A 41,672-nucleotide genomic window follows, 5' to 3' on the forward strand; every position below is an offset into this window, starting at 1 on the left:
GTGAGTAAGTCATGATAATTGAGTATATCTGTTGAGATGTTTTATCTTATAACATTTTTATATTTAATACACTATACCTTCTTGATGCTCATCTTTATTCTCTTTAAGGTTGGTCCGGCTCTCGTTATTTTGTTTTGTTCTAATACCATTCAATTCAAGGGCCGCTGCAAAAGCATGCTTATCAGGCATACTAATATGGTTTTCATTTTCTAATGGCCTATCTCTTTCAGATAAATGAGCAACTGATAACAGTTGATCGTTTTTTTTCTGGTCTTTAGTATTGAAAGTATCTACTAGAAGATATAAAGAGACTGGAATTAAAAAAATTGCTATTATTATTCTTTTGGTGAGCGCCTTGTTAGGACGAGACTTCCATTTATACAGTGGTGCCAATAACATGAGTACGCAAATAATGGCTAGTAAAAAATTAAAGAAGGAGTCTGCGATGGAATTAAATACATTAGCAATCATAATCTAATCCTTATGCATTACTTAACTTTTTTATTTGTATTGTTTCTAGGTTTAGTCTAAAAGTCAGTTCTAAAGTGGGCTGATAGATAACATATAGTTAAGTCTTTATAACGTTATTCCAAAGCTTGGTCACAAATGTGTCATCGTCATGGACAATGCCAGATTTCATAAGAACAAACGTATCAAAAAGCTATTAAACCGACACGGTCACCGTATACTCTGGCTACCGCCTTACAGTCCTGATCTAAATCCTATTGAACACAAATGGGCTGAGGTAAAAAAGCTCAGGCAGGGCTGGGGTGAGAATGATCTAAATCATTTATTCAGCAATGTCTGCTGTTACAACTTTAAGTTGGATTGACTATATCTTATTTAAGATCAGATAAAATAAATGACTATTTATTGAGGATATGAGTCTTTATGAATTGTTGATCGGGATTTTCTAAATCATCATTTTAAACCCCTATAACAAATCATAATTTGATCTTTTGATAACAAATAAGGTAAAGATTTTTTTAATTACATTGGGATTTCAGCCATTCGCTTAATTTAATAATATCATCCTGATTATTCTTTAATTCCTTGCAAACGAAGTAAAATTGGTCCCCTGTTAGAAATTCGTGCATTGGAATTCTAACGATATTTTGTTTATAAGCGTCATCCTGCATCATATAATTATTGGTAAGAGTAATGCCCAGATTGTACCTTGCGGCTTCTATCGCTAGTAGTACATGACTAAAATGATTTATCTTTATATCGCTTGGCAATTCAAATCCGCCTGCCTTACACCACCGCAGCCAATCCTCTGCTGTATTCACGCTTGTATCTGCATATCTCACAGACAATATTGGATGCCGCCACAATGCGTCAGGAAGGGGTTTATCTCTTATTTTCTCCCAAAGCTTTTGACCACACACAGGATATAAAGTTTCAGTAAATAAAAACTTACTGATGAAAGCATGTGGAGGAGGATCGACGGTGATATAACAATCGGCCCTTTGCTCATTATAATCAGAGGGATGATTAACCATATCTAAAGTGAGTTCTATTTCTGGATACTGTCTATAGAAGTCTTCTAGTCGAGGAATCAACCAATTCACTGCGACTGAACTGTACAGAGCTAAGCGTATATGCCCAGGTTTTCCATGTTTAATAATCTGACTACTATCTGAAAGTAGACCCAATGCGCCACTCACATCTGTGAAATAACGCTCACCAACCTCTGTCAACGAAAAGGTCCGGCCTTGCCTGTAAAACATTGCTTCCCCAAGATACTCTTCAAGGATGCGTATTTGGTGACTCACGGCACTTTGTGTCACATTGAGGCTTTCTGCTGCTTTTGAAAAGCTGTTAAGCCGTGCAACGGACTCGAAGCACTGTATTGCACGCAGCGGTGGTAAATCCATTATTACCTCAGGTAATACTAAATATGTTTTATATCATTATACATCATACCGTTACTTGAATATACTGCCTGACAGATCGTTAAATCAGCATGAACCCATTGGGGTTTTAACAGTTTCTGAATTTAGAGTAGGGCGAGGAGGCTAAGAATGCCAAAGATGAGTGTTGCATTTGCCATGACGCTATTGGTACTAGGAAATATCATTGCGGTCTTCTCAGACGCCTTGATAAAGGCCTTGCCCTCTGAGACGGCGGTATATCAATTTATCCTGTTTCGTCAATGCACAGCGGTTTTAATGCTGTTGCCATTTTGCTTAATTAATAAAAAGAACAAGTTATTCAGTAATATAAAATGGCACTTTGTTCGTAGTCACGTGTGGTTATTGGGTGTGATATTCATGGTACTGTCTCTTCAAGCACTGCCTCTTGCGACTGCGAATGCTATTTTTTATGCCGCCCCTTTATTTGTATTACCACTGGGTTTTTTATTTTATAAAGACAGATTAAACTTTCCGACTATCGCAGCCTCTATATTAGGTTTTGCTGGTATCCTCGTTATTGTACAACCGAAACAGATCAATTTAGGGGCGGTGTTTGCCCTTATAGTGGCGGTAACCATGGCGCTAAACAATCTGTTAGTTCGTAAACTTCCACAACATCATACTGTGTATCAAACGCTACTTTTGACCAATTTATTAGGAATCCCATTCGCGCTTGGTTTGGCTATTTGGGAAGGACAGCCATTTGATTGGCGCTCATTGATTACGGCCGCCAGTTCAAATGTATTCATTTTGATTTATGCAGGTATATGCGTACAGGTGTATCGACACATTGAAGCGTACAAAGTCTCTAGTGCGGAATACTCAGGTTTAATAGGAGCGGTGGTGGTTGGAATCATATGGTTTAATGAAGTACCAAATATGACTTTGTTAATAGGTTCTGCGCTGATTATCCTACCTTTGATATGGCTTGCTACTCTTGAATCTATGAGGTTTAGACAAAAAACTGGGTAGGATAATGGCTTTTAAAACCTAATCAAGCTGATGTGCCATAAATAATAAGAAATAATAAAAGTTATGAATAAGACTAAAATGTTATTTAACGTTTACATCGGTTCATGCTTGACGAAACTGTAGATTACTTGTTAAACACTATAATAAGTCGGTTGCATGATTAAAAACTTCCAAGTTGGTTCTTATGTATCTAATAGTATCGTGTCTATAAAAAAGACAAACTGTTATTTAAAATACCTCAACTATTCAGCTGTTAGCCCTGCTTTAACACCCGATAAACCGTAGCCACCCCAACACCAACCGCCTTAGCAATCTCCTCTTTCGTCATATTGTTTTGACTGGCCAACTCTCTAATACGATTATGTTTCACTGTATTGGCTTTCTTACCTGTGGGCTTATAACCACTATTCGCTAACCCCTGCTTAATACGCTCTCTACGCTTATCGTTATCAAGCTTTGCCATCGTTGCTAACAAGTCGATCAGCATATGGTTAATCACTGCTAGGATCTCACCTGTCATGCCCTTACTTACCGTATGTGTGGTTGGTAGATCGGCCACCACCAATCGTAAGCCCTTGTCTTTGATGCGCTGCTTTAGAATTGCAAAATCATCTTGAGATAGCCTGCTTAATCTGTCCACGCTTTCAACCAGCAGAATATCGCCTTGATCAGCGTCCTTTAATAGCTTAGCTAATACTGGCCTATCGAGCTTTGTACCACTGAAATGCTCAACGTACTCAACAAGGTTATCGTCATAATCTGTACTGAAGGTCACCAAATCAGCTAATGCTCTGGTAGCGTCTTGATCCTTAGTGCTGGCTCTCACATAAATACGAACGGTCATAACGCCACCTATATTATTTAGACTTAATAACTAATGTTCATTGATAATAATAAGATATTACTATCATTTAATATTAATAACAAGTCTAATGATAGATAGAGTATCGTTTAGAGTTCTTATTTTTTAGGTATAGTGCAATGGGAAGATAGAACTAAGACAATTAAAGAGCTGATTAAAGAACTCCAAAGTTTTGAGGATCAAAACTTGATTGTTATGATAACTAATGATGAAGGTGAAACATTTAACTCGGTAAAGTTGGTTAGCAAAGGGTTTGTAGCTAATAAAGATGATCCTGATAAATATAAGAAAGTTTATTGTGCTTTACACTTCTAAGCTTTAAGACCATCTAAGACAGTTAGTTAGTTTTTTAATCCCTAAACCCATAAAAATCGGTTGGGGGGTGATTTTTTGCCGTGTGCAGAGAAAAGTAAGTCAAAGATTTTTTTACTAGCTGCTTTAGCGATAACCCTTATTTAAGATAATCTCGTTAAAGCAGCTATGACCTAACCTTTAAATGTTAAAAGTAAAGGGTAAATTTGAAAAATTAAGGAGTTAAAATGACTTTACGACATTCTTCTTCACGCTTTTCGAAAATTTCATAACCTTTAGCAGCGTCAGACAAATTCATACGGTGAGTAATAATAGCTTCAGGTGATAAATCACCATTTTCAATATACTCTAATAATTGTGGTAAATACTTGTGTACATGGGTTTGGCCCATTTTGAAAGTAAGCCCTTTATCAAAAGCGTCACCAAATAAGAAACCATGAATGGGTCCTGCATACACACCAGGAACACTAACGACCCCGCCACGACGCACAGCTGCAATACATTGACGTAAAGCTGCACCACTTGACCCTTCAATTTTCAAATTGGTCATTATTGTTTCTAGCATACTGCCTTTGGCTTCAAAGCCAATCGCATCAATAACGCCGTCAACGCCGCGATGTCCTTTGGTCTGTTCAATGATGAATTCAGCAGCATCTACCTTATCGAAATTAACCGGAATAGCCCCGTACGTATCTTTGGCATACTGCAAACGGTAGTCATTATGATCTACCACGAAGATCTGCTCAGCGCCTAACATTTTAGCACAAGCTGCTGATAACAACCCCACAGGACCCGCACCATAAATAGCTACGGTTGAACCTTTAGTAATATTGGCATTAGTCACGGCCTGCCAAGCAGTTGGTAAAATATCTGATAAAAATAAAACCTTCTCATCTGACAGTGAGCCATTTACTTTGAACGGATTAAAATTACCTTTAGGAACCCGTACAAATTCTGCTTGTCCACCAGGAATCCCACCATATAAATGGCTAAAACCAAATAAAGCAGCCGGTGGCGGAATTATTTTTTTATTAATAGCAGCGCCTGGGCCTGTATTTGTAGTCTCACAAGCGGACATTAGGTCATGCTGACAGAAAAAGCAGTTACCACATGCAATAACAAAAGGAATAACAACTCTATCGCCTTTTTTAACAGCAGTGACTTCAGAGCCTACTTCTTCAACCACACCCATAAACTCATGACCGAAGATATCGCCTTCCTCGGTTGCAGGCATTTTGCCACGATATAAGTGTAAATCTGAGCCACAAATTGCAGTTGCAGTCACACGTAAAATAACATCATCTTTTTCTTGCAGTTTAGGTTCTGGGACATTGTCCACTCGCACATCTTTAGCACCGTGGTAAGTTAAAGCACGCATAATTTATCCAATTAAGTAAAGCTTGCAAAATCGCGATAAACCAATAATCTGTGATAATACAAGATGAAAGTTATTAGAAACAGTGGTTTATGTTATCTAAGTTAAGTATTACTCAATTATATTAGCACCTTGAAAAAAAGATTTATAATCAACGTGTGTTAAAAAGGTTGCGTGTTGTAAGTAAAAAATTGTAGTGGTCAACTAATTTAGGACACTAATAAAATTCAAACCTACATTGCCATTCCTTATAACCCTGAGTCGAGAACGGATAATAATTATAAGCGTTGGGGCAACTTTTATGACCGCCAAGATCTGTTTATAGTGGTCAACTAATTTAGGACACCTTCTAAGAGGTTTTTATTAAAGTAACGTTTTTCTGTTTCTACTGGTGTTAAATAATTGTTGAAACTATGCGGTCTCACGGTTTGATAGTAGCCCCAGATATAATCACTAATGGCGCTCGATGCTTCAGCGATATCCTCATAACCGCCCTTTGGCATCCACTCGGTTTTAAAGCTCCTAAAGAAGCGTTCAGTTGGCGCGTTATCCCATGAGCGAGGATTGGCAAAGCACTGCTTTGCCCGAGTGCAAGGCGGAGGGCTGTGCCCGTAGTGGGTTTCCTTTGCGGCTCATACTCTGCTTCATATCCTTACAGTCAGCTATCGCGTCAGCGAACTCTTTACTGGTGTAATGCGTGCCTTGGTCAGAGTGGAACAGCACACCGCTTGGTTTAAGGCGAGTCTGATACGCCATCTTTAGCGCTGATGCGGTCAAGGTGCTATTAGGTGAATCGGATACGCTAAAGCCAACCACACGGCGAGCAAACAAGTCTAAAACAACCGCTAAGTAGCACCAGCCACCTTTGATACGGATGTAGGTCACATCGCCTGTCCAGACTTGATTAGGCGCATCTGGGTTAAAGTTTCGGTCTAAAAGGTTGTCATAGGTTATATGCGCCTCGTCAGCGTGTTTGTATTTGTGGGTCTTGAGCTGGCAGCTGACTAAACCCATTCGCTCCATAAGCTTAGTCGCTAAGTAACGCATTAGCTTAATGCCATACTCGTTAGCTAAAATGGCAACTATAGTCCGAGCCCCTGCTGATTGCTTTGAGTCGTTGAATATTTGGCGTATTAAAGACTGGAGTTTGACTCGCTCAACATCAATAGGCTTAGTCTTAATACCATAGTAGTAACTACTTCTAACCACATCAAACAAGTCACACAGCTTCTTCTTACTTAATCTTTTGTCCTGCTCTGCCAGCTTTTTAATCAACGATAGACGTTGAGGTTGTCCGATGCCAGCAGAGCTGAAGCCCACTCGAGCATAGCTCTCCCCTTGCGTCGGGGCGAAGCAGTGCTTCGCTTAATCCCTCCTCATTTAGAATGTCTTTCTCTATCTTAAGCTGTCTGACTTCTCGCTCAAGCTCTTGTATGCGACGCTGATCATCAGTTAATGCTAGACCTTTAGTTGGACGAACGCCTTGCTGCTCTTTTTTATACTTGCGTACCCAGTTGTCTAAGGTTGAGATGCCGATGCCTAAAGACTCGGCTACTTCTGCAACTTTGCGATTGTGATCAACCACTAAGCTAATGGCTTCTAATTTGAATTCTCGGGTATATTCTCTACGTTTGGTAGTCATACTGTATTCCTTCTTTGGGGTAGTATAACCTCTTATAAGCTGTCCAATTTTATTATGCCACTACAGTCTGTTGAACATTCAAATATTAGGACTGCGCATTGTCTAAAAAATAGCCACTGCCAGTGCCACATTTGAATGTTCAACAGACCCTAAGCAAACTGTGAATACTTAGAGTTAATACTATCGATAGAATTGCCTAAATCAGAAATGTAACCAACACTACTATCTCATTGTTCAGTCTAATGAATCCTGATACCCACTCAAACTATCCCTTAATCCAACTGTCTTAACGTCTTCTTAACAGAGCACTTGTTATCGTAAGGAATTGCATTCCTTATCATTCTGTTGAGAAGCCCCACTATGTCAACCTCTCAAGCACTTAGCACCGATATTACCGAAGCCAGTACTAAAAAAAGCTATCTACGCAATCTCTTTAATCGTGAGATCAATCTCAGTTATTTGATTATCATCGTGGCTCTTTATATAGTCGCTACTGCGAATTTTGGTTTTTTTACACAAGTGCTAAGTATCTATCCTGTTAGCACTAATATTGGTTTTATCATTTCGATCATAGCCTTGTTGTTAGGCTTGATGTGGCTGATCTTTCAGTTGTTGTGCTATCGACCCATTGCAAAGCCAGTGCTCATCGCTATGGTATTGATAGCGGCTGTATGTGGTTATTTTACAGACGCTTACGGTACGATATTTGATCGTAGTATGCTGATCAACAGTATGCAGACCGATCGAGCAGAAGCGATGGAGCTGATGTCGCTAAGTTTTTTTATTCGGGTATTTCTGCTAGGTGTTGTACCCGCTGTTCTTATTGCAAAGATTCGTATCAAACGAGTGCCTTTACGTCGAGCATTATTGCAAAGGAGCGCGACTTTAATCTTGTCTGTCGCTTTAATAGCCGTCGCTCTACTACCTTTTGGGGATCAATACGCGACCTTTTTTCGCCAACATAAAATGGTTCGTAGCTACGCCAATCCCATTACTCCTATTTACTCTGTCATCAAATTGGGTACCGATTACGTCGATGAATTACGTCGTCCTGACACCTTGATAGCACATGCGACAGATGCCAAACGTCTCACTGCTACTGCGGGAACTAACGCTGCAAAACCTAAACTCATGGTCTTTGTCGTCGGTGAAACCGTTCGCGCCGATCACATTGGTCTTAATGGCTATAAGCGCGATACGATGCCTCTTTTAGCTAACCAGCCAGACATTTATAGCTTCAAAAATGCCACCTCTTGCGGCACTTCTACCGCTTATTCTGTACCTTGTATGTTCAGTTATGCCAATCGAGAAAACTATAATGATAATAATTCGGACTACAACGAGAACGTATTAGATACGCTATACAAGCAAGGCGTCAATGTTGTGTGGCGAGACAATAATTCGAGCTCTAAAGGGGTGGCTGATAGAGTGACCTTTGAAAATTACAGGACAGCTGATATCAATCCAAATTGTGATGTTGAGTGTCGTGACATTGGTATGTTAAATGGTTTTGATACTTTAGTTAAGTCAGATACAAGGGTAAAATCGGACGTACCAGCTAAAGACACGCTTATTTTATTGCATCAAATGGGCAACCATGGTCCTGCGTACTACAAACGTTATCCTAAAGAATTTGAAGTGTATCAGCCAGTATGTATGACTAACGAGCTGTCCAAGTGCGATGATCAGTCCGTCATCAACGGTTATGACAATGCCATTCGTTATACTGATTACTTTTTAAATAACGTTATTGATACGCTAAAAACTTATGAGCAGGATTATGATGTGACGATGGTATATATCAGCGATCATGGAGAAAGCTTGGGTGAAAATAACATCTACTTGCATGGTTTACCCTATGCCATAGCGCCCGATGCTCAAAAGCAGGTACCCGTCATTATCTGGTCGCCTACTAGCAACAATATTGATAAAAGCAGCCTTGCTAGTATGATTGATCAGCCGGTATCACACGATTTTATTACCCCGACTTTACTTAATTTTTTCGGTATTACGACTGACGAAGTAGCAGCAGCACCGACATTTTTTAAGTCTGTCTATTAAGATTTTAGCGCTAAGCACTGCTGACATTTATGCATGAGATAACTATGTACAAAATACTTATTATTGAAGACAACCCAGATATCGTGGCCAATATTTATGCTTTTTTTGAGCCTAAAGGCTTTGCATTAGACAATGCGCATAACGGCATTAGTGGCTTAACACTGGCTTCGAACAATCGCTACGACGTTATCTTATTGGATGTCATGCTACCGGGTATGGATGGTACAAAACTGTGCAAAAAACTCAGAGAAGACTTCCACAACAAAACCCCTGTATTGATGCTAACTGCTCGCGATACGATTTTGGATAAAGTTGCAGGCTTCGATAGTGGCGCTGATGATTATCTGGTCAAGCCTTTCTCACTCATTGAGCTAGAATCTCGCATCAAAGCGCTTATACGTCGCCATCAAGACGACCATTTTCATCACAGTATCAATATCGGCAAATTGTCCTTGAATACAGAGGAACACACGATTACCCGAGAAGGCAAAGCGTTAAAACTGACACCAACAGGGTTTAAAATATTAGAAGCTTTGATGAATGCGTCGCCCCGAGTCGTCAGTAAAAGCGAATTGGAGGAAAAGGTATGGGGTGAGGATATTCCTAGTAGCGATGCACTGCGTACCCATATGCACAGTGTGCGTGCCCAAGTCGATAAGCCGTTTGCTGACATTATGATAGTGACGGTGCCTGGTGTTGGTTATCAGATTATTGACCCAGATAAAGTGTAAAATCTGTTTACTACCTTTACTACCTTTGCCACTACGAAGTGATGCTATGTTCAGAATTGACTCTATCGTTAACAAGTTTCGAATATCATACTTTTTATTTGCCGTACTACTGTGCGCGACTTTCGTCAGCATTTTTGTGTATGCAGAGACGAGGATGGAGAAAGAGCTGGTAAAGGCACGCCTGCTACAGCAGCTAGAGCTGAGTCAAGAAAAAGAAGGCGAGCTGGCTGTCTATGTGGCAGATCCAGGTATCAAAATTTACCGCTATGATACTGCGCCTGAAGATTTGAAAACTATGGCCGATGATAAAGTGCAAGAAACCTCTGTCACGGTTAACACTAAAACAGGTACGACCAGAACCAACCTGCACTTCTTTGCTTATCAGCAAAATAAACAGAAATTTATTTTGACTTACTTAGAAGACAGAGAAATGGTATTGGCAAACTACCCTGTTTTAGCCATCTTTGAACATTTAGAAGACATCTTTGCCAATGCCTTGAGAGTGGCTGTTATTTTAAGCTTGCTGATTGCCATCATATTCTCTCAGCTATCCTCAAAGCAGATTACTAAGCCGCTACTAGATCTAAAACAAGCGGTAGAAAACGATCACCAAAATTTAACCGAATTGACTCATTTGCCGTCGGAGGTTGACGTCTTAGCACGAGCGATTGATCAGAAAAATCATAAGTTAGAGCAGTACCTCAAACGTGAGCAGCTATTTACCGGCGATGTAAGCCACGAATTGCGCACGCCTTTAACGATTATTATGGGTGCGTCAGAAGTACTGGCCTCCCAATTAGCAAGCGATCACTATTTGAGTGAATTTACTGAGCGCATTAGTACGACTGCTAAAGAAACCTCCGAGATTATCAGCGCGTTGTTGCTACTCTCGCGCGCCCCTGAAAAACTGGACGCACCGCAAACCTCTATTAATACGATTGTATTAAGTGAGATGAAGCGCTTAAAGTATCTGCTGCGTTATAAAACGGTGACTTATACCGTAGTCGCTGAACAAGAGTATTCTGCTAATGTGCGCCCTGAACTGTTAAAAATGGCGCTGGGTAATCTGATTAAGAATGCCTTTCAATACACAGATGATGGTGAAGTCAAAGTCACTATTGATGCAGAAAAAATAACGGTCACCGATACAGGCCTAGGCATTCCCGAGTCTATGATGCCGTTGCTGTATGAGAGATTTGAGCGTTTAGATCAGCAGAATGATAGCACTCCATTATCTACAGATTTGCTGGCTGACGATTATGCGAGCTATAAAGTTGAGGGTACAGGACTGGGTCTTAGCATCGTGCAGCGCATCATGACGCATATGGGCTGGCAACTGACCCATCAAGCCAATACCACAGGCGGCAGTACCTTTAGTATTTATTATAAATAACGATGACAGTGGCATAATTTTCATTAAAAAATGAGTGTACCCATAATGGCACTTACCTTAAATGTCCTCTTCAACCTTGATAGAAAGCAACGGCTGATACCATCATAAAACTAGAAAATTTTGAATTTCAGATTATTATTACCCCGCTAAAATAATGCTTAGTAATCTAGAGCGTGTCTTCAATTCACTCGATAGTCATCTAAATGGGCTAAAAATGGCTAAATCTTGCCAAACATCGTCAAATAGCTTGTTAATATCCCGATATTATCTACGCTATTTTTCTTGTTTGACGGCAATTTATCTCATTTTTATCGCCATCTTTGAAATGAAGACACGCCCTAATTAAAAGTATTTTATCTTAACGCTTTCTTAACAGCGCTAAGCACATACTGATACCCAAGTGCTAACCAGTGCCCTCCTACACTGGGATCATCACAACAATAATTATATCGGTGATTGCACTTTTATTATATTTTCGCTTTTATTGTATTTTCACTTCAACCTCAATAAGCAGCAGTAGCTGATACCACAGCAAAATCAGGTATCAACTACTGCTTTTTAGTATGTGCAATCTACAGGCAAAATATCCTAAAGACGCGACGGTATTGCTGATGTATGGGTCATACTTTAAGCGAGGGTAACGCTGCTACTCTTTTGTAGTATAGTTGATTCAATTTAAAAGTAGTACAAGGCAACCGAGTGTAGATGTATATTTAATACTTCAAGCGAGGTTAACGCAGTAATACTTTTATAGTGGAATGACTATAGATGGGCGATGCCTTAACGCTTTCTTAACGTGCCTTGTCATATACTTAAGATTCTGCCAGCCACTCTAATCTAAATGACCAGTAAGCAACTAATATGAATAACCTCAAACCTATTACTCTCGATCATGATGCCGCACATCCTGATTATAAAAATCAGCCAGTATCTGGTGATTTTCTTGTAGTAGATAGCTTTGCGAGTAATGCTAAAGGTAAAACAGGTTTGGCGCGTATTTTAAAAGCCACAGGATATTCTATAGATGGTTTTAAAGCGGCTTATCAGTTTGAAGCAGCGTTTAGGCAAGTTTTTTGGCTCAATCTCGTATTATTCATAGCCATTATATTTATGCCTTTTAATATCGGTATAAAAATGATGCTGGTGGTTGCTTCCTTTTTATCCCTCATTGTTGAGTTGATTAATACAGGTATTGAAGCCAGTGTCGATCATACCTCAACCGAGCAACATCCCTTAGCAAAAATAGCCAAAGATGTCGGCTCTGCTGCCCAGTTTTTAGCGTTATTACTGCTGTTTGTGTTGTGGACAATGGCCTTAATAAACCTGTTATTTTGAATAAAACATCAGTTTTATAGCTTAAGCGTTTGCAACTTAATAAACGACAACTTAATAAATTGAGTAAGGCGCCTCAATGACTCTAAAAAATAACCTGACCGATTGGATGTGGCTGAAGCTCCTTTGCTTGACCATTATTGCCGCTCTAACCTTTGAGCACAGCCAGTTTGATATTCGTATTAGTGAGCTTTTCTATACCAACGGTCAATGGCTCCTCCAAAAAGGTGCTCAGCCTTACGCTTTTATCTTTTATGATGGACCTAAAGCGCTATTAATCTTCTCAGCTATCTACTTAATCACGATTTTAATTATCAAATACAGACAACCTTCGAGCACTACTTCTACCATCCATTATGGCAAGCTCGACAGATTTATTATTCCTTTATCGGTTCGTGAAATAAGTTATCTGCTGACTATTCTTATCGTCGTACCTTCTAGCATTGCACTCTTAAAAGGAGTCACCCATGTCAGTTGTCCCAATCATTTGACACTGTTTGGTGGCGAGCTTCCTTATCTAAATATTTGGCAAAATATAGTCGCGAATACGCCTGCCAAGTGCTTCCCAGCCGCTCACGCTAGCGCAGGATTTTCTTTGTATGGTTTAGCATTCTTACCCACTTTGCATAAGTACCGCTATAGAATATTTGAAATAGTGACTGTCTTAGGCTGGACAATGGGGATGTATAAAATGCTGTTTGGCGATCATTTTTTTAGCCACACATTGGTATCAATGCTGCTTTCACTAACAATTACCTGTGCGCTTGCCAGCGTATTTTTTAAACGAACGGCCCGTCTCAAAGCTCACAACCTTACTTTAAGCAGCACAGTTGATTCAGTCAAATAGCTATTATAGTCATTCCACTATAAAAGTATTACAGCGTTAACCTCGCTTGAAGTATCACATATACATCTACACTTGGTTGCCTTGTACTACTTTTACATTGAATCGACTATAGCACAAACTCGCTCAAGCCTTCTGCCCTATAATTTATAGGGTTTTTTTGTCAAAAAATTTCAATGAATTTAGAAGGCCCTATCTTGACACTTTCTTAACACCTCTATTGATAATTTAGTCATGTCAACAATATGACATTAAATTTGCTTATCGACAGAGTGAATCCACACATGAATACAACCTTAAATACTCAATACCCATCCACCGCTGCAGATAATGATTCCCTATTAAATGCTTTGTCCAAAGTTCCAGAGGTTACCCTGCTTTTTTGGATAATCAAAGTGGCTGCTACGACACTTGGTGAGACGGCAGGCGACGCCTTATCCATGTCGCTCAACCTAGGCTACATCGTCAGTACTGGTATATTCGCTGTGCTATTTGGCATAGCGGTTGCCACTCAAATTAAAGCCAATTCGTTTAATAAATGGTTGTATTGGACGACGATTATTGCGACAACGACATTAGGCACAACGATAGCAGATTACGTGACGAGATCACTAGGAATTGGCTACGCTGGCAGCTCAGCGTTACTGGTAGCGCTACTTGGGGTATGTTTAGTCATATGGCAAAAAACGATGGGCAGCATTGCCATCGATAGTATTAGCAAGCCCAAAGCAGAGGTGTTTTACTGGACGACCATTATGTTTTCGCAGACGCTTGGTACAGCACTTGGTGACTGGGTCGCAGATACCAAAGGCATGGGCTATACAACGAGTGCCATCATCTTTGGCTCTTTATTAGCACTTATTGCTGTGATGCATTTCGGTACGAAAATATCAAAAACGCTGCTATTTTGGAGTGCTTTCGTTTTAACTCGGCCTTTAGGAGCTGTACTAGGTGACTTTTTAGACAAGCCTATCGATCATGGTGGTCTGGCATTGAATCGCTTTGGCGCTTCGGCAGCGCTGTTAGGATTTATCATTGTCTGTTTATTAATCTTTAAACAACGGGCTAGTACAAAGGCTCATTGATATAAAGAAACCTACCTGAAAATGTGAGATGCCTGTAGATACTGCATGCTTATAGTCAATGAATTTTAGCATCGCTACAAGGCGACCGACCGCAGATAGTACACTGAGTACCTCTAGAGCGGGTAACACCGTAGCGGTTTAAAAGTGCTCTGACTATATTATGAATCAGGCCGTATCGTGCTTTCAAATGAGTGCTTATACTTTGAGGCTTACTAGCACCTAACGATGTTGCTGTCTTTTTGTTCTTTTGTGCCTGCAACTCACCTTGCTCTATTTCTAACGGCGTTAAGCCCTGCTTTTTCGCTTTTAAATACCGTAAATAGGCAGGGATATGCGTTTTACCTAAATATTTATCCAAATAAGGTAAAAAGCCAGCATAGTTGCCTTTGAATTTGGCATGATGAAAGTCGTGATAGATAGGCCCTTGATACATAGGCAACAAATGCACAGGATTCCAAGGAATATCATAACCAATGTGTCCATCCGCCCCTTCGACCTGACGTAGAATGACCCACATCCAAACCACATAGATATGCGCGCCTAGCAAGATAGGCCCAACCAAGGTGAGCATCGCGGTCAATGAATACTCAATCCAGTGCATGTAATTGCCATTGATACCGCAGGTATTACGAATACGATGATGGACGCTATGAATATGCCGCAACAACCATTTATTCTCATGCATATAGTGATGCATCCAGTAGTATAAAAAATCATCAAGTAGCACAAAAAATATCAATTGCGCGATGATAATATACCAAACAGGCAGTGTGCCTTTGTGGACGCCAGTCAACTGCAATAGTGGCCAACTAACCACTAATAACGCCGCCAAAATGAGGTTGTTGACCACGATACGACCAATCGAAGGCAACAGGAATTTCTTCATCTCGAACGGTTTTTGTTGAATCTTGTATTTGCGCAAAGACAGCGGATCTAACCAAGCCACCACCGTCCATGGAATGGCTACCACCAAAAAAGCTGCCATACTAATGGCAAGAGTCGCCATAGGAAATTGCCAAAACCAAAGGTTGTTGTAAAACCCTTGCCAATACGAAAACACATCCATATGTCACCTATTGTCTTAAAGTAGCCGAGCTGTTGCTCACTATCAATTGCTGTACTGTTTTAATAGCTATAGTCAAAATATCCTAAAAACGCGACGCTATTGCTGATATCAGTTTTTTGTCGCCTCTGTCTGCGCAGGCACAGCAAGCAAGAAAAATGGATATCAGCAGTGCCTGATGGTTCAATATTACTTTTCACTGACTATACACTGTTTTAATAGTAGCAGTGGTCAAGCAAGACACCCTAAACCGAGAATGGCTAATAAGTATGTTACCTTAAAACACGATAACATTTGTTGATTATATAAGCGGTCATTTAGGCTGTTGCTAAGCTTATCAGCGCCGACTAAAACGATTTTTTGACTGGTAAAACCCTCAACACGTCAAGCCTCTAACGTGTTTTTAAGACAGCGTTTCACTTCCATCACTTCCATTGCTGCGATTTTAAACATCAATCTCGTTTTTTAGAATAACCATCAGGCAAGCAACAGTTCTACCGCAATCTCAAAAGTATACTCATCTCTGATGGTGATACTCACCCTACCTTTATGAGCATTGGCGATAGCCTGCACTATAGACAACCCTAAACCTGTCCCTGAATGCTGGCTGCTGCTTTTGTCGTGACGATAGAATCTCTCAAATAATTTATCGGCATCACTTTGACTTAACGGTTTTTCTAAGTGATTCGTCAAGGTGATTTTTAACCAAGATTGCTTTGAGATTTGATTATGGTTCTTTGCCATATTGAGAGTGTCAGCTGTATAAAAAGCATCAGCCGTATTAAGAGCAAGAGTATCGGAGGCAGCACTCAAGGGAACGCTGGTGGCTGATATAGCGATAACACTGTCACTGGCCGCATAATAAATGGCATTTGACATGAGATTGGCAAACAGCCGTTGCAATAAGCCTTCATCCCCTAATACCGTTTTAAAATCTCCTGATTTCGAAAAAGTTATGTCACGATCTTCGGCAATCATTTCATAGTAGTCTGTGAGCTTGGTGATTAAGTTTTCGGTATCTACTCGACTCACTTGCGAGTCACTCAGCCCTTTTTGGGTTTTTGCCAGTAGCAACATATTATTGATCATGGCTGATAACTGCTCAAGCGTATCGTGCTGATGATGCAATTGCTCAATGTATTCCTCATCCTTTCGCGGCTTATTCAACATCACTTGCGTTTGTGTACTCAGCGTCGCTATTGGCGTGCGTAGCTCATGAGCGATATTGTCCGAAAACCGTGACAAGGATTCAAAATTACTTTCGAGCTTGACCATCATAGCGTTATAAGATTCCGCGAGCGGCCTTAGTTCCAATGGCATATCACTAACGATGACACGCTCATCCAACCTTTCAGGATTAATGCCTTTCATCTTTTGAATGATGGTTGCCAAAGGTGCAAAACCCCAATAGACGCTCAATGCCGCTATGGAAACCAGCAGTAAGGTAATCGCAAATAAAATCATACTGAGCTGGCGATTAAACTGTAATAAATACTGATGATGCACGTCGATCGGTAAGGCGATAAGCGCGAGCATATTACTGTCTTCAATAATCATCGCCCGATAGCGTCTGTCATTGATATTAATGACAAACTGCTGATCGTCATTATCCTGTTGCAATGACCATAAGTTAAAATCTACGCTGAGCTCATTGGCAAAGTTGCTAGGGGTACTCGATAGTAGGCGTCCCTCTTTGTCAGCAATGATGGTCTTTAAATCGTAATCTTGCTGAGAAGAATGTAGATGGTTAGCGCTTTCTGTTGCCGTTGAAAGAAGTGGCTTTTCAGAAAGTGGGTTTATAGAAGATGGCGAGCTTAGTAGGTTTTGAAACGTTAGCCGGTCATCAGAGTCTGTTGCTCGCTTACGTAAATTAAAAGCTGCGTGGGTAATAATCTCAGCATCCATTTGTTCAAAATGCCCTTTGACAGAGCGCTGTACCCAAATATAGATGATGACTTGTGAGACGACCACGAATATCGTTAGCAAAAATACCGTGCGCCATAAGAGTGGTAGGCGGCGGTTGTCAAATTTATATCTCATGTTACTTGGCTTCTTACTTAGCGGCAGAATGTTGCGCTTCGATACTGGGGTGTGTAGTGGTATCGCTATCGACCGCATCCAATCGGTAGCCCATACCCCGTACAGTGTGTATCAATTTCATATTATGATTGTCGTCTATTTTTATGCGCAGGCGTCTTATCGCCACATCGATCACATTGGTATCATTGTCGAAGTTCATGTCCCACACTTGAGAGGCGATGACCGAGCGCGGTAATACTTCACCACGGCGCTCCAGCATGAACTGTAACAAGGAAAATTCTTTCGCGGTCAGTTTAATAGGCGCGTCTCCCCTATGCACAGTGCGCTTGGCAATGTCCATTTTGAGATCGGCTATTTGCATGAGCGTACTTTTATAGTCCGATTGATTGGCGCGCCTTAACAAGCTTTTGATACGAACGATTAATTCTGCAAAGGCAAAAGGCTTGGTCAGATAATCATCGCCACCAATCTCGATCCCTTTTATTTTGTCACTTAAATCATCTTTCGCCGTCAAAAACAGCACGGGCGTATGCTTGCCAGCAGCTCGGTAATTACGTACCAGCTCAAAGCCACTAACGTCAGGCAGCATGACATCCATGACAATCACACTAAATTCTTCAGTCATCAAGGCATGATAGCCATCTAAGCCTGTCATATGATGGTCAACAATGAAGCCTGCTTCCGTTAGCCCTTTCTTTATATACTCCCCAAGCTTTAATTCATCTTCTACCAATAGTACTTTCATCGTAATCCCTCAATACCGTTATGATTGATGCTTAAATTGACATAAATGACAAAATTGATTGCTATCTGACAAAGATGTCACCTGCCCGTCATCAGATTGTCAGTCTCCGTTTGCTAATCTATACCCATAGTACATAGTTGCTCATCCCTGATAAGAATAGCGGCTATGCATTATTTTTACAGGTCATTCGTTCAAACATCTAATAATAGGCAAAGGGTTTTATATGAAAAGTTATCGTTCACTCAAAAAAGCAGTACTGCTATCAACGTCGATGCTTATCGGTATGTCAGCGGCTAATGCGCATACGACCGAACTCAGCACTTCAATTATCGATAACTGCGATGCGGTTACCAAGTTTGCAAGAAACTTAGATCATAATGACGCAAAAATATCTGACGCTCAAATGCAACGCTATGTCGATGCCCGAGTAGCCTGCGAAGTTGAGCATCAAGATCAACATTTGCAATCTGAAAAGTATTTCATAGACAAGTACGGTGCGAATCGCAATCGTAGCTCGCAATCCATACTAAAGGAATATGTTGCACATTAAAAACGAAAAGTGGCAAGATGACAATATTGTCATCTTGCTGTCATCTCACTGTCAGAATCCATACCGTATGCTTTAGACTGATTTAATACTCTAAAGTCTTATCGACCTTAAACCAAATCAACAAAGGACTTACCATGTCACTATTTAAATCAATGCCTAAATCAATCGTCGCAACCGCTATCGCTTTAGTTGTTTCAACCTCAGCGCTAGCACATGATCCCAAGATGCATGCCGAAAAGGATCAGATGAACTGTGAAAAGATGGAAAAAAACATGAAAATGATGGAAAAAATGGATCATAGCAAAATGAATATGGATGATCCTGCCATGAAGTCAATGATGGCGAACGTAGGTAAAATGAAGCAAATGTACCAAAAGCATTGTGTCACTAGTGACAATGATTCTAAGTAAATCTGACAGCGCTAGATAAAGAGTCAGGGTCAACTATTAAAACTCGTAGACCCTGACTCTATCAAATACTAAACTAATTTTAACAGCAATAGACTTTAGGACAGACATATGAAATTTTTATGGGGTGCGCTTTTTACCGTGTTTGTGGCAATCGTTGGGGTCTTTGCAGTTGTTAGCAGTGGTATTGTGAATATCGGTGCAGATCAAGGGCATACCCCACTGGTTTATAATTTTTTAGAGACGGCTCGCACGCGCTCTATAGCAAATGCTAGTAAAGATATTGTAGTGCCAGATCTAAAACAAGTGGATATGATCAGCTCTGGTGGTGCAGACTACAAAGATATGTGTGCAGGTTGTCACTTGGCTCCTGATGTAGAAAAAACAGATCTAAGCGAGTATCTGTATCCGCGTCCGCCTAATTTTACTAAGGCTGAAGTTGTCGCGCGTTATGATAATAAAGCGGGGGCACAACAGAACTTTTGGGCGATCAAACACGGTATCATGGCCTCTGGTATGCCAGCATGGGGCGCAACCCATGATGACGATAGAATGTGGGCGATGGTGGCTTTTATTAGAACGCTACCTGAACTAAATGCCGACCAATATACAATGCTCACCACAAGATTTAATAGCGATATGATGGACATGGATATGAATGATATGGACATGGAGATGATGGACGCAGATATGATGGATATGTCGGGTGAAGGTGCTGAGATGCAGCATTAATTGTTGAATAAAAAACGCAGTGCTAGGTAGTACTGCTTTTTAGGCTTTAAAGCTTGCTCGTATTACTTCATTTAGTGGTCGGGCGTGATTTTCTAAAATACTCAATAATCAAACGCTCAGGAGTGGTTTTATGGGACGCTATACTAATATATTCACTAGTGGACATAACCGGGTATCAGGTCGTGTCCTTTTATTGTTAACGGCATCCTCACTATCGTTAACACTAGCTGCTTGCAGCCAAGCTAATACTAGCGCCTCTGATTCAGAGACAGCACAACCAAAAGAGGCTGTTGTTGCTACGCAAACAGCACAAGAAGCTGAAGTTGCTACGCAAGAAGTAGAAAAAGCTGAAGTTGCACCGATTATGACCCCCGTAACCACTCAGTCCACGTTACTCAAAAATGTCTCAGCAACGGTTTATAAAGATCCAAACTGTGGCTGTTGTAAAGACTGGGTAAGCTATGCAAAAGATAATGGTCTAAGTGCAACCACGCAGCACCCTAAAGACTTGTCCTTATTTAAAGATCGTTACGGCGTACCAAAGGAAATGCGCGCTTGTCATACCACAGTGACAACCGATGGCTATGTGTTTGAAGGTCACGTTCCTGCCAAATATATGGCACAGTTCTTAGAAAACCCACCGGTACAAGCGATTGGACTTGCCGTACCCGGTATGCCAGTGGGTAGCCCTGGCATGAAATATCAGGATAAATTCATGCCGTATAAAGTCATGCAATTGAACAAAGATGGCAGCACAGAAATATATGCTACTATTGAGTCTCCAGCTCAGCAACTGTAAATTTAGTTTTACTTAAATAGTGTTTTAGTTAACTTACTGGTAAGTTATTGATGTATTATTAAAATACAGGCTTAAATACCATCTCGTAAAATAAATTAGGTCAACATTATGAATAATAAGAACATGTTTAACCGCAGGCGTTTTTTGACAGGGTCATCGACCCTGCTTGGTGCGTCAATGCTATCCACGCTGCCATCCATTGCTAATAGTGCGCTAAGCAAAGGTCAGCAAAACGTTGTCGTCAATAGTGATAAAGCCGATCATGTCGTCCCTATCTTGACGGGTAATGAGTTTGACCTTTACGTCAGCGAAAAGATGATTACGGTTAATGGTAAGTCAAGTATGGCGACGCTCATTAATGACTCATTGCCAGCGCCGACGCTTAAGATGCAAGAAGGCGATACGGTCATCATCCGTGTCCATAATCAACTGAATGAGTCGACCTCTATTCATTGGCACGGCTTGCTCGTTCCGTTCGAAATGGACGGCGTACCCGGCATTAGCTTCGATGGTATTCCGGCCAATAGTACATTTACTTATAAATTCAAGTTAGTGCAGTCAGGTACTTATTGGTATCACTCGCATACGGGCTTTCAAGAACAAACCGGTATGCGCGGCGCTATTGTCATTGAGCCGAAAGGACGCGAGCGTCATCCTATTGCAGAAGACCATGTCATTTTACTTAGTGATTGGACGCACCGTGATCCGCATAATTTATTGAAACTACTAAAGCAGCGTTCTGACTTTGATAACTATCATCTGCCAGACTTCAAAAAGCTGTTGTCCGATATTGCCGCCACAGATATGAAAACTGCTTTTGATAAGCGTAAAATGTGGAACAAGATGCGCATGATGCCGACAGACTTTACGGATCTGTCTGGTGAAAACACCTTTACCTACCTTATGAATGGCAAAACGACAGCCGCTAATTGGTCGCAACTGGTCAAAGCTGGACAGCCGGTCAAACTACGCTTCATTAATGGCTCGGCACAGACGATATTTGATGTGCGTATACCGGGTCTCAAAATGACCATCGTCTCAACGGATGGTAATGATGTCGCGCCTGTCGATGTTGATGATTTTCGTATTGGTGTTGCCGAGACTTATGATGTCATCGTTACGCCTACCAAAGATGCGCATACGATATTTGCTCAAAACATAGATCGTTCAGGTTTTGTTGCCACTACGCTTGCTACCAAAAAAGGGGCTCGTGCTGCGATACCAGCGATGGATAAAATCGAGTGGCTCACCATGGCAGATATGATGGGAGCTATGGGTGCGAATGGCTATGACGCCAAGCACGCCAAAACAGAATATGACTTTAAGTCCGATATGCGCGTAGATAGTCCGCGTACGAATATCGATGATCCAGGCATTAACCTGCGTAAGATTAATAGAAAAGTTTTGACTTATAGTCAATTGAACTCTGTCGGCGATGAAATAATGGCTGAACAGCGCAAACCTACCAGAGAGATTGAAATACATTTAACGGGTGCTATGGAACGCTATATTTGGGCCATGGATGGTGTTATGTTCAAGGACGCACCGCCAGTCAATATCAAGCCAAACGAGCGAGTGCGTATTACCTTAGTCAATGACACTATGATGAACCATCCTATGCACTTACATGGTATGTGGAGTGATGTGCGTGCGCCTAATGGTGATTTTCAGGTACGCAAGCATACCTTTGTGATGCAACCGGCACAGAAAATTAGCTTTGATGTGACAGGAGAGGCTGGTCGATGGGCATGGCATTGCCATCTGCTCTATCACATGGAAGCCGGTATGTTTAGAGAAGTTGCTGTTGTTTAATAAACCTTTGAATATGAGCCTTATTATGAAAAAATATAAAGTAGGTCTATCGTTTATTGGCATGTCATCTTTGCTACTACTAATGTCACCTTTAGCAAACGCTGCTGAGATGTCGAATATGGATCACAGTAGCATGGACATGTCCGGAATGGATATGTCAGGTATGGACATGTCGGGTGATATGTCAGGTATGGACATGTCGGGTGATATGTCAGGTATGGACATGTCGGGTGATATGTCAGAGATGGACATGTCGGGTGATATGTCAGAGATGGATCATAGCAAAATGGACATGTCGAATATGGATCACAGTGGTATGGATATGTCAGGCGATATGTCGGGCATGGACATGGCAGGTATGGATCATGGAAGTATGAGTATGGATACGGCTAGTATGCAAGGTGGCGATGCTCCAGCCGATGCTCGTAGTTCAGATTACTCTAATGGTGTTACCTATGGACAATATGATAAGCCGGTAATGATGGGTAGTGCACCATTATGGGGCGTGTCAGTAGGAACCTTAGGCTATCAGTTTGAGGACGATCAAATCGATTTTGAAGCTGAAGGATGGTATGGCACTGATAGCAATCGTGTCACTCTACGCAGTGAGGGTAGTGCCCAAACTGAAGGTGATAAAGAAATCGATAGTCTGACCTCGCTCGCTTACTGGAAGCCTCTCGGTATCTATTGGAACGGAGAAGCAGGTGTCGCTTATAATACTGAAAACGATAAGTCCGCAATCATGGCTGGCATTGTCGGTACAGCGCCGTACTTTGTTGAGACTGACGCTAGAGCCTACGTATATACTGATGGACAAGTCCAGCTTGATCTTGGTACAGCGTACGAGTGGCGCTTAGCTCAGCGTTGGATTGTCAGACCAGAAGTGCAGTTGACTGCTTTCAGTAAAGATGATACTGACAACGGTATTACTAAAGGTTTTAATGAGCTTGAAACTGAAGTTCGGTTAGCTTATGAAACCCTAAGTCGTCAATTATCACCCTACGTTGGTTTTAGTTATGCATCAGCCTTAGGGGATGCACGAGACTTACGCCGCCAAGAAAACGTAGCCGTTGACTCTAGTAGTGTAACCGCTGGCGTAATGTTCTGGTTCTAAATTATAAAATGTCCATTATACCAATATTGTTAAATTTAAAGAGGTCACATTATGAATACTGCTAACAATGCTGCTAACAATGGGAATATGAATCATCAAAGCCATCAACAGGGTATAAATCCTTATGTGAAGTTCACTTTGATGATATTAACATCCACAGTGGTGATGTTTATCATGATGTATTTTAATACCTATAAATTGGATCACGTCTATTTTAGTGAAACCCGAGCTTATATGGCATTGTATATGGGCGCTGTGATGGCCATTATTATGCTCGCCTTTATGAGCAATATGTATAAAAAAACCAAGATAAACTTGATGGTCTATGGGGTTAGTGTGGTGTTATTTGCCTTTGGTCTATGGGGTGTGCGCTCGCAGCAAACTGTCGACCAAGTAGATTGGATGCAGGCGATGATACCGCATCACTCGATTGCTATTTTGACCAGTGAGCGTGCCGATATAGAAGACCCACGGGTAAGAGAGTTGGCGGATGGCATTATCGAAGCACAAAAGCGTGAAATCGCTGAGATGCAAGCACTCATTACAGAGCTGGAGTAAAGACTTACAAGATTAATAGGTATTTTAAACTAAGAAAATAGAGATCTATCGAATAGTTACGGCTAATAATATAGGTCTCTTCACTCAAAGATCTTATCCACCGCAGATTTAAAATCCTACTCGTTAAAAAGGTAGTGAAAGGATAAATAGCCATGGAGCAAAACAGAGATACTCAGTATCAAAAAGATAGCCTAACACTAGCAGGAACAGTTATGCTAGGTACCGGTGTCATGATTGGCGCCGGTATTTTTGCATTGACTGGGCAGATGGCTCAGATGACAGGTTCACTTTTCCCCTTAGCATTTTTAGCCGCTGCAATCGTTGTGTCTTTTAGTGCCTACTCTTACATAAAAATCTCTAATGCCTACCCGTCGGCTGGCGGTGTCGCCATGTACTTACATCAGGCATACGGCGATCGTTTACCGACTGGCTTCAATGCTTTACTAATGTATTTTTCTATGGTTATAGCGCAAAGTTTTTTGGCTCGGACGTTCGGATCATATACGATGCAGTTGTTTGGTGGTGACGACAGCGGTCGCATGGTGTCCGTTCTTGGTGCTGCGCTTATTCTTGCTGCATTTTTGATTAACCTGCTCAGTAATCGTTGGATCCAAGGGGTCGCATCGTTTATTGGTATTCTGAAAATTGTCGGCATTCTCATTTTCGGATTGGTTGGTGTATGGCTGGCTGATAGCTTTGCAGTTGATTCTTCTACATTAGGTGACACTAATACTGTTGGTGACTTTCTTGGCGCAACGGCGCTAGGTATCCTAGCATTTAAGGGCTTTACCACGATTGCCAACAGTGGCTCGGAAGTAAAAAATCCTCATCGCAACGTCGGCCGTGCCATTGTAATATCAATCGCAATATGCGTAGTTATTTACACTCTAGTCGGTTTCGCGGTGTCTAGTAATCTATCTCTTGCTGAAATTATTGAAACCAAAGATTACTCTTTGGCTGCCGCCGCACGCCCAGCACTTGGCGACTATGGTCTATGGTTCACAGTAGCAATCGCAATGGTAGCTACCGCTGGTGGTCTCCTTGCTAGTATCTTTGCAGTCTCTCGTATGCTCGCTATGCTAACCGAAATGAAGCTGGTACCCCACCGTCATTTGGGGATGCCAGGCAGCGTTCAAAAACACACACTGGTCTATACCGTGGTGTTGGGTTTGGCTTTCACAACGTTATTTGATCTTTCACGAATTGCAGCGCTTGGCATTGTTTTCTATCTGATCATGGATATCGCTATCCACTGGGGTGTTCTAAGATACCTCCGTCAAGACATAAAAGCGGTGATGTGGGTACCTGTAGTGGCCATACTTCTTGATATCTTAGTCCTCGGTGGTTTTATCTGGATCAAACTACACTCAGATCCATTCGTGCTTGGCGTAGCAGTCGTTACTATCGTAGTGATTGCTGTGGCTGAGCAGGTTTATCTCAAGTCGTCAGCGAGGAGAAAGGCTATCGAAAAAGATGCACTTACACACCAACATTGACAATAACATTAAAGGATTTATAAAAAACTGTTTGGTTTAAAATTGCGTAGATTTAAGCGTCTACTTACTATCTTCAACAAGTGATTTCATGCAATACGATATTCATAAAGAGAACGGGGAAAGTAAGCCATGAATGAGTCATTTAATCACGCTGGAACTTGGGGTCTCGCACTAATTGTTATTGTGCTCATTTCTTGGTTCTTTTACCGTTATTTCGCACCAAAGAACTGGCGTGAATGGGCGGGTGCTGGTGTAGTTCAGGCTTTCATCATTGCACTTTACGCAGAAATGTATGGCTTTCCGCTCACTATATATTTATTAGTACGGTTTTTTGGTTTAGACAGCCAATATATCAGCGCCAGCTTATGGTCGACCCTTGTTGGTTTAGGTGAGACAGGCATGATGATCTCAATGCTACTCGGCTATGCTATTGCATTCTTAGGCGTTGGTCTTTTTGCTCAAGGGTGGCGCCAAGTCCATAAAGCACGGGGTGAGAACCGCTTGATGACGGAGGGGCTCTATGCCTATGTACGTCATCCTCAGTACACGGGGTTATTTATTGCGCTGTTCGGAGAAGGCATCGTGCATTGGCCAACGCTATTCTCAATCATTCTGTTTCCAGTTATTGTACTAGTTTACACATGGCTCGCTCGACGTGAGGAACAACAGATGCTCGAAGCATTTGGTGAAGACTACCTTGCCTATAAACGGCAAGTGCCAATGTTCATCCCCCGTTGGGGACGTTGGCGCCAGCTAGCTGCCGCCTCACAAGTTAAAAAGTGATGTCAACTCAGCATGAAAATTTAACTCACACCAAGTGTTTGTCGTTGAAATAGATAATCAAACGGTCGGTGAGCTAGCATGGAATGTGTTTTGCAAAACTAAGGAGAGTCAAGATGAACGAAGTGAATTCAAAAGCGAATACTCTAGGAATTGGCCCTGTGGGCAACAGTGTGTCTTTGTTTCTGCTTATCAGCTATCTCTTTTGCATAGGCTTTGGCCTACTTGCACCTGAGCAGATAAGTATGCATGAGGCTTGGGCACCGTTGCTACCGGGTTTTGAGTGGTTGACTTGGACAGGTTTTCTAATTGGGCTTGTAGAATCGTATCTTTACGGTTGGTATTTCGCAATCTTATTCGTGCCACTATATCGTTGGTTCGCAAAATAGTTCAAAGGCACTCGTATATGAATAGTCAGCAAATCTTTTCAATTTGAGCGAAAATGAATTGAAAAGTTAGAGTAATCACAGTTTAGAGTAAGGAGAAATAATAATGAATGGCATGATGAATGGGTCGATGAACGGCTCAATGATGCAGGGTATGGGCTGGGTTATGATGCTTATCTGTTTGTTATTCATCGTACTGTTTTTCGCAGTACTAGTATTAACTATCAAGGCTCTGCTCAAGTATTTGCGTGATAAAAACTAAGTTCCAATTAAAAAGTATAGAAATTACTTTTTAGAGGTTTTTAGATTAATAATTAGATGAATAGCAAGCGAGGGTTGATGATAGTGCTTTAAGAGCTGTACTTATTATCAATACTTATTGTCTTCAAGGAGTGGTTTTATGAAACATATTGCCGATGAAAAATCTATCAAAGGTGGTCAGTACGATAAAGTACCAGAAAATTATAGTGGTACGGTTTACACCTGTCCTATGCATCCAGAAGTAAGAGATGTCGAAAAAAGTGACTGCCCAATATGCGGGATGTTTCTTAAGCCTGAAGACGAGGTTGCTGAATCCGACAACAATAAAGATAGTCATGCGCATTGTCATGGAGCGGATGCTAATAATAGTAATGAGGCAAAACCTATCGAAGACGGCAAGTACGATAAAGTACCAGAAAATTATAGCGGTACAGTTTATATCTGTCCGATGCATCCTGAGGTTAGGGATACTGAAAAGAGCGATTGTCCGATATGCGGCATGTTCCTTAAACCTGAAGACGAGGTTGTTGATGAAGACAGTCATGCAAGTTGTCATGGTCATGGAGCGGATACTACTAACAGCACTGATGTAAAATCTATCAAAGGCGGTAAATACGACAAAGTTCCTGCTGATTATGATGGCACGGTCTACACTTGCCCTATGCACCCTGAAGTTAGAGATATTGAGAATAGCGGCTGTCCAATATGCGGCATGGCACTTGAGCCAGAAACGATCACCATTGGTGAAGAGGATACCTCAGAGCTTGACGATATGACTCGTCGCTTTTGGATCTGTACGGTACTCACTATACCGCTATTGATATATGTTATGAGCGGTATGTTTGGAGTTGACTTTAGTCAGTATGGTATACCTTCACAGGTTTTACAGTGGGCTGAGTTGGTGCTTGCGACCCCTGTAGTGCTTTGGGGCGCCGCACCATTTTTCGTTCGTGGCTGGCAGTCTATAAAAAGCCGCAATCTCAATATGTTTACCTTGATTGCGATAGGCGTAGGCGCAGCTTTTGGTTTCAGTCTGGTAGCAACCTTTCTGCCCGGTATTTTTCCAGACAGCTTTAGAGATGCTAACGGACAAGTCGGTGTCTACTATGAAGCAGCAGCTGTCATTGTAACCTTGGTATTACTGGGTCAAGTATTAGAGCTCAAAGCTAGAAGTCAAACTTCAGGTGCGATTCGAGCGTTACTTGAGCTAGCACCACCAACCGCAAGACGTGTGGAAGAAAATGGTGAAGAGATCGAAGTCTCGCTTGATGAGGTCGTCACTGGCGATAAGCTACGGGTTAAACCAGGTGAGAAGTTACCCGTAGATGGTACAGTGATCGACGGTAATAGTAATGTCGATGAATCAATGGTAACGGGTGAACCAATCCCTGTATCAAAAGTAGCAGGAGATACCGTGACTGGTGGTACGGTAAACGGCACCGGAACGCTATTGGTCGAAGCGGTCAATGTTGGAGCAGATTCGGTATTATCTAAAATTGTACAAATGGTTGCTGAAGCCCAGCGTAGCCGCGCACCTATACAGAAATTGGTAGATAAGGTGGCTGGGTGGTTCGTACCGATTGTGCTTATCTCCTCCGTCATTACCTTTATTGTCTGGGCGATATTCGGCCCTGAGCCCGCTATGGCCTATGCTTTGGTTAACGCGATTGCGGTACTGATTATTGCCTGTCCTTGCGCCCTTGGTTTGGCAACGCCGATGTCCATTATGGTTGGTACTGGCAAAGGCGCGCAAAACGGCGTCCTTATCAAAAATGCTGAAGCGCTTGAGAGTATGGAAAAAGTCGATACCATTGTCGTCGATAAGACCGGAACACTGACCGCTGGTAAGCCTGAGCTTACCGCAATTGATGCGCAGGTAGGTCAAGATGAAGACGAGTTTTTAGCCTTAGTAGCCGCAGTAGAAAGTGCAAGCGAGCATCCTTTAGCAGAAGCTATCGTGAGAGCGGCTCAAGAAAGATCACTCATTATTCCTAAAGCTACTGACTTTAATTCGACTACTGGCGAAGGCGTACAAGCCGTGGTCGATGGTAAGAAAGTCGCTATTGGTAACTCTAAGCTTATGGAAAGCCTAAATAGTTTTGATAGTGAGCTGTCCACCAAAGCTGATGTTCGTAGAAAAGACGGTGAAACGGTAATGTTTGTGGCTATAGATGGTAAAGCTGCTGGTATTATTTCAGTTGCTGACCCTATTAAACCAAGCACCAAAGAGGCGATTTCATTGCTTCATGACGCAGGTTTAAAAGTTGTGATGCTAACCGGTGACAACGAAAAAACTGCACAGGCAGTCGCTAATAAATTAGGTATTGATGAAGTTCATGCGGATGTCTCACCAGAGGACAAAAACCGTATTGTCAAAGAAATGCAAGACAGCGGTAAACTGGTAGCTATGGCGGGTGATGGTATTAACGACGCACCAGCGCTAGCGCAAGCTAATGTTGGTATCGCTATGGGAACGGGTACCGATGTGGCAATGGAGAGTGCGGGTATTACCCTGCTAAAAGGTGATTTAATGGGCATTGCAAAAGCTTATAAGCTTAGCCACGCCACCATGCGCAATATCAGACAGAACCTGTTTTTTGCCTTTATCTACAATGCACTTGGTGTTCCTATTGCCGCAGGTGTGCTGTATCCCATATTTGGGCTTCTGCTCAGTCCGATGATAGCAGCGGCAGCTATGAGCTTGTCATCATTCTCGGTGATCGCTAACGCACTTAGACTACGTCGGTTGGACTTGTAATGTGAATGTTAGGAGAAAATTGTCAAAACGTAATACCCAATACGGGTTTTATTAGAATTTAAAAATAAGGATATCGTTATGGGTAGTTTCTCTATTACACATTGGCTGATTTTGTTAGTAGTCGTAGTCGTTGTATTTGGTACTGCCAAGCTTAAAAACGCAGGTAAAGATTTAGGCGGTGCGGTAAAGGGTTTTAAAGAAGCGGTCAAAGATGAAGAAACCGAACACGCGCGTAAGAATCGGATGCTTGATCATGAAAAGAGTACGCCAACTTCAGATATCGACTTAAATACGCGTGTAGGTAATCAGGCTGATGATGTGGAAATCAGCCCTACCACTGAGGATAAGCATAAAGTGTAAAAAGTGTCATTAGCTGACGATACTCACTCGCCTATTAACTATTACATTTGACTGTTATGTTTGATATCGGATTTTCCGAGTTACTCTTATTCGGCATCATTGCCTTGATCGTATTGGGTCCAGAAAAACTGCCACAGGCTGCACGTACCGCTGGGCAATGGTATGCCAAATTGCGTCGTATGATATCCACCCTACAATCTGAAATAGAGTCTGAGCTTGATCTGACTGAAACACGAAAACAAATGCAAGATGAGCTAGCAAACATCCGTCAGACTGAGACAGATATGAAGCGTGAGCTGGCAAAGATGCGTGGTAATATACAAAAATTTGAAGACTCACAGAATCAACACTCAGATGAGCCACATCAGCCAGTCGCTCTTGATGAGCAAGATCATCAGCCCAATAGCGCCTCCTCCTTAACCAAACAGGAGGCAGATAAATGAATCTATTTAAACGACAAAAAAGCCGACAACAAAAGATAGCGGATACAGAACTTGAGGCGACAATAAACACGGCTGATAGTCATAAGTCTGATGATGTGCTGAGTGCACTTGGTGACATGCCTATTACGGCACACTTGATAGAGTTACGCGCCCATTTAATCAAGATATGCGTAGCAGTTTTAATTATATTTTTAGCGCTGGTAGGGTTTTCACGTGAGCTCTATACTCTTTTATCAGATCCTTTGGTTGCTCAGTTGCCTGCTAATTCGACTATGATTGCGACCGATATCACCTCGAACTTTATGGCACCTATTCGTTTGACAATTTTTGTCGCTGCATTTTTAGCGATGCCTTATATTTTGTATCAAATTTGGTCATTCGTTGCGTCTGGTCTTTATAAAAAAGAGAAAAAAATAGCCATTCCAGTATTACTGTCTTCAATATTTCTATTTTATACGGGTGTTGCCTTTGCCTACTTTATTGTACTCAAAAGCGTATTGAAGTTTTTTATCCTATTTGCGCCACAAAATGTCATACCTATGACCGATATTGATAGTTATTTGAGCTTCGCTCTCAAGTTATTTATGGTATTTGGCCTCACCTTTGAGATTCCAGTAGTTACTTTGTTATTGATATTAGTTGGGATCGTTTCTACTCAGAGTCTTGAGGATAAGCGTCGTTATATCATAGTCGGTTGTTTTGGGGTTGCAGCAGTAGTGACACCACCCGACGGGGTATCTATGCTATTGCTGGCAATTCCAATGTGGCTATTATTTGAGCTGGGTTTGTTTTTAGCAAAAGTATTGATTAAAGAGGAACCAAGTATTGATTTAACCTCAAAAAATGAAACATAAAAAAGTTACTAACCTCAAACGCCTCTGTTTTTACTATTCACTAAATATGTCAATGTGAGCACTCTACTTAGCGATGGAATTTAAATGGAAGAAATAATCGATAACAACAAAAATGACAGTCTTGCAAATCGACTTAACAAAGAATGTTACTGCATTACCCTCGATCGTAAAGCCCTCAATACAAGCCTTCACGATCAATTGGTAGAGACTAGAAACAATCCAATAGGAGCGAACGAGCTTAATAAGCTTTTTTCAGCAACACCAGTGTTCGTTCCCAAAACAGAGATAGAGGCGATGGAACGAATCGTCAGGGCTATCGAGTCAGCTGCCGAACTGCCATTGTATCAAGAGCAAGTGCTGTCGTGGGCACCAGAAATAGCTGCTTTCGACCCAGGTCCAATAGGGGCTCTCATGGGTTATGACTTTCACTTGGGTAGAGATGGACCTCAGCTCATCGAGGTCAATACCAATGCCGGCGGCGCATTTCTGAATGTGTTGCTCGCTCGCGCACAAAAACGCTGTTGCAACCCCTCAGAGCAAAGCGCTGCAACCAATCAAATGCTAGATAGGTTCGAGGAAGCCGTATTTGATATGTTCAAACAGGAATGGCAGCGACAATCCACTGTTGCTATGCCCAATCGGATAGCTATTGTAGATAATAATCCCAAGAGTCAGTTCATGTTCTTAGAGTTCCAATTGGCCTGTCAGCTGCTCCAAGCTAAAGGGATTGATACTGTAATACTAGACCCCTCTGAATTCGATTATGTCGACGGTGCGCTGATGGCCCATGGACAGAAAATCGATATGGTTTACAATCGATTGGTCGATTTCGCACTTGAGGAGCCTGACCATGCGCTGCTTAAGCAGGCATATCTAGAGGATGCTGTGGTGGTAACACCCAATCCTCATGTACATGCTATGTTGGCCAACAAACACAACTTAACCTTACTATCCGATGCGCAGACATTGCATGCTTGGGGGCTAGATGACGCTGCAGTTGAATATCTAGAAAATTCTGTACCAAAGACACGAATAGTTGCAAGAGATGATGCAGCAGAGTTGTGGCGTACTCGACGAGACCTGTTTTTTAAGCCAGTGGCTGGTTATGGAAGCAAAGGCGTCTATCGCGGCAGTAAACTGACTCGACGCGTTTTTGAGAACATACTGGATGAGGGTTATATTGCACAGACTTTTGTGCCTGCAACAGAGCGAGCGCTAAAAATTGATGATACCGTAATGACGAGAAAGGTGGACATACGTCTTTATACGTATGGTGGACAACTGCTGCTACCTGCTGCGCGTGTTTATCAAGGCCAAGCTACTAACTTCCGTACGCCAGGCGGTGGATTCGCGCCCGTCTTTCAGGTGTGATTATTTGGGTTTGGCTTTTTAAGTAACTTTGAGCAACATTTACTATATGAATTGTTCTGTATGCTAATGTAACAATCAAAGCATCATGCTGAACTGGGAAAATGATGATCCAAACCGTTATTTATTACTTCTTGCATTGAAATAATTACTATAGCCGATTATCCCATCCTAGAATGAGTTAACACATTTAGGACGGGACAGATACTAAATAAAAGGGATACGTTATCTTATGACGCGAAACGAACATAAATTTTTCTGACTTATTGTGCTTACGTTGTACTTACGCCGAGAGAAAGAAAAAACTACTGTTGATAGTTAGAGCGTGATAATCTGTGCTGTTCCTTCGACTATAACATAGCTTCCTTGAAGAGGGTGAAAAGTGGTTCTGGCAATTATAATGGCAGCGATTTTGATTGCTGTCTGTACAGCAATACATTACGGCGTATTAAAATTTTCGTCACAGTTTGTGACGCCGTCGCATCATCCGGGACACTGCCTTGGGGTCACAGTTGCTTCAATCGTACTGGCTCATATCCTTGAGGCACTGCTTTATGCGGCTGGGTTCTGGGTTGCTGTGCATAACTTTCAGGTTGGCGACCTGGTCTCGTCCTCACCCAACGGCAGTGCCCCCCTTAACTTTATGGACTACTTTTACTTCTCGCTAGTTAACTACACAACGCTTGGGCGAGGTGACCTCATGCCTGACGGTCATCTTCGATTTATGACCGCGATGGAGGCCTTTCATGGTTTCCTATTGATTACAGTGTCCGGAACCTTTGTGCTTCAGATCATGAGTGGTCAAAAACCCCTTTCAAATTAGCTAAACACCCTCTCAACGATATATCGCACAGTGCTTCATACCTCATGTCAGGGTATGGATATTGCCTATTCCGAAAGAGCTTTGAGAGAGTATGGTTATCGCTTTACTCGATCTACTCGCATTCGGTACGCTTCGAAACCAGCCACCCAAGAAACATCCACTTGATAGTGTAGATCAATACTATCGGGACCACCACCCACTGAGCAAGCGGCAACACACCTGTGCCAAGCAGCGGCATTTTAGGCATAAGATCACTATAGCTCCACCTCTGACCGGCTCCAGTTGCCCAATACTCAAAGATTATGGTCACAATCAGGCCAACGGCAAAGTACATTAATAAAGTCGATAGACGCCATGGCTTTGTGATCCAGAACCAGTCTCTTGTAAACAGTGCCGCAAGCGCGTAAGCACTAAAAGCAATATTAGCATCACCGACAGTTGCCCGTGTACAAAGCTCGATTACCTGCCAATGGCTCGCATCAGGCATGTCAGCAAAGAAGGGGACTTGTGCCATTTCCCAAAAAAAATGTAGAAAGAAGCTTACCCCCCAAATCATTAAAGTAAGCACAGCTGACGCTACTACTCGATGCGATTGGCTTACTAAAATCATAATACCTCCAAAAATATCCATAGCAATAAATACAGCTCTATGCTCAATTGATTTTCGTTACCAGACCGAGATACTATTTATTAGTGTCTCCCAATGCTAAATTAGCATGTTACTTGATGCGCATATTTATCACAGTTAGGTGACTAATTCCCATATATTAGACGATGGGTTCGCGCATTTTTTCAGGTGTGATTGTCCTTTGTCACCAGCGCACTGTTTAAAACATTATCTTGAATTGGAAAAAACGATGATTCAGACCATTATCCATTATTTTCTGCATTTTGGCATGCCGCTGATTATCGCTTATCTATTTTTTCGTGACGACTATAAGCGCGTCTACCTCATACTCTTGGCAACCATGCTAGTAGATTTAGATCATCTGCTAGCCACGCCTATTTTCTCGCCCAATCGCTGTAGTATTAACTTCCATCCGTTGCATACTTATTATGCGATGGCAGTATATGTGGCTATGCTATTTTTACCTAAGCCTTATAAAATCATTGGTTTAGGATTATTATTACATATGCTAACCGATTTAAATGATTGCGTGATGACCTATCTTAATTGTCCACAGTGCTTGATTGAGGCGCCTGCCCGTAAGTTGGTAGCAGGGTTTGTCAGAGCTTCTAAGTTTTGAAGCTACTAAGTCTTGAAGCTACTTTAGGCGGTGTTGTTTAACTCCTTTCTTATGAACCAGTCTCCTTAGAAGTTTGCACAGAAGGCATACATACCTCGCTATTCAAACTTTAATTTTCTAACATTCGTCCCAAAAAATTTAACTATTCTGATGTAAATGACTACATTGTAGCGGTCTGCTATAAGTAACTTATAAGTAAAATTATAGAATGAAAATGACCGCTTCTATTTAAGAATACCCAAGATAGTCTGCCTGATAGCAACATAGATATCACATCAAATAACTCTCGCAAAAGGTAGACATGTCATTAAAACCTAGATAAATTATCGTATTTCGGTAATTAAGAAAATATTAGCGTGAAGGCATCAAATCAAAATTTATATTTAAGCTTAAGTTTAATTGCCAGTACCTTTTCTTTACAGCGTCTGCCGAGGAGAGTAAATCATGTCAGGTCATGATCGTCATAGTATTGAAAGCAAATCAGCATGGACTGTTTTTCTTATTTTTCTTAGATTGGGTCTAACCTCATTTGGTGGCCCCGTCGCTCATTTAGGATATTTTCGTGATGAATTCGTGATACGACGAAAGTGGCTAACGGAGAATAGCTATGCTGACTTGGTGGCACTTTGTCAATTTTTACCAGGACCAGCAAGTAGCCAAGTTGGCATTGCCATAGGGCTATCTCGAGCAGGATATACCGGCGCTCTTGCTGCTTGGACTGGGTTTACCTTGCCCTCTGCCATAGCGCTTATCCTATTTGCTATGGGTATTACCAGTTATGGGGATATTATTCCCTCTGGCGTACTGCATGGTTTGAAAGTAGCGGCGGTGGCGGTAGTTGCACAAGCGGTATGGGGTATGGGACGAAATCTTTGTACTGATGTTGCACGAGTCTCTATCATGGCGCTGGCTGCCTGTTTTGTACTGCTAGTTCCCTCAGCATTAGGTCAAGTAAGCGTCATTGCTAGTGCCGCCATTATTGGGCTGGTATTGTTCAAACCTGATAAGGTGATTGCTCATGATCCTCTTCCTATTACTGTCAAACGTCGGACTGGATTTTTTTGGTTATTCTCATTTTTCTCATTACTTATTGGCTTACCGCTGCTGACCGCATTGTATCCAAGCCAAACACTTTCCATGGTAGATACCTTCTTTCGAGCAGGATCATTAGTATTTGGTGGTGGGCATGTAGTACTGCCACTGTTACAAGCTGAGGTTATACCAGCAGGTTGGATTAGTAACGATACTTTCTTGGCAGGTTACGGAGCCACGCAAGCCGTTCCGGGACCTTTATTCACTTTCTCTGCATTTCTTGGGAGTTCGATGAACCAAGCGCCCAGTGGTTGGTTAGGTGGTATGATTTGCTTAATAGCCATCTTTGCGCCATCATTTTTGTTGGTTATGGGTGCCCTACCATTTTGGGAAAGTCTACGCCAAAATCTGCGGACACGAGCTGCTCTGTCGGGCATCAATGCAGCAGTCGTCGGTTTGCTACTGGCAGCGCTGTACCAGCCTGTATGGACAAGCGCTGTTCTTGAAGCAAAAGATTTTGGTTTAGCATTGGTTGCCCTAGTTGCCTTGATGTTCTGGAAATTACCTGCTTGGCTGGTGGTGATGAGTTGCGGAGCCGCTGGTTGGTTACTAACACTATGATGTGGGCATTAAGGCAGTAATTAAAGGGGGCTATTAAGGTGATGATGAGCTTATCATCAGTATCCGTAATTGGTAACGCGTTAAGATTGCGTCGGTTGGATCTATAAAATATAGAGACTGTTTAGCATTCACAAATAGGCGGGACTGATGCGGACTCAGTTATCGCTAGCAGGCTCAATAGTATTGAGCCAAACATCCCTTGTCTTAAGCAAATAACCTTATCTTAAAATCGTCTATCTAGATTTTGGTGGTACAGAATAAGTGCCAACCACATGAGCCACCAAGTCGCTAGAGCCTTCTGAATAAAGAGAAACCTCGCCTACGATTAACGTGCGCCCTACTTTCATCAACGTGCAGTCGGCGATGATACGGGCTTCTGCTGAGGGTTTACGCAAAAAGTTGATGGTCAGGTTCGTTGTCACTGTCAGCGGTACAATACCAATTTTCCCCAGTATCGCCACATAGATGGCTACATCAGCAATACTCATTAACACTGGCCCCGAGACTGTGCCACCAGGTCGCAGCTCATTGATACCTATCTCGTGCGACAAGGTCGAACCCTTATCATCTACTGCCTCAACCCTGCATTTGGTTTGTGGAAACTCTGCCGTCATAAAGGCGACGATTTCTTCTTTGCTTGCAGACATACCTATTCCTCGGTTTTGATTATTTTCACTACCGACGCCAGCTCTTTGCTTGAGTAAGCACTGTCATAAACAGTGATAGCATAACTGATATTATCAGCCGCATCTATAGTCATTCCACTATAAAAGTATTACAGCGTTAACCTCGCTTGAAGTATCACATATACATCTACACTCGGTTGCCTTGTACTACTTCTAAATTGAATCGACTATATGCCAACTCCTTTCATTTATGAGCCACTTTCACTGACAATCAATCGATAAACAGGATTATTAGCGTAATATATATGTTAATGATTATCATTAACATATATAATGTCGTTCAACGATTATTTGAATTTTTGGCTTGGATGACATGTTATGGCTCAACCACTTGCTCAGTACGATATTGATAAAACACCGTTAGACATGGCTGACAAAGACCAGTTTATAAATCATGTCAATGAAGAGCATCAAGATGAACTCGCTATGTTTATCAATGCCTTTACTAGCACGACAGTGAGTGAGCATGATATCGCCTCGATAAAAGAGCTATATACGGATGTGGGATATTAATGGATGTCACAACCACCAATCATAACAACGGTGCTTTAGCAAATACCACTACTCTCAGCAGTCAATATTTTATCAATTTTACGGCGCCGATTAGTGAGTCGATGACGCTACAAGAGCAATATATAACGCTATTGCAAACCTCTGCCAATAAGCTTGGTAAGCGTACGATCAAGCTTCAAGAGCAGCACTTTACTATCCTCAACAGCTACTACGCCAGCCCCAACATGTATCGACTGCTGGTAACCGCACCCGATAGTACGCCACTCTCTCATCCGGGCTACGCGTATTTGTTTGAGCTGAATTCGGACGGTCTATCTGCTACGAAGCACCAGTCAAAAGACCATTCAAGAGATAGTGACAAACCTTTGCAGCGCTACTATACCTTACGAAAAGCATGGCGAGATTCGAGCAGCTCGTCCGTCCAAGCGTGGATAGATGTCTACATTCACGGCGACACGGCAGGAGGCAGTTGGGCGCGCGCACTTAACTGTGGCAGTCAAATCAAAACAGTACGTGAATATCCAGAGAAAATAGAACATCTCAGCACTGGTCAGTGCTTACTCATCTGTGATGAAACCTCCTTGCCTACGGTGGCCAATCTATTGGAAAACTGGCAGAATCCATTGCCACCTCTAATCATTGCCATCACTAATGATCCAGAGGACATCCGTTATTTACACACGTTAACGCTCAGTCATCAACTGCGCCATGATTCGCATTTTTTGCAAGATAATTTGTGCCATCTCATTAATACCCCAACGACTGATATTACTGAGCAAATAGTGGCATTATTAAATACACAATTTGCGCGACTGCCTGTCAATATTGACAAGGTATGGGGCGCGCTGGAGGCAGCAGATATCAAATCATTGCGACAGCAACTAAAGGCAAATCTTGGATTATCACGTCAGGATATGGTCATTAAAGTCTACTGGCGTGCGCAATAATCATTATGTTTTTTGTAAATGGTATTTTCTATAAACAGCAAGCATTTAATAAATAATAGGCATTTAGCCACTTACTAACCACTTGTGCTGACTTCTAAATTGAGCTAATAACAATCGTTGCTGCTGGTGTAGCGCGACTAATCAACATAGTGTAATTAATCAACTTTAGACGACTTACTACTTTGCCTAACGAAAACGTACACTTAATACGATAAAAATATATTGAGATTTAATCCAGTAATATATTGTAATGAAAATGATTATCATTATAATAAGCATTTAACCTATATGCTGGAAATATTCATGCAACTGTCTCGCTTATATTCTGCTTTATTTCGCCCTAATCTCTTGAGTATCTCTCGCCATCCATTTTCACTAAAATCACTGTGCTCATCTTGTCTGTCCACATCGGTAATATTACTGGGTGCGAGTCAAGCTGCGTGGGCACAAACAGAGGCAAGTACTGATGCCCAAGCAGATACCCAGGCAGATACCCCAAGTGTGGTACTCGATACGATTGTCGTGACCAGTAGCGCCGATGCGTCAGCCGATGGCTTACCAGGTGCCTATGAAGGGGGTCAAGTAGCGACAGGAAGCCGCGTCGGAATCTTGGGCAATCAAGACATCATGGATACGCCGTTCTCCACTACCTCATATACCAATGAATATATCAGCAATCAACAAGCGCAAAGTGTGGGCGACTTGCTCAAAAAAGACCCGACTGTTCGTGTCGCCAGAGGCTTTGGCAACTTTCAAGAAGCCTACTTTATGCGCGGCTTTATCACAACCTCTGATGACACCATGTATAACGGTCTATACGGCATATTACCAAGACAGTATATCGCTACTGAATTATTCGAGCGTGTTGAAGTTCAGCGCGGGGCATCAGCCATGCTCAATGGCGCAGCACCAAGTGGTGGTAATGCCGGTGGTACAATTAACCTGCTACCCAAACGAGCTGGCAATGACCCGCTACGTAAGGTGACACTCGGTTATGGTCAGGGCGATCAAGGCAAAGTTGCCGTAGACGTCAGTGATCGCTTTGGTACTAATGATGCGTTTGGCATGCGCTTTAATGCCGCTTATCAAGATGGCGACAGCGCGATTGATGATGAATCTTCAACACTGGGTCTGGCAGCGTTAGGATTAGATTATAGAGGCGATCAGTATCGACTATCAGCAGATTTGGGCTGGCAAGACAATAAGCTTAAAGAGACCCGTCCTAGTGTCACACTTGCTGGTGTTTCTAGAGTACCAAAAGCACCAGACGGCTCAAAGAATTGGGCGCAGCCTTGGACGTATTCAGATGAAGAAGATGTCTTTGGTACCATTCGAGGAGAATATGATTTTACTGATAATATTACCGCTTATGGTGCTTACGGTGTGCGAAGTGGTGAGGAAGAAAACTCACTGGCCAATCTAACCGTCAACAATGTTGATGGTGCAGGTACGTTTTATCGCTTTGATAATTCTAGAAAAGATTTGGTACAAAGTGCTGAGCTCGGTCTGCGTGGTAAATGGCAAACAGGTGAAGTGGCTCATAATTGGGTACTAGCAGCGGATCTCTATGACCAAGAAGAAAAAGGGGCGTTCGCCTATGATTTTGGTAATCAACCCGCGACCAATTTATATCGCCCTATTGACTACGCTGAGGTCCCTTTTACAAGCACAGCAATCTTCGGTGGTAACTTAGACGATCCAAAACTAACCAACGAGAAGCAATTCCAAAGCTTTGCGCTAGCCGATACCATATCATTGTTCGATGACAAACTAAAAACCACTTTAGGCGTGCGTCATCAGAATTTAAAAACCACCAGCTATGATCCTAACACTCAGGCTAAAACGGCAGATTACGATAAAAGTGAGTGGACACCAAGTATCGGTATCGTCTATCAACCGAGCATGGACTGGTCTGTTTATGGCAACTATATCGAAAGCCTAGCGCCAGGCGCAAGGGCACCTCTGACTAATAATGGTGGTGCTGTCACCAATGGTGGTCAAAATTTAAACCCTTATGTAAGTGAGCAAACTGAGGTTGGCGTTAAGTATGACAATGGTCTGATTGGCAGTAGTTTGGCGGTATTCCGCACTGATGAGCCGCGTGCTTATGTCAATGACTCAAACACCTTTACCGCTGCTGGAGAAAATCGCCATCAAGGGGTAGAATTGACTGTATTTGGTAGCCCGAGCGAAAACATGCGCTTCAATGCTGGTGTTACTTACTTAAATGCTGAGCAAAAAAACACGGGCGATGTGACGTTCGACGGCAACCGAGTCATCGGACTGCCCACGCTACAAAGCAACGTCAACCTAGAATATGATTTAGCAGCAGTTGAAGGATTGACGGTGACCGGTGATATCATTCACACAGGCGCACGTTATGCCGATGCCGCCAATAGCTTAAAAGTCGACGGTTATACCACGCTAGATCTAGGTGCTCGCTACAAAACCATGCTTGCTGGACAAGACGTGACGCTAAAAGGCGTGGTTACTAACGTGACAGGAGAGGACTATTGGCAATCAGTGGGTGGTTATGCGGGTGCTGGGTATTTAAATGCCAGTGAGCCTACTGCCCTAAAAGTATCAGCGACTTTCGACTTTTAAGACCTGCCCATTAAACCATGTTTATAAGACTTAGATAAAAGGGATTAGGCACAACCTACTCCCTTTTATACTACCTAGATTCAAATAAGAAGTGCAACGTTTTAAAAGAATGAGTTGAAGAGTAAGATGTGCCGTGTTGCATTTCAAA

At 42.1% G+C, this 41,672-nt stretch carries 41 protein-coding genes and 1 pseudogene; 30 read left to right on the forward strand and 12 right to left on the reverse strand.

The window, feature by feature from the left end; all coding sequences use genetic code 11:
* Nucleotides 1-63 precede the first annotated feature (63 nt).
* On the reverse strand, nucleotides 64-471 hold the full coding sequence (locus tag AAEY80_RS11675; RefSeq protein ID WP_350588356.1) for a hypothetical protein: 408 nt from the start codon (nucleotides 469-471) through the stop codon (nucleotides 64-66).
* A gap of 142 nt (nucleotides 472-613) precedes the next feature.
* Between AAEY80_RS11675 and AAEY80_RS11680 the strand changes: the two genes are divergently transcribed.
* Nucleotides 614-832 carry a transposase gene (locus AAEY80_RS11680; protein WP_264673006.1) on the forward strand — a complete coding sequence of 73 codons (219 nt, stop codon included), beginning with the start codon at nucleotides 614-616 and terminating at the stop codon, nucleotides 830-832.
* Nucleotides 833-986: 154 nt separating this feature from the next.
* On the opposite strand, the gene AAEY80_RS11685 is transcribed toward AAEY80_RS11680, so the two are convergent.
* Nucleotides 987-1,877: a LysR substrate-binding domain-containing protein gene (locus AAEY80_RS11685; RefSeq protein WP_025650898.1), complete on the reverse strand. Its 891-nt coding sequence runs from the start codon at nucleotides 1,875-1,877 to the stop codon at nucleotides 987-989.
* A gap of 147 nt (nucleotides 1,878-2,024) precedes the next feature.
* Here AAEY80_RS11685 and AAEY80_RS11690 point away from each other — a divergent pair, with 147 nt between their 5' ends.
* Complete coding sequence (locus tag AAEY80_RS11690; protein ID WP_350588357.1) at nucleotides 2,025-2,888, forward strand: DMT family transporter; 864 nt, start codon at nucleotides 2,025-2,027, stop codon at nucleotides 2,886-2,888.
* A gap of 253 nt (nucleotides 2,889-3,141) precedes the next feature.
* Here the strand turns inward: AAEY80_RS11690 and AAEY80_RS11695 are convergent, their stop codons facing one another.
* The 5 genes and pseudogenes from AAEY80_RS11695 to AAEY80_RS14995 all read right to left on the reverse strand — a co-directional run bounded on the left by AAEY80_RS11695 (nucleotide 3,142) and on the right by AAEY80_RS14995 (nucleotide 7,079).
* Nucleotides 3,142-3,732 (reverse strand): recombinase family protein, encoded by a 591-nt coding sequence (locus AAEY80_RS11695; protein WP_350588358.1) that lies wholly within the window; start codon nucleotides 3,730-3,732, stop codon nucleotides 3,142-3,144.
* A 544-nt stretch (nucleotides 3,733-4,276) separates the two neighbouring features.
* Complete coding sequence (locus AAEY80_RS11700) at nucleotides 4,277-5,440, reverse strand: zinc-dependent alcohol dehydrogenase (RefSeq protein ID WP_025645663.1); 1,164 nt, start codon at nucleotides 5,438-5,440, stop codon at nucleotides 4,277-4,279.
* A 329-nt stretch (nucleotides 5,441-5,769) separates the two neighbouring features.
* A pseudogene (locus tag AAEY80_RS14985) lies at nucleotides 5,770-5,961 on the reverse strand (IS3 family transposase); the annotation flags it as partial.
* Between the two features lie 22 nt (nucleotides 5,962-5,983).
* Nucleotides 5,984-6,757: an IS3 family transposase gene (locus AAEY80_RS14990; RefSeq protein ID WP_436880233.1), complete on the reverse strand. Its 774-nt coding sequence runs from the start codon at nucleotides 6,755-6,757 to the stop codon at nucleotides 5,984-5,986.
* Nucleotides 6,705-7,079 carry a transposase gene (locus AAEY80_RS14995; RefSeq protein WP_025650489.1) on the reverse strand — a complete coding sequence of 125 codons (375 nt, stop codon included), beginning with the start codon at nucleotides 7,077-7,079 and terminating at the stop codon, nucleotides 6,705-6,707. Before AAEY80_RS14995 ends, AAEY80_RS14990 begins: the two co-directional genes overlap by 53 nt.
* Before the next feature lie 360 nt (nucleotides 7,080-7,439).
* On the opposite strand from AAEY80_RS14995, the gene AAEY80_RS11710 reads away from it, so the two are divergent.
* The 6 genes from AAEY80_RS11710 to AAEY80_RS11735 all read left to right on the forward strand — a co-directional run bounded on the left by AAEY80_RS11710 (nucleotide 7,440) and on the right by AAEY80_RS11735 (nucleotide 14,525).
* Nucleotides 7,440-9,140 carry a phosphoethanolamine transferase gene (locus tag AAEY80_RS11710; protein ID WP_350588359.1) on the forward strand — a complete coding sequence of 567 codons (1,701 nt, stop codon included), beginning with the start codon at nucleotides 7,440-7,442 and terminating at the stop codon, nucleotides 9,138-9,140.
* Between the two features lie 44 nt (nucleotides 9,141-9,184).
* Nucleotides 9,185-9,871 (forward strand): response regulator transcription factor, encoded by a 687-nt coding sequence (locus AAEY80_RS11715; RefSeq protein WP_025653172.1) that lies wholly within the window; start codon nucleotides 9,185-9,187, stop codon nucleotides 9,869-9,871.
* 154 nt (nucleotides 9,872-10,025) lie between these two features.
* Entirely contained in the window at nucleotides 10,026-11,264 is a 1,239-nt protein-coding gene (locus AAEY80_RS11720) for a sensor histidine kinase (protein ID WP_350588360.1), read from the forward strand.
* Between the two features lie 861 nt (nucleotides 11,265-12,125).
* Entirely contained in the window at nucleotides 12,126-12,599 is a 474-nt protein-coding gene (locus tag AAEY80_RS11725) for a diacylglycerol kinase (protein WP_173239454.1), read from the forward strand.
* Between the two features lie 76 nt (nucleotides 12,600-12,675).
* On the forward strand, nucleotides 12,676-13,443 hold the full coding sequence (locus AAEY80_RS11730) for a PAP2 family lipid A phosphatase (protein ID WP_350588361.1): 768 nt from the start codon (nucleotides 12,676-12,678) through the stop codon (nucleotides 13,441-13,443).
* Nucleotides 13,444-13,724: 281 nt separating this feature from the next.
* A complete protein-coding gene (locus tag AAEY80_RS11735; RefSeq protein ID WP_350588362.1) occupies nucleotides 13,725-14,525 on the forward strand; it encodes a COG4705 family protein in 801 nt (266 codons plus the stop codon).
* Between the two features lie 55 nt (nucleotides 14,526-14,580).
* Here the strand turns inward: AAEY80_RS11735 and AAEY80_RS11740 are convergent, their stop codons facing one another.
* The 3 genes from AAEY80_RS11740 to AAEY80_RS11750 all read right to left on the reverse strand — a co-directional run bounded on the left by AAEY80_RS11740 (nucleotide 14,581) and on the right by AAEY80_RS11750 (nucleotide 18,373).
* Entirely contained in the window at nucleotides 14,581-15,591 is a 1,011-nt protein-coding gene (locus AAEY80_RS11740) for a sterol desaturase family protein (RefSeq protein WP_350588363.1), read from the reverse strand.
* A 474-nt stretch (nucleotides 15,592-16,065) separates the two neighbouring features.
* Complete coding sequence (locus AAEY80_RS11745) at nucleotides 16,066-17,628, reverse strand: ATP-binding protein (protein WP_173239451.1); 1,563 nt, start codon at nucleotides 17,626-17,628, stop codon at nucleotides 16,066-16,068.
* A 13-nt stretch (nucleotides 17,629-17,641) separates the two neighbouring features.
* A complete protein-coding gene (locus AAEY80_RS11750; RefSeq protein WP_173239450.1) occupies nucleotides 17,642-18,373 on the reverse strand; it encodes a heavy metal response regulator transcription factor in 732 nt (243 codons plus the stop codon).
* Between the two features lie 223 nt (nucleotides 18,374-18,596).
* Between AAEY80_RS11750 and AAEY80_RS11755 the strand changes: the two genes are divergently transcribed.
* The 17 genes from AAEY80_RS11755 to AAEY80_RS11835 all read left to right on the forward strand — a co-directional run bounded on the left by AAEY80_RS11755 (nucleotide 18,597) and on the right by AAEY80_RS11835 (nucleotide 33,874).
* Nucleotides 18,597-18,923 carry a hypothetical protein gene (locus AAEY80_RS11755; protein WP_173239449.1) on the forward strand — a complete coding sequence of 109 codons (327 nt, stop codon included), beginning with the start codon at nucleotides 18,597-18,599 and terminating at the stop codon, nucleotides 18,921-18,923.
* Between the two features lie 134 nt (nucleotides 18,924-19,057).
* Nucleotides 19,058-19,333: a hypothetical protein gene (locus tag AAEY80_RS11760; protein ID WP_350588364.1), complete on the forward strand. Its 276-nt coding sequence runs from the start codon at nucleotides 19,058-19,060 to the stop codon at nucleotides 19,331-19,333.
* Nucleotides 19,334-19,441: 108 nt separating this feature from the next.
* Nucleotides 19,442-20,062, forward strand: coding sequence for a c-type cytochrome (locus AAEY80_RS11765; protein ID WP_025653162.1), 621 nt, complete (start codon nucleotides 19,442-19,444; stop codon nucleotides 20,060-20,062).
* A gap of 130 nt (nucleotides 20,063-20,192) precedes the next feature.
* A complete protein-coding gene (locus AAEY80_RS11770) occupies nucleotides 20,193-20,861 on the forward strand; it encodes a DUF411 domain-containing protein (protein ID WP_025653161.1) in 669 nt (222 codons plus the stop codon).
* A gap of 108 nt (nucleotides 20,862-20,969) precedes the next feature.
* Nucleotides 20,970-22,673, forward strand: coding sequence for a copper resistance system multicopper oxidase (locus AAEY80_RS11775; RefSeq protein ID WP_201577598.1), 1,704 nt, complete (start codon nucleotides 20,970-20,972; stop codon nucleotides 22,671-22,673).
* A 25-nt stretch (nucleotides 22,674-22,698) separates the two neighbouring features.
* Nucleotides 22,699-23,787: a copper resistance protein B gene (locus AAEY80_RS11780; RefSeq protein ID WP_350588365.1), complete on the forward strand. Its 1,089-nt coding sequence runs from the start codon at nucleotides 22,699-22,701 to the stop codon at nucleotides 23,785-23,787.
* Nucleotides 23,788-23,838: 51 nt separating this feature from the next.
* Nucleotides 23,839-24,345: a DUF305 domain-containing protein gene (locus AAEY80_RS11785; protein ID WP_350588366.1), complete on the forward strand. Its 507-nt coding sequence runs from the start codon at nucleotides 23,839-23,841 to the stop codon at nucleotides 24,343-24,345.
* A gap of 152 nt (nucleotides 24,346-24,497) precedes the next feature.
* Entirely contained in the window at nucleotides 24,498-25,841 is a 1,344-nt protein-coding gene (locus AAEY80_RS11790; protein WP_350588367.1) for an APC family permease, read from the forward strand.
* Nucleotides 25,842-25,970: 129 nt separating this feature from the next.
* Nucleotides 25,971-26,624, forward strand: a complete 654-nt coding sequence (locus AAEY80_RS11795) for a methyltransferase family protein (RefSeq protein ID WP_350588368.1) — start codon at nucleotides 25,971-25,973, stop codon at nucleotides 26,622-26,624.
* Nucleotides 26,625-26,737: 113 nt separating this feature from the next.
* The gene (locus AAEY80_RS11800) at nucleotides 26,738-27,010 is read left to right on the forward strand and encodes a DUF5676 family membrane protein (protein WP_350588369.1); all 273 of its coding nucleotides are present in this window, start codon (nucleotides 26,738-26,740) and stop codon (nucleotides 27,008-27,010) included.
* 103 nt (nucleotides 27,011-27,113) lie between these two features.
* Nucleotides 27,114-27,269, forward strand: coding sequence for a hypothetical protein (locus tag AAEY80_RS11805; protein ID WP_350588370.1), 156 nt, complete (start codon nucleotides 27,114-27,116; stop codon nucleotides 27,267-27,269).
* A gap of 138 nt (nucleotides 27,270-27,407) precedes the next feature.
* Nucleotides 27,408-30,026 (forward strand): copper-transporting P-type ATPase, encoded by a 2,619-nt coding sequence (locus tag AAEY80_RS11810; protein WP_350588371.1) that lies wholly within the window; start codon nucleotides 27,408-27,410, stop codon nucleotides 30,024-30,026.
* 78 nt (nucleotides 30,027-30,104) lie between these two features.
* Nucleotides 30,105-30,386 (forward strand): Sec-independent protein translocase subunit TatA, encoded by a 282-nt coding sequence (tatA, locus tag AAEY80_RS11815; RefSeq protein ID WP_025653153.1) that lies wholly within the window; start codon nucleotides 30,105-30,107, stop codon nucleotides 30,384-30,386.
* A gap of 56 nt (nucleotides 30,387-30,442) precedes the next feature.
* Nucleotides 30,443-30,829: a Sec-independent protein translocase protein TatB gene (gene tatB / locus AAEY80_RS11820; protein ID WP_025653152.1), complete on the forward strand. Its 387-nt coding sequence runs from the start codon at nucleotides 30,443-30,445 to the stop codon at nucleotides 30,827-30,829.
* Nucleotides 30,826-31,683, forward strand: coding sequence for a twin-arginine translocase subunit TatC (gene tatC / locus AAEY80_RS11825; protein WP_350588372.1), 858 nt, complete (start codon nucleotides 30,826-30,828; stop codon nucleotides 31,681-31,683). Before tatB ends, tatC begins: the two co-directional genes overlap by 4 nt.
* Nucleotides 31,684-31,977: 294 nt before the next feature.
* The gene (locus tag AAEY80_RS11830) at nucleotides 31,978-33,054 is read left to right on the forward strand and encodes an ATP-grasp domain-containing protein (RefSeq protein ID WP_350588373.1); all 1,077 of its coding nucleotides are present in this window, start codon (nucleotides 31,978-31,980) and stop codon (nucleotides 33,052-33,054) included.
* Nucleotides 33,055-33,451: 397 nt separating this feature from the next.
* On the forward strand, nucleotides 33,452-33,874 hold the full coding sequence (locus tag AAEY80_RS11835; protein ID WP_350588374.1) for an ion channel: 423 nt from the start codon (nucleotides 33,452-33,454) through the stop codon (nucleotides 33,872-33,874).
* 112 nt (nucleotides 33,875-33,986) lie between these two features.
* Here AAEY80_RS11835 and AAEY80_RS11840 read toward each other — a convergent pair whose 3' ends face one another.
* Nucleotides 33,987-34,484 (reverse strand): hypothetical protein, encoded by a 498-nt coding sequence (locus AAEY80_RS11840; protein ID WP_350588375.1) that lies wholly within the window; start codon nucleotides 34,482-34,484, stop codon nucleotides 33,987-33,989.
* Nucleotides 34,485-34,731: 247 nt separating this feature from the next.
* Here AAEY80_RS11840 and AAEY80_RS11845 point away from each other — a divergent pair, with 247 nt between their 5' ends.
* Together AAEY80_RS11845 and chrA are read left to right on the forward strand one after the other, a co-directional pair.
* On the forward strand, nucleotides 34,732-35,121 hold the full coding sequence (locus tag AAEY80_RS11845) for a DUF6122 family protein (RefSeq protein ID WP_350588376.1): 390 nt from the start codon (nucleotides 34,732-34,734) through the stop codon (nucleotides 35,119-35,121).
* Nucleotides 35,122-35,565: 444 nt separating this feature from the next.
* Nucleotides 35,566-36,774, forward strand: a complete 1,209-nt coding sequence (gene chrA / locus AAEY80_RS11850; protein WP_350588377.1) for a chromate efflux transporter — start codon at nucleotides 35,566-35,568, stop codon at nucleotides 36,772-36,774.
* Nucleotides 36,775-37,007: 233 nt separating this feature from the next.
* On the opposite strand, the gene AAEY80_RS11855 is transcribed toward chrA, so the two are convergent.
* Nucleotides 37,008-37,421 (reverse strand): PaaI family thioesterase, encoded by a 414-nt coding sequence (locus AAEY80_RS11855; protein ID WP_350588378.1) that lies wholly within the window; start codon nucleotides 37,419-37,421, stop codon nucleotides 37,008-37,010.
* Nucleotides 37,422-37,778: 357 nt separating this feature from the next.
* On the opposite strand from AAEY80_RS11855, the gene AAEY80_RS11860 reads away from it, so the two are divergent.
* The 3 genes from AAEY80_RS11860 (at nucleotide 37,779) to AAEY80_RS11870 (ending at nucleotide 41,524) form a co-directional block, all read left to right on the forward strand.
* On the forward strand, nucleotides 37,779-37,973 hold the full coding sequence (locus AAEY80_RS11860) for a hypothetical protein (RefSeq protein ID WP_201582219.1): 195 nt from the start codon (nucleotides 37,779-37,781) through the stop codon (nucleotides 37,971-37,973).
* Nucleotides 37,973-38,920 (forward strand): siderophore-interacting protein, encoded by a 948-nt coding sequence (locus AAEY80_RS11865; RefSeq protein WP_201582220.1) that lies wholly within the window; start codon nucleotides 37,973-37,975, stop codon nucleotides 38,918-38,920. The genes AAEY80_RS11860 and AAEY80_RS11865 overlap by 1 nt, the downstream gene beginning before the upstream one ends.
* Before the next feature lie 303 nt (nucleotides 38,921-39,223).
* Nucleotides 39,224-41,524 (forward strand): TonB-dependent receptor, encoded by a 2,301-nt coding sequence (locus AAEY80_RS11870; protein ID WP_350588379.1) that lies wholly within the window; start codon nucleotides 39,224-39,226, stop codon nucleotides 41,522-41,524.
* Nucleotides 41,525-41,672 lie beyond the last annotated feature (148 nt).

It is taken from the genome of Psychrobacter sp. 78a-MNA-CIBAN-0178, assembly GCF_040309625.1.
Classification (GTDB): Bacteria; Pseudomonadota; Gammaproteobacteria; order Pseudomonadales; family Moraxellaceae; genus Psychrobacter; species Psychrobacter okhotskensis.

Excerpts from the sequence above, each read along its gene's own strand:
- AAEY80_RS11675 (WP_350588356.1), bottom strand. The coding sequence starts at position 471 with ATGATTGCTAATGTATTTAATTCCATCGCAGACTCCTTCTTTAATTTT.
- AAEY80_RS11685 (WP_025650898.1), bottom strand. The coding sequence starts at position 1,877 with ATGGATTTACCACCGCTGCGTGCAATACAGTGCTTCGAGTCCGTTGCA.
- AAEY80_RS11690 (WP_350588357.1), top strand. The coding sequence starts at position 2,025 with ATGCCAAAGATGAGTGTTGCATTTGCCATGACGCTATTGGTACTAGGA.
- AAEY80_RS11695 (WP_350588358.1), bottom strand. The coding sequence starts at position 3,732 with ATGACCGTTCGTATTTATGTGAGAGCCAGCACTAAGGATCAAGACGCT.
- AAEY80_RS11700 (WP_025645663.1), bottom strand. The coding sequence starts at position 5,440 with ATGCGTGCTTTAACTTACCACGGTGCTAAAGATGTGCGAGTGGACAAT.
- AAEY80_RS14995 (WP_025650489.1), bottom strand. The coding sequence starts at position 7,079 with ATGACTACCAAACGTAGAGAATATACCCGAGAATTCAAATTAGAAGCC.
- AAEY80_RS11710 (WP_350588359.1), top strand. The coding sequence starts at position 7,440 with ATGTCAACCTCTCAAGCACTTAGCACCGATATTACCGAAGCCAGTACT.
- AAEY80_RS11715 (WP_025653172.1), top strand. The coding sequence starts at position 9,185 with ATGTACAAAATACTTATTATTGAAGACAACCCAGATATCGTGGCCAAT.
- AAEY80_RS11720 (WP_350588360.1), top strand. The coding sequence starts at position 10,026 with ATGGAGAAAGAGCTGGTAAAGGCACGCCTGCTACAGCAGCTAGAGCTG.
- AAEY80_RS11725 (WP_173239454.1), top strand. The coding sequence starts at position 12,126 with ATGAATAACCTCAAACCTATTACTCTCGATCATGATGCCGCACATCCT.
- AAEY80_RS11730 (WP_350588361.1), top strand. The coding sequence starts at position 12,676 with ATGACTCTAAAAAATAACCTGACCGATTGGATGTGGCTGAAGCTCCTT.
- AAEY80_RS11735 (WP_350588362.1), top strand. The coding sequence starts at position 13,725 with ATGAATACAACCTTAAATACTCAATACCCATCCACCGCTGCAGATAAT.
- AAEY80_RS11740 (WP_350588363.1), bottom strand. The coding sequence starts at position 15,591 with ATGGATGTGTTTTCGTATTGGCAAGGGTTTTACAACAACCTTTGGTTT.
- AAEY80_RS11745 (WP_173239451.1), bottom strand. The coding sequence starts at position 17,628 with ATGAGATATAAATTTGACAACCGCCGCCTACCACTCTTATGGCGCACG.
- AAEY80_RS11750 (WP_173239450.1), bottom strand. The coding sequence starts at position 18,373 with ATGAAAGTACTATTGGTAGAAGATGAATTAAAGCTTGGGGAGTATATA.
- AAEY80_RS11755 (WP_173239449.1), top strand. The coding sequence starts at position 18,597 with ATGAAAAGTTATCGTTCACTCAAAAAAGCAGTACTGCTATCAACGTCG.
- AAEY80_RS11760 (WP_350588364.1), top strand. The coding sequence starts at position 19,058 with ATGTCACTATTTAAATCAATGCCTAAATCAATCGTCGCAACCGCTATC.
- AAEY80_RS11765 (WP_025653162.1), top strand. The coding sequence starts at position 19,442 with ATGAAATTTTTATGGGGTGCGCTTTTTACCGTGTTTGTGGCAATCGTT.
- AAEY80_RS11770 (WP_025653161.1), top strand. The coding sequence starts at position 20,193 with ATGGGACGCTATACTAATATATTCACTAGTGGACATAACCGGGTATCA.
- AAEY80_RS11775 (WP_201577598.1), top strand. The coding sequence starts at position 20,970 with ATGAATAATAAGAACATGTTTAACCGCAGGCGTTTTTTGACAGGGTCA.
- AAEY80_RS11780 (WP_350588365.1), top strand. The coding sequence starts at position 22,699 with ATGAAAAAATATAAAGTAGGTCTATCGTTTATTGGCATGTCATCTTTG.
- AAEY80_RS11785 (WP_350588366.1), top strand. The coding sequence starts at position 23,839 with ATGAATACTGCTAACAATGCTGCTAACAATGGGAATATGAATCATCAA.
- AAEY80_RS11790 (WP_350588367.1), top strand. The coding sequence starts at position 24,498 with ATGGAGCAAAACAGAGATACTCAGTATCAAAAAGATAGCCTAACACTA.
- AAEY80_RS11795 (WP_350588368.1), top strand. The coding sequence starts at position 25,971 with ATGAATGAGTCATTTAATCACGCTGGAACTTGGGGTCTCGCACTAATT.
- AAEY80_RS11800 (WP_350588369.1), top strand. The coding sequence starts at position 26,738 with ATGAACGAAGTGAATTCAAAAGCGAATACTCTAGGAATTGGCCCTGTG.
- AAEY80_RS11805 (WP_350588370.1), top strand. The coding sequence starts at position 27,114 with ATGAATGGCATGATGAATGGGTCGATGAACGGCTCAATGATGCAGGGT.
- AAEY80_RS11810 (WP_350588371.1), top strand. The coding sequence starts at position 27,408 with ATGAAACATATTGCCGATGAAAAATCTATCAAAGGTGGTCAGTACGAT.
- tatA (WP_025653153.1), top strand. The coding sequence starts at position 30,105 with ATGGGTAGTTTCTCTATTACACATTGGCTGATTTTGTTAGTAGTCGTA.
- tatB (WP_025653152.1), top strand. The coding sequence starts at position 30,443 with ATGTTTGATATCGGATTTTCCGAGTTACTCTTATTCGGCATCATTGCC.
- tatC (WP_350588372.1), top strand. The coding sequence starts at position 30,826 with ATGAATCTATTTAAACGACAAAAAAGCCGACAACAAAAGATAGCGGAT.
- AAEY80_RS11830 (WP_350588373.1), top strand. The coding sequence starts at position 31,978 with ATGGAACGAATCGTCAGGGCTATCGAGTCAGCTGCCGAACTGCCATTG.
- AAEY80_RS11835 (WP_350588374.1), top strand. The coding sequence starts at position 33,452 with ATGGCAGCGATTTTGATTGCTGTCTGTACAGCAATACATTACGGCGTA.
- AAEY80_RS11840 (WP_350588375.1), bottom strand. The coding sequence starts at position 34,484 with ATGATTTTAGTAAGCCAATCGCATCGAGTAGTAGCGTCAGCTGTGCTT.
- AAEY80_RS11845 (WP_350588376.1), top strand. The coding sequence starts at position 34,732 with ATGATTCAGACCATTATCCATTATTTTCTGCATTTTGGCATGCCGCTG.
- chrA (WP_350588377.1), top strand. The coding sequence starts at position 35,566 with ATGTCAGGTCATGATCGTCATAGTATTGAAAGCAAATCAGCATGGACT.
- AAEY80_RS11855 (WP_350588378.1), bottom strand. The coding sequence starts at position 37,421 with ATGTCTGCAAGCAAAGAAGAAATCGTCGCCTTTATGACGGCAGAGTTT.
- AAEY80_RS11860 (WP_201582219.1), top strand. The coding sequence starts at position 37,779 with ATGGCTCAACCACTTGCTCAGTACGATATTGATAAAACACCGTTAGAC.
- AAEY80_RS11865 (WP_201582220.1), top strand. The coding sequence starts at position 37,973 with ATGGATGTCACAACCACCAATCATAACAACGGTGCTTTAGCAAATACC.
- AAEY80_RS11870 (WP_350588379.1), top strand. The coding sequence starts at position 39,224 with ATGCAACTGTCTCGCTTATATTCTGCTTTATTTCGCCCTAATCTCTTG.